The following is a 57,671-nucleotide window of genomic DNA, read 5'->3' on the forward strand; positions in this document are numbered from 1 at the left end:
CCAAAGCTCACATAAGCTTTAGAACTATAATCATCATCTAGTTTATACTTCTTTAAAGCTCTAGCTAAATCAAGCTTAACATAAAAATTCCCTGTTTTATTATAAAGCAGTTGTAAACCATAAGCATCCATATAGTTTGTATAAGAATCATTCTCATACCAAGAATAACCTATATCATAAAAAGGAGTGATATAAAAATCTTTTAAAGGAGTAGCCATTCTAAGTCCAAAGCTAGCCACTACAGCATTATCTCCTTCTCCATCTCCATTATTATAAGCCCTTACTCCATAAGGACCTCCTAAAGATATAGTTTCACTACTATCTAATGTAGCTCCATTGATAACTTGTTGATAATTTAAACTAAAAAGATGAGTAAAGGTATCATTAAAGAAATAAGCATTGTTAAGATTGACATTGAGTTTAGCAAATTTTCCAAATTCTACTCCACCTACTTTGCTTGTTCCTATACCTACTATAGTCATACCTTCATCTTTAACATTACCATAGCTTACATTAGCACTATAAGAAAAACTATCATTGCTAATGCCATTATAAACTCCTTCTATACCAAAGCTTATCGTATCAGAGCTTTTATCAAAGGTTAAAATATCAAATTTAGAATCACTAAGTTTTTTATGATAATAGCTTGAAGTTAAATAAAAAGAATTATAAGTCGTAATCCACAAAGGATATTTTAAATCTATACCTAGATTTTCAGAAGTTCCTATAAAGTCAAATTCTCTCCAAATTCCCCCTAAAGCATAGTTTCCTTTAGAATAACTTGGAGTGATTTTTAAATTCCCTAAGAAAAGTAGTATAGCTTATACCATAGTTAGTTTGTGCTTCATCGCTTCTTTGCAAATAAGCATTAAGACTATCTCCTTGATGAGCTATGTTATTAAAACTCATACTAGCACCACCCCTATATCTACCTGATTCTTTTATACCGTAATTATCTCCATAAAACAATACAGAAACAAAGCTATCACTAGGGGTAGTTTCTATCACTACATCTGTTTCACCTGGATTATCTCCTGCTTTTAAAGAAGCAAGGGTTTGTATGCCATACATTTCATTGACTTTATAAACTGCATCTTCTACTAATTTAGTAGTGATGATTTCACCTTTGTGATTAGGTAATTTACTTTCTATAGCATAATCTCTTACACTAGAATTGTTTTGAACCACATATTTACCTAAAACACCTAAGGTGATATTGATTTGAATTTGATCTTTTAGTTCTTGTTGTGGGATATAAGCTGTAGCAGCAGGATAACCACTAACTTGAACATAATAAGAAATGATATTGGCTATATCTTGTAAGTCTTGAACTGAAATACTTTCTTTTTTGTAATCGTTTAAGGCTTCTTGTAAAACTTGCTCATCTAAACCTAGATCTTTAAAGTTTATGTTTTTATTGGTAATATGAAAGCTAAAGCTAACTTTATGAATTGATTCTTCTTTAGAAGTATTTTTTAAAGAAGGAGTGTTTGAATTTGGGGTTTTAGTTTTTAAAGTATTATCATTAGACAAGTTAGGTTGATTTTTTTGAGTGTTGTTATTATCTTTTTGAATGTTTTTCTTTGTGTTAGTGGTTTTTGAATTATTATCATCACTAGTATTAGAATGATCTATGATAATCACTCCATCTTTTACTTTTAAAGTGTTATTGTAGTTTTTTAAGTTAGCATCTTCTTTATAAGGAGATTGTTCTAACATTTGTATGGTTTTTTTATTATCTTTAGTATCACTAGCATAAAGGCTTAAGATAGCTAAACTAGATAGTAAGATAATGCGTTTCATTTAAATTTTCCTTAGTGTTTGTTTGATTTTTAATCTTTAAATTTTGTTTGTTTTATTAATTTTTAACAAGATCCAAAAGGCTTTTAACCTTTTGGATTTTAATCATCTTGAGCAAGGATTTCCTGCTTTAAAATTATCCGATACTATACAAGCATTACCACTTTCTTGAGTGCTGCTTCATCTATACTTGCTTGTTTATCATCTTTATTGATATTTGGATCTTCATCTGTAGTTTGCATAAGCAAAGCTGTAGCAATGTCAGGCTCTTGTTGTCCTATGGTATCATTTGGGTTATTATTAGAACCGTTGTTGTTACCATTGTTAATATCACCTGAATCGGTTCCATCGTTTCCGTTGTTGGAACCACTATTGTTATCATTAGGCTTGTTAACAGTTTTATAATCTGCAAGATATTCTCCATTAACTGTGAGTTTATAACCATCTATGCTTACACTTGCTAAAGTTTCATTAGAACTTTTTAAGCTAGAATTATTACTTGCTGTAGTGCTTTCAAGGTTAGCTTCAGCATTTTTTAAATCATTATATGCTTTATCTAAAACAGTTTTTAAAGCAGTTATAGTTTCACTAGCATTACTACCCGTTACTCCACTTAAAGCAGCATTGTATTTTTTCACTGCTTCATTGTAAGCATCTACAGCTTGATCGTAAGCTTTTTGAATATTTTTTTGTTGTTCGGTTATTTTAGGAATTTGAGAAAGAATTTCCTTTGTTTTAATAATGGCTTGATTAGCTTTTCCTAGATTACCATAAGAATTTCCCAATACTTCCTTTAAAGCGTTTGCAAATGTTGCATTATTGCTATCTTGAGTTTGTCCATATAAAGCAGTAATAAAATCCATACTTTGATTAATGCTTGCTAAATCATCAGCTGTTAATAGTTTTCCATCTTTATAAAATTTGCTTAAATCTTCAATGTTAACACTAGAATTAAATTTTAAGTCATTAAATATAGAATTCATAACATTAGCGTCGATATCTGTTGAAGTTATTTTATCATTGGTTTCATAAACAACTTGGTTATTAGCAACAAACTGTTCGACTGGAGAACCTTTTTGAATACCATAATTCATACTTCCACTTGCAATAGAATAATTAGATTTCAATATAAAATATAATAAATTTGCCCTAAATGAAATTGGGTTATCAGATATAAATAAACCTACATTTTTATTCTCATCATGATGAGCCACTTCATTTCCTATCAAAGTGACATCGCTTTTACCTTCTATAACTCCTAGATTAATAACATTGCCATTTAATTTTGCAATTACAGGAGACAAACTTAATCCTAAACCAAATATTGCATCTGTGTCACTTACACCATTTGCAAATCTTTGCATATCTTCATTGCTAACTGATGAAGTGGACAAATACACTCTATTTGCATTAATACTTCCACCTTTACCCACTACTATACCATTAGGATTGATTAAAAAGATATTATTGCTTCCACCTTCTAGCTTTCCATCTATATGAGAGCTTTTAGAACCATAGACAATATTTAAGTAGTTATAGCCACTACCTTTAAAATTTACAGTTTCACCACTTGCTATATTAAAACCACCACCCCATTGGATAACAGAGTTTGTTTTACTTCCTGAGATATTCATAGTGCCATTGCTTGAACTTATACTTCCACTTGTTCCATGAGTGAACTTACCCCCACTTGGTAAAGCATAGCTTTGTGTAAAAAGTAAAGAACCTACAACTAAAGACAAAGAAAGTTTATTTAACTTTTTCATGACTTGCTCCTTTTTGTAAGATTAAGATTTAAGAATCTTTTGTTTATATTTATAAAAATACAAGCAAAAGATTCCTATCTTTAAGATAGGAATGATTTATTTTATCTTTGCGTAAATGCTTTTACCATCTTGGGATATTCTTACTTCATAAGAAAGTTTTTGTAAATTCATCTTTTTTAATCTATCTATAGAACTTAGTTTAAAATCTTCTTTGTTTTTTTGCATTTTTTCAATAAAGCTTTGAAGTTCTTCTTGATTTAAAGTATTAGAATTTTCATCTATAAAACCTTGCTCACTTTATAAGATTAAGATTTCTTTATTTTTAAGGTAGGGGTATTACTCTTTGAGGGTATAAAGAGCCAATACTTTCTCGCTAGAAATATTAATAGGAGCATCGTATGTGACTTCAAAAGGGGAGTTGTGTTGATTTTATTGGATACAATAAGATAATAATGCTCAAAGTTATTAATAATTCTAGCTTCAACTTTAGTATTTAAATCAGTCTATTGTTTTTACTTAAACTGATATCTGAAGGAGTTATAGCATTAGAAGCACTATAATTATCTTCATAATGTACTAAGGCTCCTGCTAATATATCTATGAAAGTGTTTTTAAATATATTAAATTCCCACCTATATAAGGTATTATTATAAGATTTAGCTTCACTTAAACCTGTAATGGCTGAAGGAGCTATAAAAATAGAATTGTTATTTTTATACTCATCAAGATTAAGATTGTTTATGATTAAGGTATTATCATGGCCATTGTTTGAAAGTCCAGCTATAATACTTAAAATCCCTTCTCTTTTATCTGAAGCTACACCCAATAAAGTATCATTGATAATGATTTTATTATAAGCAGCTTCATTATAAGCCATAATCAAATAAGCATTATCAGCTGCATTAGAAGAATAGTTTTTTATATCTATGGTATTATGATTGGCTTTATCCAAAGCTCTTATGATGATTTTAGAACCTTTATCTATATTACTTGCATCAGTAATGCTTTGAACATTGTTGTAATTTATAGTATTATAAGAAGCTTCTTTGGCTTCTGTTAATACAGTTAGATTTCTAAAAGAAGCAAAATCTTTAATCGATACTTTATTGTTATTAGCACTACTAGGATAAAAGTCTTGATTATTAAGAATATTTTTCTTAGCTGTATAAATGTATACAGGTAAGGTTGACATAGAATTATTAATATAAACTTTATTATAATCCGCACTGCCTTCTAAGGTTCTAGCAGCTACAATATTTAAAGCATCTTTATAGCTTTGAGAAAGATCGGTTGTGGTAAGATCGTTTTTAATGTTAATGGTATTATGATTAGCTCCTTTAGTTGCAAAGCCACCATAAAAAGAATGTTGGTTATAACCTAAGAAGTTATTAGCGATTTCTAAAGGATGTTTTAATTCTATGTTTAAGGTATTATAATTTGCTTCTCCATTATTAGAAGCTCCTGCATAGAAGTTAAACAAAGCTTGAGTAAAAATGTTCTCATTGTTTTTATCTTTTTTTAGGTTTTTAATATCTTTTAATATTGATAGTATTATCTAAGGCTTGTCCTTGTTCGGTTTTTCCACCCCAAAAATCAGCAAATAAAACAGAATTATAAGCTAGGGGTTGTTTATCATGGTTCATATATATATCAAGATTAAAACCATCTATGTCTAAAAGGTTTTTACTGGCTTGAAAGTTTTTATCTGTTCCACTATCTATATAACCTGCACTAATATGAGCAGCAGCTAAACTAGCATAAGCTTTGCTTGGACCATGGATAATCATATTAGCATCTTTGATAAAGATTTTATTGTTTTTTACATTGCCTTGATAAGCTAAACCACCTACAAGGTGAGTGATTCTTTCGTCAAAGGTATTATTACCATTTTTATCTTTTTTAGGTAAGGAAGTAAAAAACTCTACACTGCTACCTGCTTCTATATTTAAACTATTATTTGTAGAATCTCCATAAGTGGCTATAGCTCCAATTAAATAAGGAGCACCATTTAAGGCTAAATCATAAGTGTTCTCAACTCCCATACTAATATGAGCATCTTTTTGAAGTATGGTTTGGTTATAGCTTGCATTACCATAATGAGTAAAGGTAGAACTCATTAAGAAATTCATGCGTTGATTGCTTTTAGAATTACTAGGGTTTTTTATATGAGTATCTTTAGGTTTAAGATAAAAAACCGAACTAAGTTCTCCTTGTTCTAATATAAGTTTATTATAACTTGCATCAGCATGATCGGTTTTTACTGTGATTAAAAAAGGAAGCACTCTAACTGTTTTTATACTATGATCGGCTGTATTAACACCATGCCTTGCTTTAAAAGAAAGAACTTCATCTTCTCTCATATCAGGAGTAAGTAAATAATGTTTAAAATTTAAATCGTTTATATTTATAATATTTGGTTTAGGATTGTTATAAATTAAAGTAATATTGTTAATATCTTGTTTAGAACTCTTAGCATAATAATTTATACCTTGGAGTTTTTTATAAGTAGAATTGCTTTTATCATAAAGTTCGCTATCATTAAAATAATGCTCTGGGATATTGAAATTTCGATTGTCTGTAGTATTTGCTTGAGTGGCTGCAAAAGCGTTGATGCTTAAGAAGGTAACAATAGAAAGTCTAAAACAAAATTTCTCTATACCCCCCCCCGTGAAGTTAAAAAGCTTAATAGCTGGCATAGATGTCCTTGGAAAATAAAATTAAAATAACAATGTTTTGTAACATCGCAAAAAACGAGTGCAATTCTAATTAAATTTAGCTTAATTATAAATTAAATTAAAATTTATTATTTTATTCTCATTGAAATATAATATCCATATTTTAAACAAAAAAATAAATACATGATTGGCTTTTAAATACTATAAAAACTATATTTAAAAGCCCTAAATAAAATGATTTATGTAATAAATATTACTTTTATATAAAAATTTAGGGTAAATGAAAAAACAATATCCAAAAGCCTAATTTACAATACTTTGAGAAATTAAAAAATAACAATTTCAAAAATAAAAAAGAAATTTGTGATTTTTTTTATTTTTTTAAAGAAAATAGTATAATTTTTTTGCAAAGTGATAAAAAAATTAAATTAAAATGTAGTTTTTTAGCTTAAAATATCTTAAAATTTCTTCTTTAGCTTTTAAAATATCATCAGTATTTAACTCAAGATCAATCTTATCTGGTTTTTTATAAGTTTTATCATAATACTCCAAAAGCATAACAATAAGCTTTTGCCATTCTTTTCTCTCATAACTTTGAAGCAAATCTTGGCGTAAATTTAAGCTGATATAAGGGCTAATTTTTTGCACACATTGTTGAAATTTTAAAGGAGTCATTTTCTCTTGATAAATTTTTTGTATTCTTTTAACGCGATTTTCCAAAGAACAAAAACAATAAATTTTAAAAGCCTTTTGCATTTTTTCATAAAATTTCAAAGGTAAGATGATATCCCCTATTTTGCGACTTTCGCTTTCTATGAAAGCAAAATTTTCTAAATTTTGCATATTGTGAAAAAGTTCTGCTTCAAAAGCTTTTTGCGTAGGTTGTTTTCCTAAAATATCACCAAAAGACGAGCCTAAATGATTTGCTATTTTTTCCAAATTTATAGCTTGTGGGAGTTGTTCTAAAAGCTCTGTTTTTCCACAGCCTGTATTGCCGCAAAGAGTAAAAAAATCAAAATTTATTTCATTTTCAAAATAATGCGTTACAAAAGTTCTATAAGCTTTAAAGCCACCTTTTAAACGCACCACTCTAAAGCCAAGCTCACTTAAAATCACTGCGATAGACTTTGAACGCAAACCCCCACGAGAACAATAAATCCCCACCTTTTCTCCTATGCGAAAATTTTGGGTGATTTTTAATATATGCTTAGCGGTATTTTGACAAATATAACTCGCACCCCTAGCCTTGGCTAAAGCTTGATTTTTCTTATAAATTGTTCCTATTTCTTGATATTCTTCATCATTGAGTGCATAAAAATTTAAAGCTCCTATCAAATGAGAATGCAAAAATTCTCTAGGGCTTCTTGCATCGATTAAAAGAGAGAAATTTTCTTTTTGAAACTCTGCAAATTCAACTTCACTGAGCATTTTTAAAAGCCAAAACAAGTTTTTGATAAACTTGCTCGATATTAGTACCACAAACCCTAGTTTCTCCTATGGTTGTGATAAAATTTGTATCTCCTGCCCAGCGTGGCACTAGATGATAATGACAATGAAAAGCTATGCCAGCTCCTGCATCTTTGCTTAAATTCATACCGATATTGACCCCATTTGCATGAATTTGCTCTTTTAAAATTTTCACTCCCAAACGCACAAAATGGCTCATTTCTTGCCAAATTTCATCGCTTAAATTTTCTATATGCTCTTCATGTACATAAGGAATCACCATAAAATGCCCCGCAGAATAAGGATAGCGGTTCATCACTCCAAAACAATGTTTTGCTCTAAAAATTACGCCTAAATCTTCATCGCTTTTAATCTTATTAGCACAATCACAAAATGGACAAACGCTTTTTTCTTTTTCAAAATACTCACTCCGCCATGGTGCATACAAATACTGCATTTTCCCTCCTTAAAGCAAAGCTTTTAAAGCCTTTCCTTCATCTTCTTCACGCATAAAATATTCGCCGATTAAAAAAGCATCAACGCCTAAATTTTGTAAATGCTCTAAAAATTCTTTATTTTCTAAACCACTTTCTGCGATGATGATTTTTGAATTTGGGATTTGTGGGATAAGTTTTTCGCACAAACTCATATCCATAGTAAAATCCTCTAAATTACGATGATTGATACCGATAATATCCGCTCCAGCAAAAATAGCCTTACTCAAATCCTCTTTATCATGAATTTCAACCAAAGCCTCAAGACCTAAATGTCTTGCAAACTCAAGCAGTTTTTTAAGCTCTTTCATGCTTAGCATTTTAGCGATTAACAATACAAAATCTGCCCCATAAACCAAAGCTTCTAAAATTTGATACTCATCAAAGATAAAATCTTTTCTAAGTAAAGGAATTTGCGTATAACGGCGTATAAGACTTAAGTATTCTAAAGAACCTTTAAAAAAATGTGGCTCAGTCAAAACAGAAATCGCCGTAGCTTTGTTCTTCTCATAATTTAAAGCGATACTCAAAGGATCAAAGTCTTCTCTAATAACCCCTTTGCTAGGACTTGCTTTTTTTACTTCTGCTATGATTTTAACTTCTTTTTCTACTCTTTTTAAAGCTTTAATCACATCTTTTGGAAAGAAAGGATTTGAAGCTAAAGAACGCCCTAACATATCATAAGGAAGTTTTAGTTTGCGTTCTTTTAAATCTTCTTTTGTTTTTTCAAAAATTTTATCCAATATCATGGTTTTACACACGCCTTTATCGCTTTTATATGAGCTTTACTCTCATCAGAATTTGCAAATTCTTTATCATCTAATGTTTGTTTTAAAATTTCCCATGCTTGCCTACAATCGCCTAGTTTATAATACCCCCAAGCTAAAGAATCTAAATAATACAAATTCTGCGGATCTTTTTCTAAGGCAAGTTTCACAAGCTCTATACCTTTTTTAACATCTAAATCATAATCTATAAGCAAATATCCATAGTAGTTTAAATACAAAGCATTGCTATCTTTATCGATAGCTTGTTCGAATTTTTCTTTTACAGAATCAATTACTTTCGGAGTGATTTTTTTAGCTTCATTTGCAGCTTCAAATTCAAAAACTGCCGCTCGTAGAAGATATTCTTTATTTTTTGTTTTATGATAAAGAGCTAAACTCATTTTTTTAGCATCATCAAAGCGTTTTAAATTCTGATACAAAGCGAATTTAATATCATCATCTAAATCATACTGCAAAGAAATTTTTAAAGCTTCTTCTGTTTTGCCTTGAGAATTTAAAAGCTCAACCAAAGCCAATGCAAAACTTTTATTTTTGGTAAGTTGATAAAGCTCTTTATATATACTTTTTAAAGCTTCGATATTTTTTTCATCAAAATAAATTTTAGCAAGCAAGACGCAAGTTTTGAGAGTGCAACCATTGGTTTTTCTTGAAAATTCTAAAACATTTTTAATATTTAAAGTATCATTCAAAATCGCATAAATTCCTATGAGTTTAAATAAAATTTCTTCATTTTGCACTTGATTATAAGCAGATCTATAGTATTTTGTAGCATTTTTTAAATCATTTTTTTTAACCAAAATATCTCCGTAAAGCTCTAAATTTCTAGGATCACTATCCTTTTTTACCAAAAGTTCTTTCATAAGTTTTTGAGCATTGTTGATATCATTTGAATTTAAAGCATAAAGAGCACTAAGTCGCTTAAGATTGTCATTTTGATTTAAATAAGGCTTTGCTAGATTATTTAACTCTGCTTGCCTGTCAAGATTGTTTGCTAAAGTAAGTAAAAATGCATTTTCTAAAAAATTAGTATTATTATAATCTTGATAAAGACTTAAAAATTCATCTCTGGCTTCTTTGTATTGTTTATAATACTCATAATTATAAGCCTTCATAACCCTTAAATCAAAATCATTGCTTTTATATTTTGTATAATCAGGATAAACAACATTGATTTTTGAACTTCCACAAGCTACCAAAAAAAAGGCTGCTAAGACAAATAACAAATACCTATACATTCTTTTTCTAATTCCTTTTGATGTGTTTTAAAATATTCCCAAAATGGAAAAGTTCTGCATTGTTTTGGACGAAAATCGTAGATACTGCAATTTCTTTTTTGAGTATCAAAAAAAATGCAAGCAAAGCCATCTTCAAATTCGACTTCCTTAAAACTCATTTTAAAGCCCACTTTTCTCAAGTATTTTTCAGCAAATTCTTTGCTTTCTAATTTTAAATGCTTTCTTAATGCTTCTAATTCTTCCTTGCTTGCAAAAATATTGCCACTTTCTCCAGTGCAACACTTTCCACCGCATTTCTCACAAGCATTTTCATCAAAAGCATAAGAAAAATTTTTATCAAATATCATAACTTTTTAACCTAAATCTTAAGTGAATTTCTTGCATTTGTTTGCTTAAAATTTCATTTTCATATACAAAAAAAGGAGGTAAAATCTCACAAGGCGATTTTGAACCTTTTTTTACCTGTATCAAAACAAGTCTTGCTTTTTTGTTTTGATGTGTATGTACAAAGCAAAGCTTTGTTATTTTCATTTTCATATCTTTTAAAATAAAACAAATTTCATCTAAAGCTAAAGCTTCATAGCAAAAATACAAAGTACCATTTGGCTTAAGCATAGAATTTGCTTTAGTTAAAAAGCTATGCAAGGGTAAAAATTCCTGAAATTTACTTATAGCTTTATGCTGATCTTCACTCTTGTAAGCTCCTTGTCTATAAAATGGAGGATTGCAAACTATGAAGTCAAATTTTTTTATGCTTTGAAATTGATTGAAATCATCATAAAAAATATCGCCTTGTATTTGGTTGGATTTTAAATTTTTTTCAATCAATTTTATATTTTCTTTTTGAATATCAATCAAAGATAAACTTAAATTTGCAATATTTTTTTTAAGCAAAATACCTATGATACCACAGCCTGCACCTACATCAAAAACAGCGCCTTTAATTCCTTGTTTTAAAATAAAATCAGCTAAAATTAAAGAATCACTATTGTAACGATACCCTTGTGATAATTGTGCTAGCGTAATCAAATCTGACATATATTTTAATGCGTTGGAATTTTAATGCGTTTTGGAGGTTGTTCTTTAAATATATTTTGTTCTTTTGTTATATTATTATCTTCTTTAAAATTTACTGGGCTTTGTGCTGTCAAAAAAGAAATTACAAAAGTTATAAAAAAAGCAATTTTTATCATAATAACACCTCATAGAATGGTGTCCACGGCGAGATTCGAACTCACGGCCTCAAAATTAGGAATTTTGCGCTCTATCCTGCTGAGCTACGAGGACAGAAAGCGGGAAAAATCCCGCTAAAAATTTAACCGTTTCTTTTTTTGATGATTTCATCCGCAACGTTTTTAGGAACTTCATCATAATGATCAAATTCCATAGAATAAGTCGCACGACCTTGAGTTTGACTTCTAAGATCAGTTGAATATCCAAACATTTCAGCCAAAGGACAAAATGCTGTGATGATTTTATTTCCACCACGCTCATCCATGCTATTTACTTGACCACGGCGTTTGTTAAGATCTCCAATAACATCACCCATGTAATCTTCAGGAGTTTCTACTTCAACTTTCATCATAGGCTCTAAGATCACAGCACCTGCTTTTCTAGCACCTTCTTTAAAGCCCATAGAAGCAGCAAGTTTAAATGCCATCTCAGATGAATCCACCTCGTGATAACTTCCATCATAAACAGTTACTTTAACATCTTCCACAGGATAACCTGCTAAAACACCATTTTGTAATGCTTCTTGAACACCTTTATCAACTGCAGGAATGTATTCTTTTGGAATTACCCCACCTTTAATATCATTAACAAATTCATATCCACTACCTGGCTCAAGCGGTTCAAGGCGTAAGAATACATGTCCATACTGACCACGACCACCTGATTGTTTAGCGTATTTGTATTCTTGTTCAACAGTTTTTCTAATAGTTTCGCGATAAGCAACTTGTGGTTGACCTACTTCAGCTTCAACTTTAAATTCACGAAGCATTCTATCAACGATAATTTCAAGGTGTAACTCACCCATACCTGAAATGATAGTTTGACCACTTTCTTCATCTGTAGAAACTCTAAAACTTGGATCTTCTTGTGCTAATTTATTTAAAGCAATAGACATTTTTTCTTGATCAGCTTTAGTTTTTGGCTCAACTGCAACAGAAATAACTGGATCTGGAAAATCCATTCTTTCAAGGATTACCTTATCTTTTTCACTTGCAAGAGTATCCCCTGTTAAAGTATCTTTAAGTCCTACAACAGCACCAATTTCGCCTGCGTAAAGCACTTTAATCTCTTCTCTTTTGTTAGAGTGCATTTTTAACAAACGACCAATTCTTTCTTTTTTATCTTTAGTTGAGTTATATGCATAAGAACCGCTTTCTAAACAACCGCGATAAACACGCACGAAAGTAAGTTGTCCTACAAATGGATCTGTCATGATTTTAAATGCAAGTCCTGCAAACTCGCCATCATCAGTTGATTTTACAGAAACTTCTGTGCCATCTTCATATTCACCCTTGATATTTGGCACTTCATCAGGAGCTGGCAAATAAGCCACAACAGCATCAAGTAAAGGTTGAACCCCTTTATTTTTAAACGCTGTACCGCAAAGCATAGGAACGATAGAAAGACTTAAACATCCTGCTTTAATCCCTGTTTTAATCTCTTCAAGGCTTAATTCTTCTCCGCCTAAATATTTTTCCATCAACTCATCTGAAGTTTCAGAAACTGCTTCTATCATTTTTGTGCGATATTCTTCTGCCTTTTCTTTAAGTTCAGCTGGAATTTCTTTTTCTACATAATCCGTTGGCTTAGTATCATCTTCCCAAACTAAAGCTTTCATAGTTACAAGATCGATTACGCCTTTAAAATTATCCTCAGCACCAATTGGAATTTGAAGTGGAACTGGATTAGCTTTTAAACGGTTGCGAATTTGATCTTCTACATTATAAAAATTTGCACCGATTCTATCCATTTTATTTACAAATACTATTCTTGGAACACCGTATTTATTTGCTTGTCTCCAAACTGTTTCACTTTGAGGCTGCACCCCACCCACTGAACAAAATACCGCAACAGCACCATCAAGAACACGCATAGATCTTTCAACTTCAATTGTAAAATCCACGTGGCCTGGAGTGTCAATAAGATTGATTTGATGATCTTTCCAAAAACAAGTTGTAGCCGCAGAAGTGATAGTAATCCCACGCTCTTTCTCTTGTTCCATCCAGTCCATAGTTGCAGCACCATCATGAACTTCACCGATTTTATGACTCATACCAGTAAAGAAAAGAATTCTTTCAGATGTAGTCGTTTTACCCGCATCGATGTGAGCAGCAATACCGATATTTCTAACTTTTTTTAAAGGAGTACTTCTTGACATACACACTCCTTCTTACCAACGATAGTGAGCAAATGCTTTATTTGCTTCAGCCATTTTATAAGTATCTTCTTTCTTCTTAAATGAAGCACCTTTGCTATTTGCTGCATCTAAAAGCTCAGCTGCAAGTTTATCAATCATAGTTCTTTCGCTTCTTTTTCTTGCAAAAGAAATAATCCAACGAATCGCCAAAGCTTGTTGTCTAGCAGGGCGAACTTCTACTGGAACTTGATAGGTTGCACCACCTACACGACGAGATTTCACTTCTAATAAAGGCTTAATATTTTCAATCGCATCATTAAAAATATCAATACCTTTTTTCTCGCCACCTTTTTTATCAATAGCCTCCAAAGCACCATACATAATTGTTGTAGCTGTGCTTTTTTTACCATCATACATTAAAGAATTAATAAATTTTGTGATTACTTTATTACCATAAATCGGATCAGGCAAGACTTCTCTTACCGGAGCTTTTCTTCTTCTCATTATTTTTCCTTCAAATTTTAAATTTTACTCAAACAAAATCAAATCTAACGGATTTGTCTGTATGAATGATTATTTTGCAGCGCCTGCTTTAGGGCGTTTAGCACCATATTTAGAACGAGAAACTGTTCTTTTTGCAACACCTGCTGTATCAAGAGCACCACGAACGATGTGATATTTAACCCCTGGTAAGTCTTTTACCCTACCACCACGCACTAAAACAATGCTGTGTTCTTGCAAGTTATGACCTTCACCGCCGATATAGCTGATCACTTCAAAGCCACTAGTAAGTCTTACTTTGGCAACTTTTCTTAACGCTGAGTTTGGTTTTTTAGGTGTTGTAGTATAAACCCTAGTGCAAACTCCCCTTCTTTGTGGACAATTTTTAAGCGCTGGAGATTTAGATTTTTCTAAAACTTTTTTGCGCTCTTTTCTAACCAATTGATTTATGGTAGGCACAATAATTCCTTTCTTTAAAAATGTAATAAACTTTGGATGATATCTAAATTTTGCTTATATTTTAGTTAAAAAGATTGAAAATGAAGAAATATAGCCCAGAAGGGCTATAAAATAGAGTTTTATTCTTGTTCTTTAAGTTTTAAATTTTGTTCGCCATAAAGCCCTGTTCCAACAGGAATCATTCTACCTAGAATAACATTTTCTTTTAAATCTTCTAAGTAGTCAAATTTACCCGCTATACTTGCTTCGGTTAGAACTTTAGTAGTTTCTTGGAATGAAGCCGCAGAAATCACACTATCACTTCCAATCGCTGCTCTTGTTACACCTAAAAGCACAGGCTCAGCAATAGCAGGTTCTCCACCCATTCTAATGATTCTTTCGTTTTCTTCACGGAATTTACGTCTTGAAACCAAATCACCCTCGATAAATTTCGTATGTCCACTATCTACAACTTTTACTTGTCTTAGCATTTGAGAAACGATAACTTCTATATGTTTATCAGAAATCACAACACCTTGTCCGCGATAAACTTGTTGAATTTCAGAAATCAAATAATAATGCAAGGCTTTTTCACCTAAAATTTTAAGCACATCATGACTTGAAACAACTCCATCTGTAAGTTTTTCACCTGCATGGATAAACTCGCCATCTCTTACTTGAATGTGTTTTGATTTATCGATTAAATACTCAGCGCTTGTTCCATCTTCTGCTTGGATAATAATTCTTTCTTTAGAACGCAAAGGTTTATCAAAACGAACAACACCATCAATTTCTGCAATCACAGCCGCATTTTTTGGTTTTCTTGCTTCAAAAAGTTCAGAAACTCTTGGAAGACCTCCTGTAATATCTTTTGATTTAGCTGCAGCTTTTGGAGTTTTTGCTAAAATATCTGCTTGAGCGATTTTATCACCATCATGAACAAAAATAACGGTTTTTGGTTCAAGCTGATAACGCACAGCCTTATCACCTTTTCCTGCGATTACCAAAGTTGGTCTAACTCCGCTTGGCAAATACTCATTAATCACTAAAGAACGCTTGCCTGTAGCTTCATCAATTTGCTCATCGGCACTATAACCTGCTTCAATATCCTCAAAGCTTACAACACCATCAATTTCTGCAATGATAGTATTATTATAAGCATCCCATTCTGCAATCACTTTTCTTTCTTTTTTAGGAGCACTTGCAATGATAGTATTTGCATCATCGATTTTTTCACTATCGTTAAATTCTATCTTAGATTCTCTTGGAATATAGTGTCTTTTTGCTTCTCTATCATTTTCATCAGCAATCACTACAAAGAATCCTTTTTCTTTAACAATATCGCCTTTTTTAACATTTTTTACTCTATCTAAACCATCGCCTTTAAGGATATAAAATTTAAGCGTTCCTTTTTCGCCTGCTTTGATATTTTGAACTACAGGCTCACCATCTTCTACTAAAATTTCACTTGCAAAAGGGATACGATTTAGTACATTCCAACCCTCTTTAATCACTTCTACGATACTTTCATTTTCTTCTACTTGCATACCGCTTTGATATGGCAAATAAAGTTTTCCATCTATACTGCCACTTACACCTGCTAATTCATTTGGTTTAGCAAGATCGTATTTTCTTAGTATGTATTTTACTTCTTGTTTTTTATCTTTAATAGAAACAATCACATCTTCATGAATATTTTCTATATTAATCACACCTTTAAATGGAGTTTTGATTTTTGGCTCCACAAGTAAAATCGCCGCATTTCTACGATTTGCTACGATATTTTTACCTTCTTTGTTTTTATAAGTTTTAAGATTATAAAATCTGATAAAACCTTCTTTTTGTGCACTTACTTGTCTATCTTGTAAATCCGTACTTGCAGTTCCCCCACTGTGGAAAGTTCTTAGAGTTAGCTGCGTTCCTGGTTCACCGATAGATTGAGCGGAAACAATTCCTACTGCTTCGCCTGGTTTTACCAATTTACCTTCACCAAGATTGATGCCATAACATTTTGCACAAATTCCTTTTTTAGCTTTGCAGGTAATAGGAGTGCGGATATTGACACTTTTTATACCGCTTTCTCCAAGAATTTTTGCTTTTTCCTCATCCATTAAAGTACCTTCTGCAAAAAGCACAGAATTTGTAATAGGATCAATCACATCTTCAGCTAAAACCCTGCCTAAAATTCTTTCTTCTAAAGTTTCTATAATAGAGCTATCTGCGGTAATTTCATTGATTTCAACACCCTCATGCGTTCCACAATCTTCAATGGTAATTTTTACATTTTGTGCAACATCGATAAGTTTTCTTGTCAAATAACCGGCATTTGCTGTTTTAAGAGCGGTATCTGCAAGACCTTTTCTAGCACCGTGAGTTGAAATAAAGTATTCAAGAACATTTAGCCCTTCACGGAAATTCGAAATAATAGGAGTTTCGATAATAGAACCATCAGGTTTAGTCATAAGTCCTCTCATCGCAGCAAGCTGAGAAATTTGAGCCGCACTACCCCTAGCACCAGAATCTGCCATCATATAAATAGAGTTAAAACCTTCTTTATCTTTTTCTACAAGCTTCATCATCTCTTTTGAAAGGACATTATTTGTACTTTTCCAAATATCAATGATTTTATTGTATCTTTCCCCTGAAGTAATCAAACCAAGATTATAAGAATTTTGAATTTCTCTTACTTGTTTTTTTGCTTCATCGATAGCTTTTTGCTTATCATTAGGAACAATAATATCTGCAATCGAAATTGAAATACCTGCTTTAGTTGCATACTCAAAACCTAAATTTTTAAGTCTATCCAAGAAACTTGCTGTAATCTCTAAACCACCTTGTTTATAAACATAATCCACAAGCGCGGCAATGTCTTTTTTCTTTAAGACTTTATTCCAACTATTTTCAGGCACAAAATCAGGTAAAATGGATTTAATAATCAATCTTCCTGCTGTAGTGGTAATCTTTCTACCATCTACCATGGTTTGTATACTCGCATGAATATCCAAACACTTGCTTTCAAGTGCCATCATTACTTCATCAATGCCTGTACAAATTTTATGCGAACCTTTAGCACCTGCTTTTTCCAATGAAAGATAATAAATTCCTAAAACCATATCTTGCGATGGAACGGTTACAGACTTACCACTTGCTGGCAAAAGAATATTCATTGATGAAAGCATAAGCACTTTACATTCTGCAATAGCCTCTTGAGAAAGTGGCACATGCACCGCCATTTGATCCCCATCAAAGTCTGCGTTAAACGCTGCACAAACTAAAGGATGAAGTTGTATAGCCTTACCTTCCACTAAAACAGGATGAAAAGCTTGAATAGAAAGTTTATGTAAAGTAGGCGCACGGTTTAGCATAACAGGATGCCCTTTTACTACCTCTTCTAAACATTCCCAAACTTCATTGGTTTTGTTTTCTATCATTTTTTTAGCTTGTTTTACTGTGGTTGCATAACCTTTTTCTTCAAGCTTAGCTAAAAGATGTGGCTTAAAGAGCTCTAAAGCCATTTTTTTAGGTAAACCACATTGATCCATTCTAAGTTTTGGACCCACAACAATAACACTACGACCTGAAAAATCCACCCTTTTACCAAGTAAGTTTTGTCTAAAACGCCCTTGCTTCCCTTTGATAATTTCACTTAAAGATTTTAATGGGCGTTTATTTGCTCCTTTTACAGCATTAGCACGACGACCGTTGTCAAAAAGTGCATCAACAGCCTCTTGAAGCATTCTTTTTTCATTTCTTATAATGATTTCAGGTGCATCAAGTTCCATAAGTTTTTTAAGACGTGTATTTCTATTGATAACACGACGATATAAGTCATTCACATCAGAAACTGCAAATTTTCCACCATCTAAAGCCACTAAAGGACGTAAATCTGGCGGTAAAACTGGAAGATTTGTAATCATCATCCATTCAGGACGATTTGGTACGGCTTCATCGCTATCAGTATTGGCGTTTAAATTTGAATTTAAGAAATTTTCTACTACTTTTAAGCGTTTAATGATGGTTTTTTTCTTAGCCTCTGAATTTGTAGCCGCCATTTCTTCTTTAAGCTGATTTAAAAGTGCCACAAGATCTAAATTTGCAAGTAAATCACGAACAACTTCTCCACCCATTCTTGCTTTAAAGCCACTATTTTCATAGCGTTGCATTAAATTTTGATATTGCTCTTCGTTTAAAACATCACAATATTCTACTTTTTTGGTGCTTTCATTATCATAGAAAGCATCGCCTGGATTTTCAACGATATAAGCTTCATAATAAAGCACACGCTCAAGATCTTTCATCTTAACACCCAAAAGCGTTCCTATACGACTTGGAAGAGAATTAACATACCAAATATGAGCCACAGGAGTTACAAGCTCGATATGTCCCATTCTAGAACGACGCACTTTTGAATTGGCTACTTCAACGCCACATTTTTCGCACTTAACACCTTTAAAACGCATTTTTTTATACTTACCACAAAGACATTCATAATCTCTTATAGGTCCAAAAATCTTTGCGCAAAAAAGCCCATCTCTTTCAGGCTTTAAGGTTCTATAATTGATAGTTTCTGGTTTTTTTACTTCTCCATAAGACCATGATTTGATTTTTTCAGGACTTGCAAGTCTTAGTTGAAACGCTTCGAAATCCCTAGGTCTTGCATCTTCTTTGATTTCTATTACTTTAAATTTACTCATTATCTTCATCCTTATCAAAAATCTCAACATCTAAAGCAAGAGATTTAAGCTCATTGGTTAATACAAAAAATGTTTCAGGAATTCCTGTTGCTGGAACATTTTCACCTTTTGTCAATGCTTTATAAGCACTAAATCTACCTTCTACATCGTCTGATTTGATAGTTAACATTTCTCTTAAAGTATGAGCCGCTCCATAAGCTTCAAGTGCCCAAACTTCCATCTCCCCAAATCTTTGTCCCCCAAAGAGTGCTTTACCACCCACAGGTTGTTGGGTAACTAAGCTGTAAGGTCCTGTACTTCTTGCGTGAACTTTCTCATCAACCAAGTGGTGGAGTTTTAGCATATACATACATCCTACATGAACACGCTCTGCGATTTTCTCACCCGTGCGTCCATCATAAAGTTCTGTTTTGCCGTCCATATCTATCTTGGCCATTTCAAAAAGCTTGCTAAATTCTTCTATATTTACACCTTCAAAAACAGGAGTAGCAAATTTAACTCCTTTACTCCAGTCTCTAGCATAGTTTAAAAGCTCTTCATCGCTTAAGCTTTTAATAAATTCTTTTTCGCTTGCAAGTCTTGGAATAGAACAAATTTCAAGCATTTTTGCTCTTAATTCTTTAAGAAAATCTTTTTGCCTTCTGTCAAAAATTTCTTGAATCTGATCTCCAAGTCTAAGTCCAATTAAACCCAAATGGCTTTCTAAAATTTGGCCTATATTCATACGACTTGGAACGCCAAGTGGATTAAGTGCAATATCCACACTTTTACCATTTGGTAAATAAGGCATATCCACTTCAGGAACTATAGTTGAAACTATACCTTTGTTTCCGTGACGTCCTGCCATTTTATCACCGACTTTAAGCTTTCTCTTTGTAGCAATATAAACTTTAACAAGCTTAATTACCCCACTTGGTAAAATATCATCTTTTTCTAAAATTTCAAGCTTTTCATCGTGTTCTGCTTTTAATTTTTTCTTCTCATTTTGGAAATGATTTTTTAAATCATCGTATTCTTTTTGAATCTCTTTAGAATAAGCTTTAATCAAAGTTGTTAAAGTAAAACGATTGATTTTTTCAAGTTCGCTAATATCTGCGGTTTGTCCTTTTTTATAATTTTTATCTCCAATTTTTTGATCACTATTTAAAGGGGCTTTGGAAAGAAGAGCACAAACACGAAGCATTTCTTCTCTATCCATCATCAAAAGTCTATCATGATGTTCTTTTTCTAAAGCCATTTTTTCTTTATCATAAGATTTTATTGCGCGATCATCTTTTTCATAGCCTTTTTTAGTGAAAATTTTAACATCCACAACAACACCCTCTAAAGAAGCGGTTGCATAAAGGGATTTATTCACAACATGTCCTGCTTTTTCCCCAAAAATAGCTCTTAAAAGTCTTTCTTCAGGAGTTGGTTTAACCTCACCTTTTGGAGAAACCTTACCCACCAAAATCATACCTGGTTTGATATGGGTGCCAATTTTTGCAATACCGCTCTCATCAAGATGTGCAACATCTTCTTCTTTTACATTTGGGATATCTTTGGTAATTTCTTCTATGCCGTCTTTTAGTTCTCTTGCTTCAATTTCTTTTTCATAAATGTGCACGCTTGTAAAGGTATCTTCACGAATAATTCTCTCACTTACAACTATAGCATCCTCATAGTTATAACCATTCCAAGGCATAAAAGCGATTAAAGCATTTTTACCTATAGCAAGTTCGCCTTGATCCATAGAAGGACCATCTGCGATAATTTGTCCTGCTTTTACTATATCACCTTTTTTAACAATAGGATGTTGAATATAATTTGTATTTTGATTGGTTCTTAAATTTTTCTCCATAGTATAATGGTCAATAAATGGACCTTTATCATCTTCACCTAAAATGAAAATGCTTTTATTATCCACTTTCTCAACCACACCGCCACGCTTTGCTTTAACAGCTTCCCAAGCATCACGCGCAATAATTTGTTCCATACCTGTTCCTACTATCGGAGCTGAAGCAGTAAGAAGTGGCACAGCTTGACGTTGCATGTTTGAACCCATTAGTGCTCTGTTTGCATCATCGTGCTCTAAAAACGGAATCAAAGAAGCCGCAACCCCAACAACCATACCTGAGCAAAGATCGATTAATTGCACTTCTTCGCGTCTTGCAAGTATAGTTTCACCATCTTGTCTAGCCTCAACAAATTCTTCTACTATATTGCCTTTAGCATCAACCTTAGTTGAAGCTGGTGCGATAAATAAGCCTTCTTCTTGTGTTGCTGTAAGATAAACAACTTCATTAGTCACTTTACCATTTACAACTTTTCTATATGGTGCTTCAACAAAGCCAAGTTCATTTACTTTTGCATAAGTAGAAAGAGTGTTAATCAAACCAATATTTTGACCTTCAGGTGTTTCAACTGGACAAATTCTACCATAATGTGTCGCGTGAACATCACGCACTTCAAAACCTGCTCTTTCTTTTACAAGCCCACCTTCACCAAGCGCTGACAAACGACGCTTATGAGTAACCTCACTTAAAGGGTTGGTTTGATCCATAAATTGCGAAAGCTGACCTCCTGTAAAAAATTCAATGATAGTTGTAGTAATCATTTTAGGATTGATTAAATCATAAGGCATTACTTTATCAAGATCCGCATTTAAAGAAGTAAATTTATCTCTGATCGCCTTTTGCATTTTTGCAAGACCTAAATGAAGTTCATTGGCTAAAAGTTCACCTATAGAACGGATACGACGATTTCCTAAATGATCTCTATCATCAATATGTCCTTTACCATTTTTTACTTTAATTAAATATTTTGCAGTTTTAATAATATCTTCATTAGTCAAAACAGTAACATACTCAGGCACTTCAAGACCTAACTTATGGTTCATTTTCATACGACCTACCTTGGTAAGATCGTATCTTTCAGGATTGAAGAATAAATCATTTACAAAAGCCTTCGCTGCATCTTTTACCACAGGTTCACCTGGGCGCATAACTTTGTAAATTCTAATCGCAGCTAAATCATTTTCATCATCGATATTTTCACTTTGTTTAAGAAGTTTTAGAGTTTCTCCATCTTGAGCAAAGGAGTTAATAATCGCTGCATCAACGCCATTAGCCAAGTCATTTGCTATATCAAAACTTTTTTGCTCTTTAATCTTAGCAAGCTTACTTTCATCTAACAAAGTTAAAGAATCAAATAAAACCTCTCCACTTTCTTTATCAATAATAGGATTTGCTAAATAACGATTAAGTAAAATTTCTACAGGATATTCTATCCATTTTAAACCGTCTTTAATAAGCTGTTCTGCTTTTTTCTTTGTAAGTCTTTTTCCAGCTTGATGAACGATTTTTCCTTTTTCATCTTTAATATCATATTCTATTCTATCCATAAAATCATTTGGATTAAATTCTGTTAAAAATTTATCTTTTTTCACATGTATAGTCTGAATAGGATAAAACAACTTAATAATATCTTGTTTTTTATACCCTAAAGCTCTAAAAAGCATAGTTACAGGAACTTTTCTACGCTTGTTGATTCTTACATACAAAACATCTTTGGCATCGTATTCAAAATAAAGCCACGAACCACGATCAGGAATAATTTGTGCTGTATAAACAAGCTTATTTGCAACCGTTGAGCTTTCTTCTTCTTTAAAAATAACACCAGGGCTTCTATGTAATTGATTTACAACCACCCTCTCAACCCCATTAATGATAAAAGATACACGATCTGTCATTAAAGGAATTTCGCGGATATAAATTTCTTGTTCTTTAATATCTTTTACGCCAACTTTTTCCCCTGTTTTTTCATCTTTTTCATGCAGAGTAAGACGGATTTTCATTTTTAAATTTACAGAATAAGTCAAACCTCTTTCCATGCATTCGCGAATGGTATATTTTGGCTTGCCTATTTCACTACTAACATATTCAAGACTCAATCTATTTTGCGGATCATGAATAGGAAAAATTGATTTAAAAACTTTTTCTATACCACTTTCACCATTATCAAGATTTAAAAAATAATCAAAACTCTTTTTTTGTAATTGTAGAAGATTTGGGATTTCTATTTGTTTTGAAATGTTTGAGAAGTCTACTCTTAAACGATTTCCTAATTTATTATCTAACATATCGCACATACCTCATGGTAAATTTTGTAAATTTAAAAAAGAAGACCTAAAAATTAGGTAAAAATAAAAAAAGAAGACTTGCCTTGGCAAATCTTCTTCTAAACTTTAAAGCTTAAAATTACTTAAGTTCTACTTTAGCACCAGCTTCTTCAAGTTGTTTTTTAGCTTCCTCAGCTTCAGCTTTAGCCACACCCTCTTTTAGAGTTGAAGGAGTTTGCTCAACTGCATCTTTTGCTTCTTTAAGACCAAGGCCTGTAAGAGCACGAACGATTTTAATAACTTCAATCTTTTTAGCACCGCCATCAGTTAAAACGATATCAAATTCAGTTTTTTCTTCAGCAGCAGCTGCAGCACCACCAGCTGCAGCACCACCAGCTACCATTACAGGAGCAGCAGACACACCAAATTTTTCTTCAAATTCTTTTACAAGTTCTGATAACTCAAGAACACTTAAATTTGAAATATATTCTAATACATCTTCTTTAGAAATTGCCATTTTTTATCCTTTTATTTAATTTATTCAGATTCTTTTTTATTTTTAAGCGCATTTAAACCTATTGTGAAATTGGTAATTGGCGCATTCCAAACTTGCAAAAGCATAGCAAGCAACTCATTGCGTGAAGGCATTTTAGCAAGAGCTTTAACCTTAGCAACATCTGCAACTTCGCCTTCAATATGAGCTGTTTTGATTTCAAATTTATCATTATTTTCTTCAAATTTAGCAGCTACTTTTGAAACACTTAGCTGATCTTCGCCCCAAAGATAAATATTTGTATCTTTAAGAACTAGACCTGTTTTACCGGAATTGTTAAGAGCAATGTTAGCCAAAGTATTTTTAACAATTTGAACTTTTACATTGTTTTCTCTTGCATTATTTCTAAGCTCTTCTAGTTTTTTTGTGCTAAGACCTCTGTAATTACAAACTACAATAGCTTCACTAGCTTTAAAACCTTCTTCAAGTTTAGCAATAATCTCAACTTTTTCGCTTCTAGTCACATTTTCTCCTTTCCGATTGAGATTTCAAGTAGAGTGGAAATCCAATTAAGCTTACGCCTCGACTATCTTCAATCTAAAATAAACATCTCAAAAAATCAAAAATTTTTTCAAATGTTTATTTTAAAACAAAAGAGTTGCAAAAAAGCAACTCTTATTTCATATCAAGCAATTCTTGTGTTTCAAGCTTTACAGAAGGGCTCATTGTCAAAGATAAAGCCGCATTTTTAATATATCTACCTTTAGCTGCGGCAGGTTTGTGTTTGTTAATTGCCTTTACAAAAGTGCTAACATTGTCCCATAATTGTTCTTTGGAAAAACTTACTTTACCAAGACCTGCATGGATATTTCCTTGCTTATCAACACGGAAATTTACCTGACCACTTTTTGCATTATTAACTGCTTGAGCAACATCCATAGTCACTGTTCCGGTTTTAGGATTTGGCATTAAACCTTTTGGCCCTAAAATTCTACCAACTTTACCAACAAGTCCCATTAAATTTGGAGTAGCAATCAAAACATCAAAATTCATATTACCTTTTTGAATTTCTTCTACTAAATCATCGCTACCCACAATATCTGCACCAGCATTTTTCGCTTCATCAGCTTTTGCGTCTTTTGCAATTACAGCAACACGAACTTTTTTACCCGTTCCAGCAGGCAAAACAACAGATCCTCTTACCATTTGATCTGCATGTCTTGGATCAACATTAAGTTTTAAAGCAATTTCTACAGTCTCATCAAATTTAGCAGACTTTAAAGTCTTTATTGTATCAATTGCATCGCTTAAAGCATACTCTTTATTTGAATCAATTTTTTGTGATAATTCTTTTAATCTTTTTGCTATCTTAGCCATTTATTTTCTCCGCATTTTAAAGTGCTACCGCCTTTTACCTTGGCGGTGAAAGGATTAATCTACGATTTCAACACCCATAGAACGAGCTGAACCTGCAATAATTTTAGCAGCTTGATCTCTATCTTTAGTATTTAAATCTGCAATTTTCTTATCTACTATTTCTAAAACTTGAGCACGAGTTAACTTACCCACCTTATTTTTAAGTGGATTATCCGTACCTTTAGAAATTCCAGCTGCTTTTTTGATCAAATCCGTAGCTGGCGGTTGTTTTGTAATAAAAGTAAAACTTTTATCTGCATAAACAGTGATAACAACAGGGATATTAAAACCTGCCATATCTTTTGTTCTTTCATTAAAAGCCTTACAAAACTCCATAATATTAACACCTTGCTGACCCAAAGCAGGACCAACAGGTGGTGATGGGTTTGCTTTTGTGGCAGCAATTTGCAATTTAATTTCGCCTACGACTTTTTTAGCCATAACAAATCTCCTTACTTGATATAAATTAAATTATTTTCTCAACTTGAGAATATAAGATCTCCACTGGAGTTGAACGTCCAAAAATAGAAACATTTAATTTTAATAAACCACGAACCATATCATACTCTTCTACAATTGCAGTAAAGTTTGCAAATGGCCCTTCTGTGATTCTCACATTTTCCCCTTCTTCAAAAGAAATCTTTGGTTTAGGCGCTGCACGATTGTGAACTTTTTCCAAAATCAAATTAATATCTTTTTCTGTTAAAGGGGTTGGCTTTTTGGATTCTCCAATAAAACGACCAACCTTTGGAAGAGATTGAATGCGATGCCAAAGCTCTGTATTTAAATCAAGAAGTGCAAAAACGTATCCTGAATACAAACTTCTTTCGCTAATCTTCTCCTTTCCATTCTTAAATTCAATAACATCTTCAGTTGGAACAACAATTTCTTTAAGTTGTTCTTCAATTCCGTTATCTTTTACTAAATTTTCAATGGCTCTTTTAACTGCCATTTCACTGCCAGCATAAGTTTGAATTGCATACCATTTATGAGTACTCATTTACTCTCCTTATACGATCGCAGAAACAATAGAGGACATAAGCCAATCCACTAACGCCAAAAACAAAGAAATCACCGCAACAACCACAAAAACTGTAATATAGGCATTTCTTACCTGTTCTTTTAAAGGAAAAATTACTTTCCTTAATTCGGCTTTTGATAATTTAAAATAAGTTATTAATTTTTCCATTTATTTAAACCTTAATTATGGCAGGGCAAGAGGGATTCGAACCCCCAACCATCGGATTTGGAATCCGGCGCTCTACCGTTGGAGCTATTGCCCTAAGGGCGCAAGCTTAACTTTTTAGCTTAACTTCTTTGTGAAGTGTATGTTTTTTTAATCTTGGGCAATATTTTTTTAATTCTAATTTTTCAGTAGTATTTTTACTATTTTTATAGGTGCTATAATTAATATCACCACATTCTTCACACTTTAAACCAACTTTAATTCTCATTTCAATTTTCCTTAAAAAATTAAAGCCAAGCTTTTAACTTGGCTTTATTAAATTATTTAATAATTTTAGAAACAACACCTGAACCAACAGTTTTACCACCTTCACGAATAGCAAAACGAGTTCCTTCTTCAAGTGCTACTGGAGCGATCAAGCTTACAGTAATTCTCACATTTTCACCTGGCATAACCATTTCAACACCATCAGCTAATTTAATCGAACCTGTAACATCAGTTGTTCTTACATAAAACTGTGGTCTATAGTTGTTAAAGAATGGAGTATGTCTACCACCTTCATCTTTATTTAAGATATAAACTTCAGCTTCGAAGTCAGTGTGTGGAGTAATTGATTTTGGTTTAGCAAGAACCATACCACGGATAACTTCTTCTTTTTTAGTACCACGAAGAAGAACACCTACGTTATCTCCTGCTTCGCCTTGATCCATTTCTTTTCTGAACATTTCAACACCTGTTACAGTTGTTGTTTGAGTATCTTTAATACCAACGATTTCGATAGTATCACCTACTTTTACAACACCTTTTTCAATTCTACCTGTAACAACAGTACCACGACCTGAAATTGAGAAAACGTCTTCTATTGGCATCAAGAAGTCTTTTTCAGTATCACGAGTTGGAGTTGGAATATAGCTATCAACTGCAGCCATAAGATCCATAATTTTTGCTGACCATTCACCATCTTGTCCAGCTTTAGCTTCTTCAAGAGCTTTTAAAGCAGAACCAGAAATAATAGGTGTATCATCGCCTGGGAAATCATAAGAGCTTAATAATTCTCTAATTTCCATTTCAACTAACTCTAAAAGTTCAGCATCATCAACCATATCTGCTTTATTCATAAAAACAACAATATATGGAACGCCTACTTGACGAGAAAGAAGAATATGCTCTCTAGTTTGTGGCATAGGGCCATCTGCAGCAGAAACAACCAAGATCGCTCCATCCATTTGTGCAGCACCTGTAATCATGTTTTTAACATAATCTGCGTGACCTGGGCAGTCAACGTGTGCATAGTGACGATTGTCTGTTTCATATTCAATATGAGAAGTAGCAATAGTAATACCACGCTCTTTTTCTTCTGGAGCATTATCGATATTATCATAATCTTTAAGCTCTGCTAAACCTCTTCTAGAAAGAACAGCAGAAATAGCAGCTGTTAAAGTAGTTTTACCATGGTCAACGTGACCAATAGTACCAATATTTACGTGTGGCTTATTACGTGAAAATTTTTCTTTAGCCATTTTTTTCCTCCGTATAAAAAATAAATTGAGCAAAGCAAGTCTTATATCTATATAATTTTTTCAATTCATGGAGCTCATAGCGGGAATTGAACCCGCGACCTCTCCCTTACCAAGGGAGTGCTCTACCTCTGAGCCATACGAGCGCTCAGAAAAATTATACACAATAACAGACAACAAAAACTCTTAAATGGGATATATACTGTAAGTTAAAGGTTTTAAAATACAGCTCCCAGTTCTTTTAAATTATTGGAGCGGGAAACGGGACTCGAACCCGCGACCCTCAGCTTGGAAGGCTGATGCTCTAGCCAACTGAGCTACTCCCGCAAAGCATGGTGGTGAGTCGTGGATTCGAACCACGGAAGGCGAAAGCCAGCAGATTTACAGTCTGCCCTCGTTGGCCACTTGAGTAACTCACCATAAAAATATTGCTTTTTCAATATTCTGGTCAAACACTGCTAAAATAAATGGAGCTGGTTAAGGGACTTGAACCCCCGACCTGCTGCTTACAAGGCAGCTGCTCTACCAACTGAGCTAAACCAGCAAAAATAAAAGTGAGATTATAACTCAAAAAAAAATTTTTGTCAAGACTTTTTTAGTTTTTCTATAAAATTTTAGTCTTGTAAAGTTTATTATCATAAACCAATATTATTTTTATCTATTTATGATAATCAAACAAATTTAAAAATTTCTTTGCTCTTTCGCTTTTTGGATTTTCAAAAAAACTTTTAGGATCATTTTCTTCGATGATTTTTCCTTCATCCATAAAAATAATTTTATCTGCTACAGCTTTAGCAAAACCCATTTCATGAGTAACAATAAGCATAGTCATACCCTCTTTTGCAAGATTTAACATCACTTCTAAAACTTCTCTAACAATCTCAGGATCCAACGCTGCTGTAACCTCATCAAAAAGCATTAACTCAGGATTCATACATAAACTTCTTACTATGGCAATTCTTTGCTTTTGTCCTCCGCTAAGTTCTCTTGGATAAGCATGAATTTTATGCAAAAGCCCCACCTTTTCGAGCCAAATTTTAGCCTCTTTTAAAACCTCATCTTTCTTTCTTTTTTGCACTTTCATAGGCCCTAAAAGTATATTTTCTTCAACACTTAAATGCTCAAAAAGCTCATAAGATTGAAAAACCATACCAACTTTTTGACGCATTCTTGGCCATTCTTTAAAATCTTTATCTATTTTCTCATTATCAATATAAATATTACCACTTGCAATCTCTTCAAGCCCATTAATACAACGCAAAAGCGTAGATTTTCCACATCCACTAGGACCTAAAATCACCACAACTTCTTTAGCCTTAACTTCTAAATTAATATCTTTTAAGGCGTGATGCGAACCATAATACTTTTGTAAATTTTCTATTTTTAGTATGCTCATTTTAGCTCCATTTTTTCTCTAATTTTCTTGAATATAAAGTGATGGGATAACAAAGTATAAAAAAGATAAAAAAAATCAAACCATAAATAATAAAAGGTGCAAAATCATTTCTATTATGAAATTCTATAATTTGTTGCCCTACTTTTACAAGCTCTACCGCACCGATTAAATAAGCAAAGGTTGTACTTTTAATCATGCGAGTAAGTAAATTCATGCTCATAGGAGTTAAACGACGCATAGCTTGTGGAATAATAATATAAACAAAACTTTGCACCGTATTTAAACCTAAAGATGATGCACTTTCATACTGATGTTTTGGAATACTCTGCAAGGAAACACGCACCAAATCCATCATCTCAAAACAACCCCAAATGCTAAAAACAATAATAGCTGCACTTACAGAACTCAAATCCCACCCAAACCATCTAGGAAAACCAAAATACACCACAAAAAGCCATACCAAAAGTGGCATAACACGCACAAATTCTAAACCTAAACGACAAAAAGCATAGATATAGGTATTTTTAAAACTCATTAAAATTCCCAAAAACAACCCACCTATCGAAGTGATAATAATACTGATAAATGAAATTTCAAGAGTGACAAAAAGCCCTTGCCAGAGTCTTAAAAGCGTATCGGTATTTAAAAATTCAAGCATGAAGCAACCTTTTTTCAAACTTTAGCAAAATAAAAGACAAAGGCAAAATAATGCATAAATATCCCATAAACAACAAAAACAATAGCTCATCTGTCTTATAGGTTAAGGAATTTAAACTCTTCATTAAATTCACCAAATCTGGCAAGGCAATAATGCTAACAACTGAAGTTTCTTTGATTAAAAATATAATATTAGCACTAATACTTGGCATAGAAATAGCCAAAGCTTGCGGCAAAATCACATAACGCAAATTTCCAAATTTTGAAAAACCCAAAGAAAGTCCCGCTTCAAACTGCTGTTTTCTTATGGCTTCAAATCCCGCTCTTAAACTTTCAGCCATATAAGAACCTCCTAAAAAACTAAGTCCTGCTATAGCACAAGCAAAAGAAGGCCTTAAAGTTTCTTCTACGCTTAAGCAAATCAAATCAAGCGGTGGAATTTGCTCTAAATGTATATTAAATTTAGGTAAAGCATAATATAAGAAAAAAAGTTGAATTAATAAAGGCGTATTTCTTGAAAACTCTATATAAAGCTTGCAAATATTTTCTAAAATTTTTATTTTAAAATAACTCATTAAAATGCAAAACAAGCCTATTATCAAAGAAAAAATAATTCCAAAAAAGCTTAGTTTTATCGTAAGCCAAGCAGCCGTTAAAAAAGCAGGAGCTTGAACTAATATAAAATCAAAATCCATTCTCTACCTTAAATTTTTACCAAAGTTCTTTCATGATCATATCTTTATTTAAAATTTCAATTCTACCTTTTTTTGTATCAATAAGTTCTGAAATTTTAAGTTCTTTTAACACTCGAGATAAAGATTGTGCTCTAACATTTAAATCAATTGCAATTTGTTTTTGTGAAATTGTATCTAAATTTTTTTCATTTTCCAAAAGATACTTTAATAATCTCGTCCTTAAATCTAATGCATTTTGAGATAATTTCTTTTCTAAAATTTTAATTTTATCAAAAAGTGAACTGATAAGTAAAAAATTGAATTCTTTATTTTCACTGCATAAATTTTGAAAATTAATAAAATCAATTTCCAAAATTTCTCCATCTTCCTCAAATATAGCATTAGCAGGATAATTTAATTTTTTAAAAGCAGGCATTTCTGCTATAAAATTTGGAGGATTAAAATAATGCAAAGTAATTTCTTTATCACTTGCTGTACTTTTATAAATGCGTATTTTTCCCTTGAGTAAAATAAAAAATTTTTTAGCCTCTTCGCCCTCATAAAATAAAATACTATTTTTTTGAAATTTTTTTAATTTTCCTACACTAGATAAAAGTTCTAAATAATCTTTCATTATATACATTTTCCATTCTTAACTTATGTTAAATTTAATTTATCTTATTTTTGCTATATTAACGCCATAAAATTAACATTTAAGAAAGGCTTATATGAAATTTGAAACAATTAATCAAGAAAGCATAGCAAAACTCATGGAAATATTTTATGAAAAAGTTAGAAAAGATAAGGATTTAGGTCCTATTTTTAACAATGCTATTGGAACAAGCGATGAAGAATGGAAAGATCATAAAGCAAAAATAGGAAATTTTTGGGCAGGTATGCTTTTAGGCGAAGGTGATTATAATGGGCAACCCTTAAAAAAACACTTAGATCTACCTCCTTTTCCTCAAGAGTTTTTTGAAATTTGGCTAAAACTTTTTGAAGAAAGTTTAAATATAGTTTATAATGAGGAAATGAAAAATGTCATTTTACAGCGTGCACAAATGATAGCCTCACATTTTCAAAATATGCTTTATAAGTATGGTGGACATTAATTTGGCAATTTTTTTGCCAAATCTTTTTTTACCTTTTGTAAAATCTCCTCATCCTTAGAAAAATCAAAAAATTTAAACTCATTTCCATGTTGCATAAAACCATCGAGCAAATCTCCACTCAAACGATTTTTAAGATCAAGCTCTGCTATTTTAAACCCATCTAAAGTGCTAGCAAATTCTTTTAAACGACTCGGAATTTCTTTAAGTTTAGTATAAAGATAGCAAGTACTTTTAAGCCCTACACGACCTACACGGCCACGAAGTTGATGTAAGGTAGCAAGTCCTAAACGTTCTGCACCTACAATCACTATCATGCTCAATCTTGGCAAAGAAATACCTACTTCCACCACTGTAGTGCTTAGTAAAATATTTCCCTCATCTCTAAAACGCTCTAAAATTTCATCTTTTTGTTTATCTTTTCCATGAGTTACAAAAACTTTTTCATAATGACTCTGCCAATATTCTTTGGCCTGCTCTAAAGATAAATAAGGAATCTTATCACTAGCACTCACTAAGGGATAAATAATGATAATTTGATGATTTTTAACAATTTCTTCCTTGATCTTCTCGCTAAGCTTAGAAAAGCCTTCATTTTGTATGCAATAAGTTGTAATATCTTTTTCAAAAGGCATTTGTTTAATAAAGCTAAAATTTAAAAGTTCAGATTGTATCATGCTTAAAGTTCTTGGAATAGGCGTAGCTGAAAACTGTATAAAATGAGGGGTAAATTCTTGTTTATTTAAAGAATGAATTTTCTCACGCTGAGCTGATCCAAAACGATGTTGTTCGTCTATCATTACAAGTACGGCATTATGGCTTTCTAAATGAATTAGAGCATGAGTGCCTATAACAAGATTTGCTTTTTGGATATTTTGTTCTAAATCTTTTTCTTTTTTACCCCCTTTAATAAACAAAATATTCATAAAATCAGGTAAAAATTTCTTAGCCTCTTCATAAAGCTGATACGCTAAAATACTAGTAGGTGCCATTAAAATAGCTTGCTTAGGATAAACCATCAAAGCCGCACCAAGTAAAACCAAGGTTTTACCACACCCCACATCACCCATAATCACACGCCTTTTGGCTTCTTTTGAGTGTAAATCTTTTTCTATGTCTTTTAAGGCATTAAGCTGATCTTTAGTAAGAGAAAAAGGCAAATCTTTAAGCCAATTGGCTATATTAAAAACATTGATTTGATGAGCTTTAAAATGCGTTTTTTTAGCTTTTAAACGCTTTAAAAAATTATATATTTCTATATATTTTAAATCTTTGCTAAAATTTTGCAAATTTTCAAACATAAAAAAACTTTTTTCATCATAAGCATGCAAATTTAAAAGAAAATGTATATATTTATCCTCTATGCCACTTTCTTTTAAATTTACATAATTAAGATATTTATGTATAAAAGCAGCAATTTTTGTATCTTTTAAACCTAAAATTTGATACTTTGGACTAAAACCCTCAAAAGAAGTTAAAATTTTAGGATTGTTAAATTGCCAAGTGTGATTAAAATGCGAGAGTTTAGCATTAAAAATAAGCTCTTTTCCTACCTTACAAATACCAAAATGCCAAGCTCTAGGATGAAAAAACACAAAAGAAATATTTTCTTGCCATTCCTCACAAAAACCTAAACCAAAAAGTTGATTTTTTCTTGAACTAACGCTTTTTATAGTGATTTTTTGGGTACAAATTTCATTTTCTTTAGGATTTTTACTTGGATTTAAATTTTCAATTTTTTTAGGTAAAAGAAGCGCTAAATCAATAGCACTTCTAATTTTTAATTTTTTAAAAAATTCAAAATCACTTTCTTTAATTTTCATTTTGTATGCTTGCAAAACTTATATTTAAAAGCTCTTGATGTTTTTTAATATAAGCATTTATGGTTTCAAGTTTAACCTTTTCCATAAGTTTTAACTCTTCTTTATAATATCCCAAATTTAAACCTTGATAAAATTCGTTAAAAGACATAGATAAACGCTTGCTTAAGCTTTCATAACGCAAAGGAGTTGATCCTATGAGAAAATTTTTAGCTTGATCAAGTTCATTTTGAGTCATGCCATTTTTTATAAAATCTTCAAAAAGCTCTTTTACGATTTTTTTAGCTTCTTTAGCGCTTTCATTTTTAGTTTGTAAATATCCAAAAACTCTAGAAAAAGACATATTCATATCAAGCATAGCATAAGCTGAGTATGCAAGACCTCTTTTAACACGAATTTCTTCCATAATCCTTGAACCAAATCCTCCTTGCCCTAGCACAAATAAGGCAATTTTTGCAAGATATAAATCCTTATCTTTAAAATCAGCAAAAAAAGGCGTAGCAAAATAAATATAAGCTTGTTCACTTTCTGGGCGTACCAAAATTTCATCTTTGATGTTTTTGCCTAACTCATATTTTTTTGGAGTATTTTTTTTGCCTATTTGAAGTTTTGATAAGAGTTTTAAAAGATCTTCCTTGGCTTGTTTTTCTTCTAAATCTCCTCCTAAAATCACAACCAAATCACTAAGATGGATAAAATTTTTATAAAAATTTTGCAAATCTTTTAAAGACAAAGTTTCTATACTTTTTTCATCTCCATCATTTGGACTTTGAAATTCTTTACATTTAAAAATTTGAGCATTGAGTAAATTTTTTGCTAAATAATCAAAATCACTATTTTTACTCGCGAGCTCACCTAAGGCATTGATTTTTAATTTTTGCAAAGTTTTTTCTTCTATTCTTGGTTTTAAAAGCAATTTTTCTAAACTCTTTAAAGCAAAATCAAAATTTTCTTTCAAGCAAGAAAGATTGATTTCCAAACTTTCAAAACCACTACTTGCCTCTAAATTTATCGCTCTAAATTCTAAATCCTTAAAAAATTTATCATCCACGCCTTCATTTAAAATACGTGAAAACATCTTAGCTAAGCCTGCTATTTCATCATAACTTCTAGCACAATTTCTAAAAACAAGCTTTAAAACAACAATAGGAAAATCAGAATTTTTTTCAAAAATAAAAGGGATTTTAATACCCCTACTCTCTAAATACTGCATTAAAACCTTTCTAAAATTTCATAAGCGGTATTGCGTTTAGCTGGATTTTCGCCTAAACTTCTAATCAGCCTTATCATCTCATCTTGATTCATTCTATAACTTGCTCCTGCAGCACTTACTACATTTTCTTCCATCATAGTTGAGCCTAAATCATTGGCCCCAAATTTTAAAGCAAGCTGGCCTATAAGTGAGCCTTGAGTTACCCAAGAACTTTGTAAATTTTTAAAATTATCTAAATAAAGTCTTGCTAAAGCTAAAAGTCTTAAATATTTGTTAGAACTTTGTTTCATAATCTCTGGATGTTTTTGGATTAAAGCAGTATTATCACTTTGAAAGCTCCATAAAATAAAAGCTCTAAATCCCCCTGTTTCATCTTGTAATTTTCTCAAATGCTCAAAATGATCGATGATTTCTTCATCATTTTCAACCGTTCCAAACATCATAGTAGCTGTGCTTTTCATACCAATTTTATGAGCTTGGCGATGTACTTCTAACCAAGTAGCTGTATCACATTTATTTGGTGCGATAATATCACGCACCCTATCGCTTAGCACCTCAGCACCTGCTCCTGGTATAGAAAATAAACCTTTAGCTTGCAATCTTTTTAACACTTCAGTGATTGAAATTTTAGATGCTTTTGCAATATAAGCGATCTCAACTGCTGAAAAACCATGCACAGTGATATTTGGATAATGTTCTTTTATCCAAGAAACTAATTCTTCATACCATTCTATTTTTAATTTTGGATGCACCCCGCCTTGAAAAAGAATTTGTGTTCCCCCGATAGCTTCAAGCTCTTCTATCTTTTTGCCTATCTCTTCAAAGCTTAAAATATAAGCATCATCTTCTTTATGATGGCGATAAAAAGCGCAAAAAGAACAATCAATACAACAAACATTGGTATAATTAATATTTCTATCCACAACAAAAGTGGTGATTTTTTCAGGATGAAGTTCTAATTTTCTTTTATAAGCCATTTCTCCAAGTTCTGTTAAACTTGCATGGTGTAATAAATCTAAAGCTTCTTTTTTATCCAGTCTTTTCAAAATTTTTCCTTGTTTTTTACATAATTAAAATAATTATAGCATTTAAAATATAAATTATGCTATAGTTTCGCTTATGAATTACATTGAACTATTAAAAAATAATAAAAATATCAGAATATTAGCTTCGGTTCAGTTTATAGTATATTTTGGAGCATGGTTTTCTCAAACGGGAGTTTTTACCCTTTTAGTCGAACTTAATGCTCCTACTTGGGCAACAGCTACAAGTGCTATGCTTGCTTTTTTACCTGGAGTTTTACTTGCTCCTATTAATGGCGTCATAGTAGAGAAAAATAAACCTAAAAAACTTTTACTCAGTATGATTAGCATAGAATTAATTTCTATTTTTTGTCTTATTTTTGTCACAAGTCTTAGTATGCTTTGGCTTTTATTTATTTTAATTTTCATAAGACTTTGTGTTGCTTCGATTTATTTTCAAGCTGAAATGAGTTTATTGGCCAAAATTTTAACTCCTCAAGAACTTAAACTCGCTAATGAAATGCACAGTGTCATTTGGGCGATTTCTTATACAGCAGGTATGGCAAGTGCGGGAATTTTTATTTATTTTCTAGGAGTTAAAACCACTTTTCTATTTGACTGTATACTTATACTCATAGGCATTTCTTTTTTAGTAAGATTAAGCATTCCTGATTTTCATCAAAAAACACAAAGTCGCTTTTTTACCATGATAAAAGAAGGATTTTTCTATGTTTTAAACAATAAGATAATTTTTCATCTTATCTTGCTTCACGCTTTTATAGGTTTAACTGCTTATGAAACCTTGGTTACGCTTTTAGCGCAACATCAATATAAAGAAGTTTTATCTGCTGCTTTAGTAATAGGGTTTTTAAATGCAGTACGTGCTTGTTCTTTAGCTATAGGACCTATGGTTTTAAGCAAATTTATTAATGATAAAAATTTATTTTACATGTATCTTGGTCAAGGCTTGGGTATTATACTTTGGGCTTTAACTCAATTTAATTTTTATATTTCTTTTTTAGGTTTAATCGGTGCAGGTTTTTTTACCTCAGCGCTTTGGGCTTACACCTACACTATGATACAAAAAAATGCCGACAAAGAATATCATGGTAGAGTGATCGCTTATACAGATATGATTTATCTTAGTTTTAGCGCTATTATTTCAATGCTTATGGGCTTTTTATTTGAAATAGGCTTGAGTTTAGAACTAATTACAGGCTTATTGGGTATGATTTTTATCTTTGCGGCATTTTATTGGAAGTGGTTTTATAAAAAATATTTGTGAAAATTCACAAATATTTTAAATTTTAAACAAATCTTGAAGATTTTTCATTGCTTCTTCATTGCTGATGGCATTATTTAGCTGCGATGAGCTTAATTCATTGAGCTCTATTTCATAACCACTTAACATAGAAGCAAGGCGAATATTAATACCATTTTTTCCTATAGCTTTGCTTTTTTGTTCGCTATTTAAACTTACAATAGCTTTTTTATCTTCAATTTTTACAGAATTTACAATAGCAGGAGCCAAGGCACGAGAAATTAAAATTTCACTCTCATTTGTAAATTCTATACAATCAATATTTTCATTATGAAGCTCTTTGCTTACCGCATTAATTCTTACACCTTTAACACCTACTGTAGCTCCTACAGGATCGATATTTGTTCCATTGGCCTGAAGAATGATTTTTGCTCTTTCACCTGGAATTCTAGCACATCCTATAATATTGACATAACCATCTTTGATTTCTGGAACCTCAGCTTCAAGTAAACATTCTAAAAATTTAGGACTTGTACGACTAAGCTCGATTTTAATACCCTTATCTGTATAAACACGGCGTATCACAGCTTTTACCACATCACCTATTTTAAACTTTTCCCCTTTAATGCGATTTTTTCTCGGTAAAAAAGCTCTTAATTCATCTATTTCAATAAAAGTATTTTCTTCATTATCCACTCTAACAACTGTACCAAAAACCATTTGCCCTACTTTGTTTTTATACTTTTCAAAAATAGTTTGTTCTAATAATTTTTGTATATGATATTCAAGTTCTTTATGCAAGGTATTTACCGCAGTTCTTCCTAAATTTTCCAAAGAACATTCATAGGTTAATTCATCTCCTATTTCAACATCTGGAGCTTCTGATTTTGCCTTACTTAACGCGATAAAACTCTCACTTTTATTTTGCAATCTCTCGTCATTATCTGCTACTATGGTAATTTTTTGATAAAGATTTAAATTTTTAGGATCCACAAAAAACTCATATTCTTGTCCATAAATTCTTTTTGCAGTATTGATTAAAGCGGTAGCTACCTTTTCTCTTACATTCTCTAAGTTTAAATTTTTTTCATTAGCAATAGATTCGATAATATCTGCTATCTTTTCCATATTTTATAAAACCTTTTTTGTGGGAAATTTAAATAATGTAGATAAAAATTATATCCTTAATAAGTTTAATTAAAAGTAAAATTTGCTAAAATTATAGATTAAAATGAAAATTCTTAAGGATTTAGCTATGGAATTAAAATTGGCAAGAACTTTGATTAATGAAAAACCTAAAAATATTAGCCTAGAAAAAATCGAAGAGGCTATAGAAAAAGAAGGACAAAAGTTTTTTTATTTTGATAAAGATAATACACACAAACAACTCATTGCCCTTGTAAATCATTTTGAAAAAAAAGGAGTAAGCATTTATCATAGAACCGTAAAATACGGACTTGATGATAATGATTTTATGTATGAGGTACATATTCTTTGAGTGCTAAAAAACTTTTTATCCAAACTTTAGGTTGTGCGATGAATGTCAGAGATTCTGAGCATATGATCGCAGAATTAACACAAAAAGAAAATTACGCACTAACAGAAGATATCAAAGAAGCAGATCTTATTCTTATTAATACCTGTTCAGTGCGTGAAAAACCTGTGCATAAACTTTTCTCAGAAGTGGGTGGCTTTGAAAAAGTTAAAAAAGAAGGTGCTAAAATAGGAGTTTGTGGATGCACTGCATCACATTTGGGAAATGAAATTTTCAAACGTGCTCCTTATGTGGATTTTGTTCTAGGGGCAAGAAATATTTCCAAAATCACTCAAGCTATAAAAACTCCAAAATTTATGGGCGTGGATATAGACTATGATGAAAGTGAATTTGCTTTTGCAGATTTTAGAAATAGTATTTATAAATCCTATATTAATATCTCCATAGGTTGTGATAAACACTGCACTTATTGTATAGTGCCACATACTAGAGGAGATGAAATTTCCATACCTTTTAACATCATCTACAAAGAAGCTCAAAAAGCTATTGAAAAAGGCGCTAAAGAGATTTTCTTGCTAGGACAAAATGTCAATAACTATGGCAAAAGATTTAGAAACGAACATAAAAAAATGGACTTTTCAGATCTTTTAGAAGAACTTAGCACTATAGAAGGTTTGGAACGCATTCGCTTTACAAGTCCACATCCTTTGCACATGGATGATAAATTTTTAGAAGTTTTTGCCAATAATCCAAAAGTTTGCAAATCCATGCATATGCCTTTACAAAGCGGCTCAAGTGAAATTTTAAAAGCTATGAAGCGTGGCTATACTAAAGAATGGTATTTAAATAGAGCTTTAAAACTTAGAGAACTTTGTCCAAATGTTAGCATTTCTACAGACATTATTGTAGCTTTTCCAGGGGAAAGTGAAAAAGATTTTGAAGAGACTGTAGATGTTTTGGAAAAAGTGCGTTTTGAACAAATTTTTTCTTTTAAATACTCCAAACGCCCTTTAACAAAAGCCGCAACCATGCCTAATCAAATCGATGAAGAAATAGCTTCAAGAAGACTTAGCACCTTACAAAATCGTCATAGTGAAATTTTAGATAAAATTGTAAAAAAACAAGAAAATAAAACTTTTAAAGTTTTATTTGAAGAATTAAGAGCAGGCAATAGCATTGCTGGAAGAACAGATAATAACTTTTTAGTTCAAGTTGAAGGTAGCGAAGAACTTTTAGGGCAATTTAAAGAAGTAAAAATAACTAATGCAAAGCGTATGGTTTTATATGGGGAAATCGTTTAAAATCCATTGCTTAACATATATAATTTTCATCTTGCAATGGCTTATTTTTTTAAGCTGTAAAAAGCACTATAAAGGTGAAAAAGTTGACCGTAAAGCTGGTGTGATACTTTTTTGGCATGGAAAATTAGCACTTATGCCTTTTGCGTTTAGACATTATAGGCAAAAAAATAAAAAAGCCTATGTCATGATCTCTCACCATAAAGATGGAGAGCAAATTGCAAAAATCATCAAGCTTTTCGGTCTTGATACTGTAAGAGGAAGCACTTCAAGGGGTGCTAGCAGTGCACTTAGAGCTGCATTTAAAGTTTTAGAACAAAATGACGATATAGTTATCACGCCCGATGGTCCACGAGGGCCTTATCATAGTATTTCAGATGGGTCTATCATTTTGGCTCAAAAAAAAGAACTAAAGATAAGAATTTTAAACTATGAAGCAAATCGTTTTTGGGAATTTAAAAGTTGGGATAAGATGATCATGCCAAAACCTTTTAGTAGGATTACTTATAGTCTAAGTGAACCTTTGGATATTTTATCTTTAGATAAAGAAAAAGCTAAAGAATTTCTAATGGAACAATTTGATAAAATTAGCTTAGCTGATCAATTTAAGGAATGAAATGTTATTTTTACTTAAAAAAATATTTCCACAACTTTTTATTAGTATTATTTTAGAAGATAAAAAAAATATTGTAAAAGCTTCTATTTATAGAGGAAATAAACTAATCAGTAGCAATGAAAAAACTTTTGATAAAAGCGAAAATTTATTAGAATACGTAAAAAATTTAAGCAAGCATTTCTTATTTTACCACACTGCTTTATTTTTAGATGCCAAAGAACAAGGATTAATACCTAGTACAAATATTCAAGATTGTGAGCACTTTAATATAGGAAAAATCAGCTTACAGCATATTTTGTTTAATAATGCCCTTGTTTATACGGCTACCGAACATGTAGAATATTATAGCGAGCTTTTTGAAGAATATAGAGGTTTAGATTTTTTATATTCCCCTTTTGCTCTTCTTTACTACAATATGCAAAAAGAAAAACAGCCTGATGATCAAATTTTACTTTATGGATTTAAACAAGGACATCTTTTGGCAATTATTGTTGCTAAAGGCAATACTATTTTATACGGTGATTTTAAAATATTTGAGCAAGAATTAGGTTTAGAGCTTGAACTTCCATCGGAAGATAATCAAGAAATTGAAAACAACAACGATGATACTGAAGTTACCTTAGATAACTTCAATGAAGCCTTAAATAATAAATTTGATCTACTTGATCAAGAAAATAATCTTGAAACTTTGGATAATAATGATAATTTTAATCTTGATGAATTAAATCAATTTAGCAATGATATGGAACTTTGCCGTTATATTATTACGAGCATTGAAAAATTTTATAATGATGATAAATATGCTGGGGTATTTATCAATGGTATTTTATTATATAGCGAATCAGATATTAACATAAGTGCTATTGATTTTTTAGAAAGTGAAACTTTTTTAGAGATAAAAACCAAACAAATCAACACCTTAGATCTTATGATAGAATTGATGCAAAAGGAGCTTAAATGACTTATAGCTTCATACAACCAAGAAAAAAGCCTATTTTCACACTCTTTGATAAAATTTGGCTAGGACTTTTTGGTTTTAGTATATCATTTATCTTGCTAGTATATTTTACATATACAATAAAAATTGCATTAATCAATAGCTCTATCAATAATGAAAAACAACAAGTTATAGTGCTTCAAAATCAAACTAAGCAAAATGAAATGCTTTATGAAATTTTATTTGATCAAAGCCAAATAGCGAAAAATTTTAACACTCAAAATCAAATTGTTAAAGAAAGCTTAAGAAATCTATTTGATATTATTGTAAAAACTGATAACATTACTCTTGAAAGTGTTGAACAAGACGAATATTCCTTAAAGCTTATCGGAGTCACTCCTACAAGAGAAATGTTTACTCTACTTTTAGAAACCCCTTTAAAAAGCATCTTTGATCAAAGCTATACAACCTATTATCGCTTAGATAATGGGTGGTATCGTTTTGTTAGTATTAGTAAACAAATTCCAGGAGTTGCAGATGAAAGATAAAAGTCTAGAAGAAATTGATTTATTAAAGCTTATCATTTGCGCGTTAAGTTTTATAAGCGTTTGCACAGCCTTGATCTTATTTTTACTTTTACCGACATTAAAAAATTATAAACAAGCAAATCTTAGAGAAAACTCACAACTTGCTATCTTAAAGGCCGCTAAATTAAAATTTGACTTTAGTGAAGATAAAATATCAACTCTAAGAAGCGAAAACAACAAAAGTTTAGAGCAATTTGAGCAAAATTTTAATATAGGAAATTTTGATATTTTTTTACAAAAATATTTTCAAAATGTAAAAATTCAAGAAACTAAGCCCGAAAAACAAGAAAAATATCTAAAAAACCGCTTAGCCATTAAAGCGACAATGAACAATCCTAGAAGGCTTTATGATTTTATTGATGCTCTAAAAAACTATAATAACTTAATCAAGCTTGATTATCCACTTAATCTTAAAGCAGGAGAGCAAGGTATCTCTATAGATCTTACTCTCAAAGTTTATTCAAGCTAAACTCACATCTTCGCCTTTTAAAATTTGATTCATAGTATTCATTGCACACATTTTTCCACACATAGAACATGAGTTTAAATCATCAGGACGACGCTCATTAAACATTTTTTTGGCCTTTTCTCCATCAATAGCAAGTTTAAACATTTTCTCCCAATCTATCTCTTGCCTAGCCTTACTCATCTCATCATCTCTTGCTCTTTCTTTTGGAAGTTTAGCTATATCTCCTGCATGAGCTGCAATTTTAGTCGCAACTATACCCTCTCTAACATCTTCTAAATTTGGAAGTCTTAAGTGTTCAGCAGGTGTTACATAACACAGCATATCAGCACCGCTAGCTGCAGCCACAGCTCCTCCAATAGCACCACTAATATGATCATACCCTGCGCCAATATCTATTACCAAAGGTCCTAAGACATAAAAAGGCGCTCCTTTACATAAACGCTTTTCTAATTGCATATTTGCCTCTATTTCATTAATAGCCATATGCCCTGGACCTTCTATCATTACTTGAATCCCAACATCCCAAGCCCTTTGAGTAAGGAGTGATAATTCTATAAGTTCTGAAATTTGCGCCCCATCACTTGCATCGTGAGTAGAGCCAGGACGCAAAGCATCGCCCAAAGATAAAGTTACATCATATTTTAAACAAATGTCAAGCAAATCATCATAATACTCAAAAAAAGGATTTTCAGCATCTTTCATCATCATCCAAGCATAAAGTACAGAGCCTCCTCTTGAAACTATATTTGTAAGTCTTTTACTTTGTTTAAAAATATGCGCTGCGCGAGAATTAATACCTGCATGAATTGTCATAAAATCAACCCCACTTTTAGCATGATGATATACAACATCTAAAAAGTCTTTGGCATTAATTTGCTTTAAATCTTTTTCTAAAAATCCTACCGCATCATATACAGGAACTGTTCCTATCATAGCTTTTGAAACATTAACAAGCTCGTCTCTAAAACGACTTGTTTTGCCATAATTGCTTAAGTCCATAATCGCTTCTATGCCAAATTTATGAGCAAGCTCTACTTTTTTCATTTCCTCGCTATAATCAACGCAATCATTTGAAACTCCTAAATTTACATTAACCTTAGTACGCAGTCCAAAACCTATACCATTTGGATCAAGACTTTTATGATTAATATTTGCAGGGATAATAATTTTACCGCAAGCAATATTTTCAAGCAAAAAATCTTTACTTAAATTTTCTTTTTGCGCAACAATCTGCATTTCTTTAGTAAAAATACCTTCTTTGGCATAATTCATTTGAGTTTTCATAAATTTATCCTTTAAAAAATTTGGATAAATGAAGGGTGAGTATAAATTTTTAAAGTATTGAAATTTATAAATCTTCCCGACGCTGGTATTATCCAGATCCGGTTCGGTCTAAGCTTTTAGCTTACTCTCAGCCTGTTACACAAGCTCCCGTCATTTATGTTTTAATTATACACTTTAAATATTTATTTTTGCTTTATGCGTGCAGTCTTTGTAAAATTTATAAGTTCTTCTGTAGTTTTTATATGATAAGGAAGTTTTCCAAGGCAATATTTAAAAATTTCAGCAGCTGCTAAAGCATCATCTAAGGCCCTATGATGCGTATTTTCCACGCCCAGAAATTCTTTCAAAACCTCTAGTTTATATTTTGGACTTTCTATACAACATTGTGCAAATTCTATAGTGCAAATACGACGATTAAGCAAAATGCCAAAACCACACTCATTTAAAGCCCTAGAAATAAAACTATAATCAAAACGCACATTATGCGCTACAAAAATACTGTCTTTTAAAAAAAGCCTAAAATCACTTAAAACCTTTGCTAAACTTGGAGCATTTTCCACCATCTCATAAGTAATACCCGTAAGTTCGGTTATATTTTCTGGAATTTCTTTTACTTTAACAAAACTTTGAAAGCGTGCAATTTCTTTAGAATTTTGAATTTTTACTGCTCCAATTTCTAAAATTTCCCCCTTACTTACACCACCAGTACTTTCTATATCTACTATGCAAAAAATTTCATCTTTAATTTTTGTTGTGCGTGTTTTAAGGGTAAAAATATTATCTTTATTCAAAGTTAAACCCAAACCCAAAAGCTCAAAAGTTTCCAAATCTAAATCAAAATTTTTTAATTCTTCAACTTTGGCAAACTCTTGCATCACCCAATCATAAGGCTTGCTTTGCTTATTTAATATAGAAATAATCTGATCAATTTGCTGTAAACTCAAAATTCAAGCTTTAAAGATGAAATTGCAGTTTTATAATCATTAGAAGAAAAAATATAACTTCCAGCCACCAAAATATCAGCTCCGGATTCTTCTAAATCGCTAGCATTTAAACCATTAACACCACCATCAACCTCTATAAAAACTTTAGCATTTTTTTTATCAATCATTTGGCGCAATTCTTTGATTTTTTCATGTACCAAAGGTAAAAATTTTTGTCCACCAAATCCAGGATTAACACTCATTAAAAGTACCATATCTACAAATTCTAGCATGTGTTTAATAGAATCAATAGAAGTGTGTGGATTTAAAACAATAGCAGGATGGATTCCTTGACTTCTTATATATTCACAAAGTCTTATAGGATGAACTTCGCTTTCTATATGAAAAGAAATAAATTTTGGTTTCAAAGGGATAAAAAGATCTATAAATTTACTTACATCTTTAACCATCAAATGCACATCTAATGGCAACTTACTAATAGTTGAAATTTTTTCGATCACGCAAGGTCCAAAAGTCAAATTTGGAACAAAGTGTCCATCCATTACATCAATATGTAAAAGATCTGCACCTGCAGCTTCAATAGCTTTAACTTCTTCTTCTAATTTTAAAAAATTTGCAGACAATAAACTTGGAGCTACATACATGATCAAAACCTTAAACTATATATAAATGTGATAAATAATATTTTATCGACTTATATATTAAAAAAACTATAAATTATGGAATATTTTAAGCTTAATTTTGATAAAATCTCCATTTAAAAATTTTCATAAGGACAAGAAAATGGCAAGAGTATGTCAAATCACAGGCAAGGGTCCAATGGTGGGTAATAATGTCAGCCATGCTAACAATAAAACAAAAAGACGCTTTTTACCTAATCTCAGAACAGTTCGTGTAACTTTAGAAGATGGCACCACGAGAAAAATGAGAATCGCAGCTTCTACTCTAAGAACTCTAAAAAAACAAAATTCTAAATAATTTTGAGGATTTATTCCTCAATTTTAAAATTTCCAATTTAAAAATAAACTTTAATAAATCACTTATATAACACATTTAAAAATTATTATTAATTTTATTATTTTTTAAGCCAAAAATATCTTTTAATAGTGTAAAATACCTTGTTAAATGAATTTTAAATTTCACTAATACAAGGAGAGTTTATGCTACATGAATATAGAGAATTAATGTCAGAGCTAAAAGGTAAAGATGCTCATTTTGATAAACTATTTGATCGTCATAATGAACTTGATGACATGATTAAAGATGCAGAAGAAGGTAGAACTTCTCTTAGCAGCATGGAAATTTCAACCTTAAAAAAAGAAAAGCTTCATGTAAAAGATGAACTTAGCCAATATCTAGCAAATTATAAAAAATAAGGCAAAACAATGTTTGGAAGTAAAATAAACCATTCTGATCTTCAAAAACTTGAAGAAGAAAATAAAAATCTTGCACATAAAATTGAAAAATTTCAATCGGAAAATTTAGAATTAAAAAATAAAATTACATCATTAGAACAAGCGGCTTTAGAGTCTAAACTTAAAACAGATCTTTTAAATGTTTTATTAACTGGGGTTTTAAAAAATATTACTATTGTTCAAGGCGATATGTTAGAAAATGTAAATAAGGCAGAAGTTATCTCTAGCTATTCTAAAACTTCTCTTGCTGAAATGGATGAACTTAACCATATTGCTAATTCTATCAATGCTTCCTTAGGGGATATTACAGAATCAGCCAATAAAACAAGAGATGTTGCAGGAACATTGCATAGAAGTGTAGATGAAATTACTAATGTAATTAATCTAATTAAAGATGTTTCCGATCAAACCAATCTTTTAGCTCTTAACGCTGCCATAGAAGCTGCACGTGCAGGTGAACATGGGCGTGGTTTTGCTGTTGTTGCCGATGAAGTAAGAAAACTAGCTGAAAAAACACAAAAAGCAACCACAGAAGTTGAAATGAATATCAACCTTCTAAAGCAAAATGCAAATGAAATGTATACTCAAAGTGAGCAAGTTGAAAAAATTTCTATAGATTCTAATGCTCATATTATGAGTTTTTCCGAAAAATTTACTCACTTAGTAAATGAAGCGCATTCTACTAATTCAAATGCAGTTGGTATCGCTTCAGAAGCTTTCGTATCTTTAGCAAAACTAGATCATATAGCTTTTAAATTAAATGGTTATAAAGAAATTTTTTCCAAATCAGGAAAGCAATTAGCCGATCATACATCTTGTCGCTTAGGAAAATGGCTTGCTAGCACAGGAAAAGAAAGATTTGGGCAAAATAAAAGCTTCTTAAAAATTAACGAGCCACATGAAAAAGTTCATGAAAATATGAATAATGCTATAACAATAGCAAATACAGAAGATATTAGCAAAGATATTACTCAACATAGCATAATTAATAAATGCGAAGTTGCTGAAAATGCATCGCTTGATCTTTTCAATGTATTTAAAGAAATGCTTGATGAGTCAGATCATTAAAATCCTAGGTTGAACCTTTTTAAGGTTTAACCTAAATAATCTTTAATTTTCCCCACTTTTCCTTTAAAAACCACATATAAGCAAAATCAAGCAAAGGCGTTCTTATCATATTTTTACATTTTTTTTCAAAATCCTGCACCTTAACATAAACAGCTTCAATCTCTTCATCATCAACTCCACCTCCAGAAGAAATTTTATCTTTTTCATCAACTTCTACGAAATAAAAGCTTTGCTTGCTTACACCTGAACCAAACCCTGTATAAAAATCTCCTATTTTTTCTAAATTTTTAGGAGCATATCCTAGTTCTTCTATACATTCTTCTTTTGCTATTTCCTCTAAAGATAATTTTTTATCCACAAGCCCAGAACAAAGCTCTATAGTATAGCCCATATCATCATCTTTTACATAATCTTTATCATGCATTTGATGATACCAAAGTGGTATACGAAATTGGCGTACAAAAATAAAACTTTCTAATTCTTTATGATACAAAAGCACTGAAACACTATCTTTAGATTCTATAAAATCCCAAGTGCAAAGCCTACCATTACTTTCATAAGCAAATCTCTTAGGCTTAATATAATTTGATTTTTCAAAAGAAAGTTCTTTTAAATTTTTAAACGCCATAATAAAACCTTTTATTTATTTTTCACATTGTACTTTATTTTTGCTTTTTTGAAAATATAAAGGTGATTAAAGCCTTAAAAAATTAAAAATCATATTTATAACTTAACCAAAAACTTCTTCCTTCTGTATAATCTTGATAGCGATTTGCATATCCAGCAGGATTAGCCCCATCCCATCTTGTAACTTGCGGATTAAAGAAATTTTTATCAAAAAGATTTTGCACTGCAAAACTTAAGCTAGATTGCTTATTGATTTTATAATTTATCCCTAAATCTACTATATAAAAAGGCTTATATTTTTGCCATGGCAGACTACCATTACCGCCACCTTTTGCTTTAGCTATAGCATCAAGTCTTGCTCGTGTTTTTATATAGGAACTAAATTTACCTCGCTCATAGTTTAATTTTAACATTGCTATATGTCTTGGTAAATTTTCTATTCTATCACCACCAAACCAATTTTTTTGACCATCTTTGTAGCGATTATCCATAAAAGTATAACTTGAATTTAGGCTAAAGCCATTGTAAGTTTTGGTATTAAATGCAAATTCTATACCTTTAGTCTGCGTTTTTCCAAGATTAATAGGACGCTTACAAACAATGCCATTGCTACAATTAATATCATTTTGCATACCTGTTAAATCTTCACTACTGATTTGATTTGTAAAATCAGTAATAAATCCTGTAATAGAATAATGTGCAAAATCAAATACCATAAAATCAACACCCAATTCATAATTTATACTTTCTTCTGGTTTTAAGTCAGGGTTTCCAAAATAAGCATTATTATTGGCATAATTATAATATCCATTTGTCAACTGCTTGGCAGCAGGAGTTTTATAGCCTTTTGAAACACCTCCTTTCAAGGCTATATTATCATTTAAGTGATAAACCAAATAAACCCTAGGCGTAAATTCAGAATCAAACAAATCGCTATAAATATAACGCAAACCTGTAGTAAAAATCAAATCATCGGCTATAAAATACTCATTTTCCCCATAAAGCGCAACCGTGGTTTGATCAAGATTTTTACCTCTTATTTGACTACCTGCGCTTGCTTGATCATTTTTTAATATCTCATAATCAATCCTTGCACCAAAGGTATTTACTAAATTACCGTATTGACCTAAATTCCAAGGTAAAACAACCTTACCTTCTCCTACCCAAATTTGGCTATGCAGCTCCTTATCCTTAGTGCTACCATATTGTAAATATGAGTTAGTTGAACCAAAATCATAGTTACCATCATGATTCAAAACAATATTATCCTTAAAAAGTTGTCTTTCACTTTTAATAGCCCTACTACTTGTAGAATTCACTGAAATTTCATTAATATATCGTTCTATATCAAAATATATATTATTTTTATCATCTACTGTCCAATTAAGCCTAGAACCAAAACCTAAACTAGTAAAAGCACCTGGACTATGACTAGCAATTTGATAATTATCAGGTCTTTGGTTGCCATTATTCCAAACCGGTGTAGGCCATTTTAAATCAGAAGCTGCCTTATCATAATACTTCAACCTTGCAGAAATTGATAATATATCTTCAATCAAAGGAGTTGCCACATAAGCGTTAAATCCCCCAGCATTGCCATAGTGATTAGAGTGCTGTTGCAAAAGAGTGTTAAATTCTATATTCGCCTCAGTCTTATCAGGATTTTTCTTAGTGATAATATTTATCACACCGCCTACAGCATCACTGCCATAAAGTGTAGAAGCTGGACCACGTATAACCTCAATACGCTCTATCATAGACAAAGGTGGTAGATATCCTGACTCACTGCCACTAAAACCATTATCATAAAACCCATTTGCAACACTTTGACGTTTTCCATCAATTAAAACTAGAGTATAAGAACTACCAAAACCTCGTATGCTAAAATCATAAGTGCCTGTTTTATTCATAGTCACATCTACACCTGGAATATCTCCTATAGCCTCCCCTATATCCTTAATTGGCTTTTTTTCAAGCTCTTCTTTTGTAATGATAGAAATACTAGCAGGCGCATCAACCAAATCTTGTTCAAAACCACTAGCACTAACCACAACATCATTAAGTTGATATTTTTCTTCTGCTTTTAACAAAGCTCCAGATAAAATTAAAAAACACAGTAAACTTTTTTTAAATTTCATATTTTTAATTTGAGTCAAATTAATTCCTTTAAAAATAATTATTTTGATATTTAAAATCATTTTTGAAGTATAAAAAAAGAATACTTTTAATTAACTTAATTTTGATAACAATTATAAATAATAAAATTATTTAAAAAAGCGAAGTAAAAGCCTAAGCCTCTTGATAGGCTCCAAGCTTTAAAATTTTCTGCATACGATTTGCAGAAAGTTCTCGTACGTCAATATTTTCAAGTTCATTTAGAGATTTTTTTACATAATCAGCAATAGCTACTGCTGCAGCTTCTTTATTACGATGTGCACCATTTGTAGGCTCATCTATAACATCATCAATTAAACCTTGAGATTTTAAATCATCAGCCGTTACCTTCATAACCTTGGTTGCAGCTTCACTTTTTGCAGGATCATTCCAAAGTATTGCAGCACAACCTTCAGGAGAAATTACTGAAAAAACAGAATTTTTCATCATTGCAAGTCTATCTGCAACCCCTATAGCTAACGCCCCGCCACTACCGCCTTCTCCGATAACTATAGCAATGGTCGGTATTTTCAAATCACTTAATTCATATAAATTTCTAGCGATAGCTTCACTTTGCCCTCTTTCTTCAGCACCTATTCCAGGATAAGCACCTGGAGTATCTATCAAAAATAAAATAGGAATTTGAAATTTCTCTGCAAGTCTTGCTACTCTTAAGGCTTTACGATATCCTTCAGGATGTGGCATCCCAAAATTTCTAGCGATTTTATCTTTTGTTCCACGTCCTTTTTGCTCACCAATTACAATTATTTTTTTCTCTCCTAAATAACCCATAAAACAAACAATAGCAGGATCATCTCTAAAGGCACGATCACCATGTATTTCATGAGCGTCATTTAAAATAAGTTCAATATAGTCAAGAGCATAAGGGCGATCTGGATGACGCGCTAATTGCAAACGTTGAAAATCGCTTAAATTCTTATAAGTTTTAGAAATTTCTTTTTCAAGATTTTTCTTTAAAATCGATACAGCTTCAGTATCTCCTTTAATCTGAGCATTGATAATGTCTTCATCAATTTGCTGAATATTTTTTTCAAAATCCAAATAAGAAGCCATATTAATCTACTTTTTTAAATACAACGCAGCCATTTGTGCCACCAAAACCAAAAGAATTACTCATCACCACTTTTAAATCTACTTTTCTTGATATATTTGGAACATAATCAAGATCACATTCATCATCTTTTACAAGCTGATTGATTGTAGGTGGAACTACCCCATCTCTTAAAGCCATAACACTAACAACTGCTTCAATTGCACCTGCAGCACCCAAGCAATGACCTGTTTGTCCTTTGGTGGAACTTATAAGCGGGATATTATTGCCAAAAAGCTCTTTAATTGCTGCTGTTTCATTTTTGTCATTTACAGGGGTTGAAGTTCCATGTGCATTGATATAATCTACCTTTGGATTCCCTGCCATATTTAAAGCTTTTTTCATAGCTCTTAAAGGCCCATCTAAAGTTGGTGAAGTAATATGATGTGCATCTGCACTTTCTCCAAATCCAATTAATTCAGCATAAATTGTAGCACCGCGTTTTTTAGCCTCTTCATATTCCTCAAAAACTAAAGCTCCAGCACCTTCTCCCATGACAAAACCATCTCTTTCTTTGTCAAATGGTCTTGAAGCATGCTGTGGATCTTCATTTCTAGTTGATAAAGCTTTCATTGAAGCAAAACCACCTATACCCACAGGACAAATCGCAGCTTCTGCACCTATGACTAACATCTTTTTAGCATTTCCCAAAGCTATACTTTTATAAGCTTCTCCTATAGCATGAGTTCCTGCTGCACAAGCTGTAACACAAGAAATATTTGGCCCTTTAAGTCCATGCTCTATAGAAATCAAACCTCCTAACATATTTACAAGCGCTGAAGGTATGAAAAAAGGGGAAATTTTACGCGGACCTCGCTCGGAACAAATAATGGAATTTTTTTCTATGTTAGGCAAACCTCCAATACCAGCAGCCGAAACAATGCCAAATTCTTCTTTGTCTAATTCTTCGTTAAATCCAGCATCCTGCATTGCTTCTCTTGCTGCTTTAATTCCAAGTTGTATGAAACGGTCAATTTTTTTTACTTCTTTGCCATCAACAACCTCTAATGGATCAAAATTTTTAACTTCAGCTGCAATTTGAACAGGAAAGTCTGTGGCATCAAAAAGAGTAATTTTATTTACTCCGCTTTCTCCATTGCAAATTGCTTTAAATGAACTTTCTTTATCTAAACCAAGGGCATTGATCATACCAATACCTGTAACTACAACTCTTTTCAAGAATAAGCTCCTTGCAAGAAAAAAATTATTTTTTTAGATTGTCAATATAATTTACAACATCTTCAATTTTAATTAATTTTTCAGCATCACTATCTGGAATTTCTACTTCAAATTTTTCTTCTAAAGCCATAATAAGCTCTACAACATCTAAAGAATCAGCACCTAAATCTTCAATAATTTTTGATTCCATTTTAACTGCATCTGCATCAATACTTAATTGCTCTACTACTACTGCTTTTACATCATCAAATGTTGCCATTTGTTCTCCTTCAAAAAATTAAAATAAAGCGTATTTTACTATAAAAAGCTTAAAATATTTATAGTTTTTCATTATACTTGAAAATAAAATATTAAAACATAAAGGAAAAATAATGCTTTTCTCTAATTTAATCAAAGAAAATCAAAAAATTTGGAATGCTTATCTACATCATGATTTTGTTAAAAAATTGGAAGATAAAAGCCTAAAGCAAGAAAATTTTCTTTTTTATCTCAAGCAAGATTATATTTATTTGCTTAATTACGCAAAATGTTATGCAAGATTAGCACTTAACTCAAATACTGCAAAAGAACTTCGTTTTGCTATGAAATTTCAAAATTATATAGTTGAAGGAGAAATGGAACTTCATCGTGCAATTCTATCTCTTGGCATTAATGCAGATGAACTCGATGCAAAAGATGAAAGTTTAGTCAATATAGCCTATTCGCGTTATATGTTAAGCGTAGGTGAAAATGGAGATTTTTTAGATATGCTAGTTGCTCTTAGTGCTTGCGCTATAGGCTATGCAAAAATAGGTGCTGAAATTATAAATCGTTTAAAAAATGAAAATTTAAAAGATCATCCTTACAAGGAATGGATTTTGACCTATGGAAGTGAAAATTTTCAAAATGAAGCTAAAGAATTTGAAGATTTTGTTAATTCTTATACTTCAAGTGTTAGTGCACAAAAATTCCAAAAACTCAGCGAAATTTTTCATACTGTAACACGCTTGGAAGTGGCTTTTTGGGAGCATTCTTTAAGAATGGAATTAAATCTTTAAACATGGGCTTTTTGCCCATGTTTTTATGCAATTTTACTTGCATCAATAATATTATAATCTAAACCAACCATTTCTTTAGAAAGTCCTAATGCAAGTCCTACTAATTGTGATAAATGAATAATAGGCAATCTTGCTTTAGAATTAGTATAATCTTGAAATCTTTCTTGATAGATATCAAGCTGCATTTGACAAAGTGGACAAGGTGTTACAACACAATCAGCTTGATTTTCGCTTGCATTATTGACAATTTGACTAGACATTTTTTTCACAGATTTTTCTGCAGGATAAGAAGCATGAAAACCACAACAATCAAGGCGTTTTTCAAAAGGAACTATTTTAGCCCCTAAAACTTCTACTACACTTTCAAAACTTTTTGGATTGGTTGAACTTTCTTTTTTACCGAAAGTATCTTCAGGTCTTAAACTATGGCAACCATAAAATAAAGCTACTTTTAAATTTGAAAGCGGCTTTTTCACCTTGCTTTTTAAATTATCCAAATCCTCATAAAGCTCCCACAAAAGACTTGTAATAGGCGTTGAACCTTGATATTTCATTCCACCTTTTGCTAAAAAAGTATTGATGCGTTCTTTTGCACCCTTATCAAGAGTATTTTTTGCTTTAGTTAAAGTTAGCATACAAGTACTACAAGTTGTAAGCATTGGCATTTTCATCTCTTCTGCTAAAGCAATATTTCTTGCATTAGCTACCAAAGTCGCAATAGGATCAACACACTGCGCTTGAGAAGCCCCACAACAACTCCATCCCTTAATTTCATTCAACTTCCAACCCAAAATAGGTGCAATAGCTTCAAGTGAAATTTTAGATTCTTTTGCAGCTTGAGATAAAACACAACCTGGAAAAAAAGCGTATTCTTTTTGCATATTTTACTCCTTAACAGCAGCTTCTTGTGCCGCCTTTATCATTTTAACCAAATCTTTATGCCCTTCTATTTCATCCTCGCCAAAAACATGCATAGGATTCATCTTTCCTGCACGCATAAGTTTAAAAGCTATATCTGTTTTACCCATAGAACCTATAACACCCTCAGAACGTAAAGCAAGATAAATTTCATTCAAGCGTCCTGAACCTTCAACTAAATCTTTATAAAAAGCTTCAGCATGATCAGGCCCTAAGCCTTCATTTAAACCTTTTTTAATCGCCATCACTCTTAAATTTGCTATATCACTTACTGAACTTATACCCTTTGGACAACGATCAGCGCACTCTTGACAATGAACACAAAGCCAAAGTCCATTCATTACGCTGGGTTTTACATGCAACATAGGATCCTTACCTCGAGAGTCTGCCGCTGCACGCCAAGCATGAGTAAAAACAAAAGGTTGCATATAATCGCTACTATCTGCTTCTAATTTATTACACTCTGAAGCACAGCTACCACATAAAATACAATCCCATTGCTTGCTAATACGATCAAATTCTTCTTGACTTTGTTTACAGCCCTTTTCCGCTGAAAATTCATTTTTTGCCACCATGGCAGGACGAATTTTTCTTAAATTTTCTATAGAAGGCTCCCAATCCACAATTAAATCAGAAATTACTCTAAAATTTCCAAGCGGAGAAATGCGTATACTTGAAGGATTATCATATTCTTTTAACAAATCTTGCATTTTAGTATCACAAGCAAGATAAGAATGCCCATTCACACGAACTGCACAAGCCCCACAAATCGCAGATTGACAAGAGGCGGTAAAATTCAAAGTAATATCTTTTGTTTTTTTAATAAAAAGCAAAAGAGAGAGCAGAGTTTTTCCTTGTATATCCTTATCATCAATATCATAACTTTGTTCATATTTTTCCTTGCCATTAAAACGATCTATGATGATTTTCATTGTACTCTCCTTCCATCAAGTGAAAACTCAGTTACCACGACATCTTTATAACTAAGTTTTAATTCATCATTTTCTAAATTTACAATGCTATGTTTTAAGAAATTTTTATCATCTCGCTTTGGATAATCTTCTCTAGTATGAGCCCCACGACTTTCAAGTCTATTTCTAGCTGCTAAACAAGCACAGCGAGAAAGTAAAATCAAATTACCAAGCTCTACATAATCTGTAAAAGCAGTATTCATCACTTCATTAGGATTTGGAATACGAATTTTTTCATATCTTGCTTGTATATCTTCTAAATTTTTTGCTAGAAGATCGAGTTTTTCTTGAGTTCTAAAAATCCCCATATTATCCCAATTTTGACTTCCCAACTCTTCTCGCAATTCATACATTTCTTGACCATTTCCGCCATTATTTGTAATTTCTTTAAATCTAGCCTGCCATTTTTGAGCAAGTTCATGAGTTTTTGCCCCTTTTCCAAAACTTGCATCTTTGGCATAATTTGTCGCACCAATGCCTGCTAAATGCCCCGTTACAACTGCATCGGCTAAAGAATTTCCCCCTAGTCTATTAGCTCCATGTATAGAAATACAAGAAGCTTCTCCACCTACATAAATTCCAGCAATTTTAGTACTCATATCTTCAAATTTAGCCACTTCAATTCCACCCATAGAATAATGCGCCGTTGGACGGATAGGTACAGGAGTATCTACTAAATCAATATTTTCAAAAAGCATTGCAGTGTGACGAATTTTTGGTAAATCTTTTAAAATTTTTTCTTTTCCTAAGTGGCGTACATCGCACAAAACATAAGCTCCAAGTCCCTCACCATAACCTCTACCTTCGCGAATTTCTGTTTCTATAGCACGCGCAACCACATCTCGCGGTGCAAGCTCCATTTTTTCATGGTAATTTTTCATAAAACGCTCACCACGATTATTTAAAAGATATCCCCCTTCACCGCGCGCCGCTTCTGTAATAAGAGTTCCACCATTTGCAACTCCTGTTGGGTGAAATTGTATCATCTCGGGATCTTCAAAACCAAGTCCTGCTCTAAGAGCAGCTGCCACGCCATCTCCTGTGGCAATAAAAGGAGTTGAAGTTCTATTATAAAATATCCTTGTATATCCCCCTGTAGCAATCACCAAAGCTTTGCATAACACAGGATAAATTCCACCGCTTTGTATATCTCTTAAAACGACACCCTCGCATTTTCCATCCACAACACCTATATCCAAAAGCTCATGATCCATTAAAAATTTCACACCACTACTAATAGCATCATCTAAACAAGAATGCATTAAAATATGACCTGTTTTATCTGCAGAATAGTTACAGCGTTTCTTAGAAGCTCCTCCCATTAAACGCTGAGCTACTCCACCTTGCTCATTTCTTGAAAACAAGGTTCCTATAAAATCCATATTAAAAATAGCCTTTCCAGCTAATTCGCAAAATTTTAAAGCCGCGTCTTGATCTACCAAATAAGCTCCGCCTTTAATAGTATCATAAGCATGTAATTTATAGGAATCTCCATTAGAAAAATCAGTAACTCCATTAATTCCACCCTCTGCCATACAAGTTGCGTTACGCGATGGCATCATCTTTGTAGCTACTACAACGCTTAATTTTGGATTTTCTTTTCTCACTGCGGCTGCAGCACGCAAACCTGCTCCACCTGATCCAATTACCAAAACATCACAAGAAGGTAAATTTGTATCTTTATCCATCTTAGATGAATCATCTAAGGCATAAACTCCACTTGAACTTGCAGCTAAAGCTCCTACACTAATACAGGCTGTTTTTATAAAATCTCTTCTAGAAAATTCACCCATATCATTCTCCTTATTTAAAAAATTAATAATAATTTTTAATGTAAGTCAATCTTACATAACCGCATGCCAAAAATCCAAAAACAAACTCTCCTTTCAATATAAAATGGATTAAAAACAAATTTATAATTTAATAAATATAAAAAAGCATAAGATAAGCAATCAAAGAAGATAGATGAATATAATAAAATAAATATTAAAAAATTTTTGCAATATATCATAATCTATTCCTTGCAAATTAAACGGAATGATTATACCTTAAAAAAATAACAAAAAGTTAATATTAATTAAGATATTATTTATCTTAATTAATATATAGTTAATAAAATTATCAAATCATTAAGCCTTAAAAAGCTTAAATTCTCCATTCATAAATTGCATTCTAGCGCTTAAATGATCAAGATAAAAAACTTCAAATTTTGGATTTTGCGGAGTTTCATAAAGATTTACAAGATAAGGATATTTTTCAAACATCATTTTTTAACTTCTAAATTTGGTTCAAAAACCGCATTAGCCCTAAGTCTTAAAAAAGTCCCATCTTTTGCACAAGAACAAAATTCAATACCATTATAATTTTTTATATGCTTAAAAAGTCCTTTTGTATTTGCTGTGCAAAAATAAATTTTATCTCTCACAAGCAATGGACTTTGTATAGGACGCACTCTAGGATTTCCACAAGTTCCTAAAGTGGCTAAAAATGC

General features: G+C 31.8%; 52 protein-coding genes, 6 tRNA genes, 6 pseudogenes and 1 riboswitch (1 of these 65 running past the window's edge). Of the genes and pseudogenes, 13 read left to right on the plus strand and 51 right to left on the minus strand.

What is annotated here, in order from left to right; all coding sequences use genetic code 11:
* The 35 genes and pseudogenes from AJN56_RS00005 to nssR all read right to left on the minus strand — a co-directional run.
* A pseudogene (locus AJN56_RS00005) lies at positions 1-1,719 on the minus strand (ShlB/FhaC/HecB family hemolysin secretion/activation protein); the annotation flags it as partial.
* A 58-nt stretch (positions 1,720-1,777) separates the two neighbouring features.
* Positions 1,778-1,918 (minus strand): annotated as a pseudogene (locus AJN56_RS08550) (hypothetical protein).
* A 28-nt stretch (positions 1,919-1,946) separates the two neighbouring features.
* Positions 1,947-3,566 (minus strand): filamentous hemagglutinin N-terminal domain-containing protein, encoded by a 1,620-nt coding sequence (locus tag AJN56_RS00010; protein WP_250539083.1) that lies wholly within the window; start codon positions 3,564-3,566, stop codon positions 1,947-1,949.
* Between the two features lie 96 nt (positions 3,567-3,662).
* The gene (locus AJN56_RS08805) at positions 3,663-3,791 is read right to left on the minus strand and encodes a hypothetical protein (protein ID WP_002853440.1); all 129 of its coding nucleotides are present in this window, start codon (positions 3,789-3,791) and stop codon (positions 3,663-3,665) included.
* 111 nt (positions 3,792-3,902) lie between these two features.
* Positions 3,903-6,223 (minus strand): annotated as a pseudogene (locus AJN56_RS00015) (hypothetical protein).
* 441 nt (positions 6,224-6,664) lie between these two features.
* Complete coding sequence (mnmH, locus tag AJN56_RS00020) at positions 6,665-7,669, minus strand: tRNA 2-selenouridine(34) synthase MnmH (protein ID WP_002857238.1); 1,005 nt, start codon at positions 7,667-7,669, stop codon at positions 6,665-6,667.
* Positions 7,659-8,144 (minus strand): HIT family protein, encoded by a 486-nt coding sequence (locus tag AJN56_RS00025; RefSeq protein ID WP_002857290.1) that lies wholly within the window; start codon positions 8,142-8,144, stop codon positions 7,659-7,661. Before AJN56_RS00025 ends, mnmH begins: the two co-directional genes overlap by 11 nt.
* A 9-nt stretch (positions 8,145-8,153) precedes the next feature.
* Positions 8,154-8,930 (minus strand): indole-3-glycerol phosphate synthase TrpC, encoded by a 777-nt coding sequence (gene trpC, locus AJN56_RS00030; protein WP_002868783.1) that lies wholly within the window; start codon positions 8,928-8,930, stop codon positions 8,154-8,156.
* Positions 8,927-10,204 carry a tetratricopeptide repeat protein gene (locus AJN56_RS00035; protein WP_002868784.1) on the minus strand — a complete coding sequence of 426 codons (1,278 nt, stop codon included), beginning with the start codon at positions 10,202-10,204 and terminating at the stop codon, positions 8,927-8,929. Before AJN56_RS00035 ends, trpC begins: the two co-directional genes overlap by 4 nt.
* Positions 10,177-10,551, minus strand: coding sequence for a YkgJ family cysteine cluster protein (locus AJN56_RS00040; RefSeq protein WP_002857358.1), 375 nt, complete (start codon positions 10,549-10,551; stop codon positions 10,177-10,179). Before AJN56_RS00040 ends, AJN56_RS00035 begins: the two co-directional genes overlap by 28 nt.
* Positions 10,541-11,242 (minus strand): tRNA1(Val) (adenine(37)-N6)-methyltransferase, encoded by a 702-nt coding sequence (locus AJN56_RS00045; protein WP_002857282.1) that lies wholly within the window; start codon positions 11,240-11,242, stop codon positions 10,541-10,543. The genes AJN56_RS00040 and AJN56_RS00045 overlap by 11 nt, the downstream gene beginning before the upstream one ends.
* Positions 11,243-11,247: 5 nt before the next feature.
* Positions 11,248-11,397 carry a hypothetical protein gene (locus AJN56_RS00050; RefSeq protein WP_002857548.1) on the minus strand — a complete coding sequence of 50 codons (150 nt, stop codon included), beginning with the start codon at positions 11,395-11,397 and terminating at the stop codon, positions 11,248-11,250.
* 17 nt (positions 11,398-11,414) lie between these two features.
* A tRNA-Arg gene (locus tag AJN56_RS00055) sits at positions 11,415-11,491 on the minus strand.
* Positions 11,492-11,519: 28 nt separating this feature from the next.
* Entirely contained in the window at positions 11,520-13,595 is a 2,076-nt protein-coding gene (gene fusA / locus AJN56_RS00060; RefSeq protein WP_002868787.1) for an elongation factor G, read from the minus strand.
* Positions 13,596-13,607: 12 nt separating this feature from the next.
* Positions 13,608-14,078, minus strand: a complete 471-nt coding sequence (gene rpsG / locus AJN56_RS00065) for a 30S ribosomal protein S7 (RefSeq protein ID WP_002779471.1) — start codon at positions 14,076-14,078, stop codon at positions 13,608-13,610.
* Between the two features lie 69 nt (positions 14,079-14,147).
* Entirely contained in the window at positions 14,148-14,534 is a 387-nt protein-coding gene (gene rpsL, locus AJN56_RS00070) for a 30S ribosomal protein S12 (protein WP_002782934.1), read from the minus strand.
* A 119-nt stretch (positions 14,535-14,653) separates the two neighbouring features.
* Positions 14,654-19,207, minus strand: coding sequence for a DNA-directed RNA polymerase subunit beta' (gene rpoC / locus AJN56_RS00075; RefSeq protein WP_002857527.1), 4,554 nt, complete (start codon positions 19,205-19,207; stop codon positions 14,654-14,656).
* Complete coding sequence (gene rpoB, locus AJN56_RS00080) at positions 19,200-23,336, minus strand: DNA-directed RNA polymerase subunit beta (protein WP_011812712.1); 4,137 nt, start codon at positions 23,334-23,336, stop codon at positions 19,200-19,202. The genes rpoC and rpoB overlap by 8 nt, the downstream gene beginning before the upstream one ends.
* A 109-nt stretch (positions 23,337-23,445) precedes the next feature.
* Positions 23,446-23,823 carry a 50S ribosomal protein L7/L12 gene (gene rplL, locus AJN56_RS00085; protein WP_002854820.1) on the minus strand — a complete coding sequence of 126 codons (378 nt, stop codon included), beginning with the start codon at positions 23,821-23,823 and terminating at the stop codon, positions 23,446-23,448.
* A 20-nt stretch (positions 23,824-23,843) separates the two neighbouring features.
* Positions 23,844-24,323 carry a 50S ribosomal protein L10 gene (rplJ, locus tag AJN56_RS00090; protein ID WP_002858610.1) on the minus strand — a complete coding sequence of 160 codons (480 nt, stop codon included), beginning with the start codon at positions 24,321-24,323 and terminating at the stop codon, positions 23,844-23,846.
* Between the two features lie 151 nt (positions 24,324-24,474).
* Positions 24,475-25,176 (minus strand): 50S ribosomal protein L1, encoded by a 702-nt coding sequence (rplA, locus tag AJN56_RS00095; RefSeq protein ID WP_002854928.1) that lies wholly within the window; start codon positions 25,174-25,176, stop codon positions 24,475-24,477.
* A gap of 54 nt (positions 25,177-25,230) precedes the next feature.
* The gene (gene rplK, locus AJN56_RS00100; RefSeq protein ID WP_002779452.1) at positions 25,231-25,656 is read right to left on the minus strand and encodes a 50S ribosomal protein L11; all 426 of its coding nucleotides are present in this window, start codon (positions 25,654-25,656) and stop codon (positions 25,231-25,233) included.
* 25 nt (positions 25,657-25,681) lie between these two features.
* A complete protein-coding gene (gene nusG / locus AJN56_RS00105; RefSeq protein WP_002851098.1) occupies positions 25,682-26,215 on the minus strand; it encodes a transcription termination/antitermination protein NusG in 534 nt (177 codons plus the stop codon).
* A gap of 9 nt (positions 26,216-26,224) precedes the next feature.
* Positions 26,225-26,404 carry a preprotein translocase subunit SecE gene (gene secE, locus AJN56_RS00110; protein ID WP_002854985.1) on the minus strand — a complete coding sequence of 60 codons (180 nt, stop codon included), beginning with the start codon at positions 26,402-26,404 and terminating at the stop codon, positions 26,225-26,227.
* A gap of 18 nt (positions 26,405-26,422) precedes the next feature.
* Positions 26,423-26,498: transfer RNA gene (locus AJN56_RS00115), tRNA-Trp, on the minus strand.
* 12 nt (positions 26,499-26,510) lie between these two features.
* Entirely contained in the window at positions 26,511-26,669 is a 159-nt protein-coding gene (rpmG, locus tag AJN56_RS00120; protein WP_002793551.1) for a 50S ribosomal protein L33, read from the minus strand.
* 52 nt (positions 26,670-26,721) lie between these two features.
* Positions 26,722-27,921, minus strand: coding sequence for an elongation factor Tu (gene tuf / locus AJN56_RS00125; RefSeq protein ID WP_002855271.1), 1,200 nt, complete (start codon positions 27,919-27,921; stop codon positions 26,722-26,724).
* Between the two features lie 68 nt (positions 27,922-27,989).
* A tRNA-Thr gene (locus AJN56_RS00130) sits at positions 27,990-28,064 on the minus strand.
* A 104-nt stretch (positions 28,065-28,168) separates the two neighbouring features.
* Positions 28,169-28,245, minus strand: a tRNA-Gly gene (locus AJN56_RS00135).
* A 6-nt stretch (positions 28,246-28,251) separates the two neighbouring features.
* Positions 28,252-28,337: transfer RNA gene (locus AJN56_RS00140), tRNA-Tyr, on the minus strand.
* 49 nt (positions 28,338-28,386) lie between these two features.
* A tRNA-Thr gene (locus AJN56_RS00145) sits at positions 28,387-28,462 on the minus strand.
* Positions 28,463-28,553: 91 nt separating this feature from the next.
* Positions 28,554-29,314, minus strand: a pseudogene (locus tag AJN56_RS00150) (amino acid ABC transporter ATP-binding protein).
* 1 nt (position 29,315) lies between these two features.
* A complete protein-coding gene (locus tag AJN56_RS00155) occupies positions 29,316-29,972 on the minus strand; it encodes an amino acid ABC transporter permease (RefSeq protein WP_002855264.1) in 657 nt (218 codons plus the stop codon).
* A complete protein-coding gene (locus AJN56_RS00160) occupies positions 29,965-30,666 on the minus strand; it encodes an amino acid ABC transporter permease (RefSeq protein WP_002854841.1) in 702 nt (233 codons plus the stop codon). Before AJN56_RS00160 ends, AJN56_RS00155 begins: the two co-directional genes overlap by 8 nt.
* Positions 30,667-30,682: 16 nt before the next feature.
* Positions 30,683-31,279, minus strand: a complete 597-nt coding sequence (gene nssR / locus AJN56_RS00165; protein ID WP_002868789.1) for a nitrosative stress-sensitive transcriptional regulator NssR — start codon at positions 31,277-31,279, stop codon at positions 30,683-30,685.
* A 94-nt stretch (positions 31,280-31,373) separates the two neighbouring features.
* On the opposite strand from nssR, the gene ctb reads away from it, so the two are divergent.
* Complete coding sequence (gene ctb, locus AJN56_RS00170; RefSeq protein ID WP_002868790.1) at positions 31,374-31,757, plus strand: truncated hemoglobin Ctb; 384 nt, start codon at positions 31,374-31,376, stop codon at positions 31,755-31,757.
* On the opposite strand, the gene recG is transcribed toward ctb, so the two are convergent.
* Genes recG through AJN56_RS00185 form a run of 3 tightly spaced genes read right to left on the minus strand, consistent with a single transcriptional unit; the run spans position 31,754 to position 35,833 of the window.
* Entirely contained in the window at positions 31,754-33,577 is a 1,824-nt protein-coding gene (gene recG, locus AJN56_RS00175) for an ATP-dependent DNA helicase RecG (protein WP_002868791.1), read from the minus strand. The two genes, ctb and recG, sit on opposite strands and share 4 nt — an antisense overlap.
* Entirely contained in the window at positions 33,567-34,787 is a 1,221-nt protein-coding gene (locus AJN56_RS00180) for a M16 family metallopeptidase (RefSeq protein WP_002858609.1), read from the minus strand. Before AJN56_RS00180 ends, recG begins: the two co-directional genes overlap by 11 nt.
* Complete coding sequence (locus AJN56_RS00185; RefSeq protein WP_002868792.1) at positions 34,787-35,833, minus strand: dehypoxanthine futalosine cyclase; 1,047 nt, start codon at positions 35,831-35,833, stop codon at positions 34,787-34,789. The genes AJN56_RS00180 and AJN56_RS00185 overlap by 1 nt, the downstream gene beginning before the upstream one ends.
* A 73-nt stretch (positions 35,834-35,906) precedes the next feature.
* Here AJN56_RS00185 and AJN56_RS00190 point away from each other — a divergent pair, with 73 nt between their 5' ends.
* Positions 35,907-37,094 (plus strand): MFS transporter, encoded by a 1,188-nt coding sequence (locus AJN56_RS00190; RefSeq protein WP_002868793.1) that lies wholly within the window; start codon positions 35,907-35,909, stop codon positions 37,092-37,094.
* Positions 37,095-37,109: 15 nt separating this feature from the next.
* Here AJN56_RS00190 and nusA read toward each other — a convergent pair whose 3' ends face one another.
* Positions 37,110-38,198: a transcription termination factor NusA gene (nusA, locus tag AJN56_RS00195; RefSeq protein ID WP_002858478.1), complete on the minus strand. Its 1,089-nt coding sequence runs from the start codon at positions 38,196-38,198 to the stop codon at positions 37,110-37,112.
* A gap of 127 nt (positions 38,199-38,325) precedes the next feature.
* On the opposite strand from nusA, the gene AJN56_RS00200 reads away from it, so the two are divergent.
* Genes AJN56_RS00200 through AJN56_RS00225 form a run of 6 tightly spaced genes read left to right on the plus strand, consistent with a single transcriptional unit; the run spans position 38,326 to position 42,472 of the window.
* Complete coding sequence (locus tag AJN56_RS00200) at positions 38,326-38,568, plus strand: HP0268 family nuclease (protein WP_002851103.1); 243 nt, start codon at positions 38,326-38,328, stop codon at positions 38,566-38,568.
* The gene (miaB, locus tag AJN56_RS00205; RefSeq protein WP_002858634.1) at positions 38,565-39,866 is read left to right on the plus strand and encodes a tRNA (N6-isopentenyl adenosine(37)-C2)-methylthiotransferase MiaB; all 1,302 of its coding nucleotides are present in this window, start codon (positions 38,565-38,567) and stop codon (positions 39,864-39,866) included. The genes AJN56_RS00200 and miaB overlap by 4 nt, the downstream gene beginning before the upstream one ends.
* Positions 39,850-40,479, plus strand: a complete 630-nt coding sequence (locus tag AJN56_RS00210) for a lysophospholipid acyltransferase family protein (RefSeq protein WP_002868794.1) — start codon at positions 39,850-39,852, stop codon at positions 40,477-40,479. Before miaB ends, AJN56_RS00210 begins: the two co-directional genes overlap by 17 nt.
* Before the next feature lies 1 nt (position 40,480).
* Complete coding sequence (locus AJN56_RS00215) at positions 40,481-41,440, plus strand: hypothetical protein (RefSeq protein WP_002868795.1); 960 nt, start codon at positions 40,481-40,483, stop codon at positions 41,438-41,440.
* The gene (locus tag AJN56_RS00220) at positions 41,437-41,964 is read left to right on the plus strand and encodes a hypothetical protein (protein ID WP_002868796.1); all 528 of its coding nucleotides are present in this window, start codon (positions 41,437-41,439) and stop codon (positions 41,962-41,964) included. The genes AJN56_RS00215 and AJN56_RS00220 overlap by 4 nt, the downstream gene beginning before the upstream one ends.
* On the plus strand, positions 41,954-42,472 hold the full coding sequence (locus AJN56_RS00225; protein WP_002867617.1) for a hypothetical protein: 519 nt from the start codon (positions 41,954-41,956) through the stop codon (positions 42,470-42,472). Before AJN56_RS00220 ends, AJN56_RS00225 begins: the two co-directional genes overlap by 11 nt.
* On the opposite strand, the gene thiC is transcribed toward AJN56_RS00225, so the two are convergent.
* From thiC to rpe, 3 genes are all read right to left on the minus strand, one after another.
* A complete protein-coding gene (thiC, locus tag AJN56_RS00230) occupies positions 42,464-43,756 on the minus strand; it encodes a phosphomethylpyrimidine synthase ThiC (protein WP_002868797.1) in 1,293 nt (430 codons plus the stop codon). The two genes, AJN56_RS00225 and thiC, sit on opposite strands and share 9 nt — an antisense overlap.
* A 56-nt stretch (positions 43,757-43,812) precedes the next feature.
* Positions 43,813-43,917: riboswitch (TPP riboswitch) on the minus strand.
* Between the two features lie 21 nt (positions 43,918-43,938).
* Entirely contained in the window at positions 43,939-44,700 is a 762-nt protein-coding gene (locus AJN56_RS00235; protein WP_002857363.1) for a 3'-5' exonuclease, read from the minus strand.
* Positions 44,697-45,344 carry a ribulose-phosphate 3-epimerase gene (gene rpe, locus AJN56_RS00240; RefSeq protein ID WP_002857466.1) on the minus strand — a complete coding sequence of 216 codons (648 nt, stop codon included), beginning with the start codon at positions 45,342-45,344 and terminating at the stop codon, positions 44,697-44,699. Before rpe ends, AJN56_RS00235 begins: the two co-directional genes overlap by 4 nt.
* 139 nt (positions 45,345-45,483) lie before the next feature.
* Between rpe and rpmB the strand changes: the two genes are divergently transcribed.
* The 4 genes and pseudogenes from rpmB to AJN56_RS08965 all read left to right on the plus strand — a co-directional run bounded on the left by rpmB (position 45,484) and on the right by AJN56_RS08965 (position 47,183).
* On the plus strand, positions 45,484-45,678 hold the full coding sequence (gene rpmB, locus AJN56_RS00245; RefSeq protein ID WP_002854974.1) for a 50S ribosomal protein L28: 195 nt from the start codon (positions 45,484-45,486) through the stop codon (positions 45,676-45,678).
* A 182-nt stretch (positions 45,679-45,860) separates the two neighbouring features.
* Entirely contained in the window at positions 45,861-46,076 is a 216-nt protein-coding gene (locus AJN56_RS00250; protein WP_002855201.1) for a YdcH family protein, read from the plus strand.
* 420 nt (positions 46,077-46,496) lie between these two features.
* Positions 46,497-46,745, plus strand: a pseudogene (locus tag AJN56_RS08960) (methyl-accepting chemotaxis protein); the annotation flags it as partial.
* 3 nt (positions 46,746-46,748) lie between these two features.
* Positions 46,749-47,183 (plus strand): CZB domain-containing protein, encoded by a 435-nt coding sequence (locus tag AJN56_RS08965; protein ID WP_370651196.1) that lies wholly within the window; start codon positions 46,749-46,751, stop codon positions 47,181-47,183.
* Between the two features lie 31 nt (positions 47,184-47,214).
* Here AJN56_RS08965 and AJN56_RS00260 read toward each other — a convergent pair whose 3' ends face one another.
* From AJN56_RS00260 to acpP, 5 genes are all read right to left on the minus strand, one after another.
* The gene (locus AJN56_RS00260) at positions 47,215-47,811 is read right to left on the minus strand and encodes an NUDIX domain-containing protein (RefSeq protein WP_002855131.1); all 597 of its coding nucleotides are present in this window, start codon (positions 47,809-47,811) and stop codon (positions 47,215-47,217) included.
* A gap of 82 nt (positions 47,812-47,893) precedes the next feature.
* Positions 47,894-49,948, minus strand: a complete 2,055-nt coding sequence (locus tag AJN56_RS00265) for a TonB-dependent receptor domain-containing protein (RefSeq protein ID WP_030123215.1) — start codon at positions 49,946-49,948, stop codon at positions 47,894-47,896.
* A gap of 151 nt (positions 49,949-50,099) precedes the next feature.
* A complete protein-coding gene (locus AJN56_RS00270) occupies positions 50,100-51,038 on the minus strand; it encodes an acetyl-CoA carboxylase carboxyl transferase subunit alpha (RefSeq protein ID WP_002869266.1) in 939 nt (312 codons plus the stop codon).
* Position 51,039: 1 nt separating this feature from the next.
* Positions 51,040-52,254 (minus strand): beta-ketoacyl-ACP synthase II, encoded by a 1,215-nt coding sequence (locus tag AJN56_RS00275; protein WP_002854977.1) that lies wholly within the window; start codon positions 52,252-52,254, stop codon positions 51,040-51,042.
* A gap of 25 nt (positions 52,255-52,279) precedes the next feature.
* Positions 52,280-52,513 (minus strand): acyl carrier protein, encoded by a 234-nt coding sequence (acpP, locus tag AJN56_RS00280; RefSeq protein WP_002854831.1) that lies wholly within the window; start codon positions 52,511-52,513, stop codon positions 52,280-52,282.
* A 109-nt stretch (positions 52,514-52,622) separates the two neighbouring features.
* Between acpP and tenA the strand changes: the two genes are divergently transcribed.
* On the plus strand, positions 52,623-53,291 hold the full coding sequence (gene tenA, locus AJN56_RS00285; protein WP_072225850.1) for a thiaminase II: 669 nt from the start codon (positions 52,623-52,625) through the stop codon (positions 53,289-53,291).
* 23 nt (positions 53,292-53,314) lie between these two features.
* Here tenA and sdhE read toward each other — a convergent pair whose 3' ends face one another.
* From sdhE to AJN56_RS00305, 4 genes and pseudogenes are all read right to left on the minus strand, one after another.
* A complete protein-coding gene (sdhE, locus tag AJN56_RS00290) occupies positions 53,315-54,172 on the minus strand; it encodes an 8-methylmenaquinol:fumarate reductase membrane anchor subunit (protein WP_002857284.1) in 858 nt (285 codons plus the stop codon).
* Between the two features lie 3 nt (positions 54,173-54,175).
* Positions 54,176-55,141 carry an 8-methylmenaquinol:fumarate reductase iron-sulfur subunit gene (gene sdhB, locus AJN56_RS00295; RefSeq protein WP_002854950.1) on the minus strand — a complete coding sequence of 322 codons (966 nt, stop codon included), beginning with the start codon at positions 55,139-55,141 and terminating at the stop codon, positions 54,176-54,178.
* Positions 55,138-56,973 carry an 8-methylmenaquinol:fumarate reductase flavoprotein subunit gene (gene sdhA / locus AJN56_RS00300; protein WP_002857383.1) on the minus strand — a complete coding sequence of 612 codons (1,836 nt, stop codon included), beginning with the start codon at positions 56,971-56,973 and terminating at the stop codon, positions 55,138-55,140. The genes sdhB and sdhA overlap by 4 nt, the downstream gene beginning before the upstream one ends.
* A gap of 336 nt (positions 56,974-57,309) precedes the next feature.
* Positions 57,310-57,671, minus strand: a pseudogene (locus AJN56_RS00305) (pyridoxamine 5'-phosphate oxidase family protein); it runs 48 nt beyond the window's last position.

The organism is Campylobacter sp. BCW_4319, assembly GCF_001764435.1.
GTDB lineage: Bacteria > Campylobacterota > Campylobacteria > Campylobacterales > Campylobacteraceae > Campylobacter_D > Campylobacter_D jejuni.

Bases quoted from the DNA above. Each gene is read 5' to 3' on its own strand.
- AJN56_RS00010 (WP_250539083.1), bottom strand. From the start codon at position 3,566: ATGAAAAAGTTAAATAAACTTTCTTTGTCTTTAGTTGTAGGTTCTTTA.
- AJN56_RS08805 (WP_002853440.1), bottom strand. From the start codon at position 3,791: ATGCAAAAAAACAAAGAAGATTTTAAACTAAGTTCTATAGATAGATTA.
- mnmH (WP_002857238.1), bottom strand. From the start codon at position 7,669: ATGCTCAGTGAAGTTGAATTTGCAGAGTTTCAAAAAGAAAATTTCTCT.
- AJN56_RS00025 (WP_002857290.1), bottom strand. From the start codon at position 8,144: ATGCAGTATTTGTATGCACCATGGCGGAGTGAGTATTTTGAAAAAGAA.
- trpC (WP_002868783.1), bottom strand. From the start codon at position 8,930: ATGATATTGGATAAAATTTTTGAAAAAACAAAAGAAGATTTAAAAGAA.
- AJN56_RS00035 (WP_002868784.1), bottom strand. From the start codon at position 10,204: ATGTATAGGTATTTGTTATTTGTCTTAGCAGCCTTTTTTTTGGTAGCT.
- AJN56_RS00040 (WP_002857358.1), bottom strand. From the start codon at position 10,551: ATGATATTTGATAAAAATTTTTCTTATGCTTTTGATGAAAATGCTTGT.
- AJN56_RS00045 (WP_002857282.1), bottom strand. From the start codon at position 11,242: ATGTCAGATTTGATTACGCTAGCACAATTATCACAAGGGTATCGTTAC.
- AJN56_RS00050 (WP_002857548.1), bottom strand. From the start codon at position 11,397: ATGATAAAAATTGCTTTTTTTATAACTTTTGTAATTTCTTTTTTGACA.
- fusA (WP_002868787.1), bottom strand. From the start codon at position 13,595: ATGTCAAGAAGTACTCCTTTAAAAAAAGTTAGAAATATCGGTATTGCT.
- rpsG (WP_002779471.1), bottom strand. From the start codon at position 14,078: ATGAGAAGAAGAAAAGCTCCGGTAAGAGAAGTCTTGCCTGATCCGATT.
- rpoC (WP_002857527.1), bottom strand. From the start codon at position 19,207: ATGAGTAAATTTAAAGTAATAGAAATCAAAGAAGATGCAAGACCTAGG.
- rpoB (WP_011812712.1), bottom strand. From the start codon at position 23,336: ATGTGCGATATGTTAGATAATAAATTAGGAAATCGTTTAAGAGTAGAC.
- rplL (WP_002854820.1), bottom strand. From the start codon at position 23,823: ATGGCAATTTCTAAAGAAGATGTATTAGAATATATTTCAAATTTAAGT.
- rplA (WP_002854928.1), bottom strand. From the start codon at position 25,176: ATGGCTAAGATAGCAAAAAGATTAAAAGAATTATCACAAAAAATTGAT.
- rplK (WP_002779452.1), bottom strand. From the start codon at position 25,656: ATGGCTAAAAAAGTCGTAGGCGAAATTAAATTGCAAATTGCTGCCACA.
- nusG (WP_002851098.1), bottom strand. From the start codon at position 26,215: ATGAGTACTCATAAATGGTATGCAATTCAAACTTATGCTGGCAGTGAA.
- secE (WP_002854985.1), bottom strand. From the start codon at position 26,404: ATGGAAAAATTAATAACTTATTTTAAATTATCAAAAGCCGAATTAAGG.
- rpmG (WP_002793551.1), bottom strand. From the start codon at position 26,669: ATGAGAATTAAAGTTGGTTTAAAGTGTGAAGAATGTGGTGATATTAAT.
- tuf (WP_002855271.1), bottom strand. From the start codon at position 27,921: ATGGCTAAAGAAAAATTTTCACGTAATAAGCCACACGTAAATATTGGT.
- AJN56_RS00155 (WP_002855264.1), bottom strand. From the start codon at position 29,972: ATGCTTGAATTTTTAAATACCGATACGCTTTTAAGACTCTGGCAAGGG.
- AJN56_RS00160 (WP_002854841.1), bottom strand. From the start codon at position 30,666: ATGGATTTTGATTTTATATTAGTTCAAGCTCCTGCTTTTTTAACGGCT.
- nssR (WP_002868789.1), bottom strand. From the start codon at position 31,279: ATGAAAGATTATTTAGAACTTTTATCTAGTGTAGGAAAATTAAAAAAA.
- ctb (WP_002868790.1), top strand. From the start codon at position 31,374: ATGAAATTTGAAACAATTAATCAAGAAAGCATAGCAAAACTCATGGAA.
- recG (WP_002868791.1), bottom strand. From the start codon at position 33,577: ATGAAAATTAAAGAAAGTGATTTTGAATTTTTTAAAAAATTAAAAATT.
- AJN56_RS00180 (WP_002858609.1), bottom strand. From the start codon at position 34,787: ATGCAGTATTTAGAGAGTAGGGGTATTAAAATCCCTTTTATTTTTGAA.
- AJN56_RS00190 (WP_002868793.1), top strand. From the start codon at position 35,907: ATGAATTACATTGAACTATTAAAAAATAATAAAAATATCAGAATATTA.
- nusA (WP_002858478.1), bottom strand. From the start codon at position 38,198: ATGGAAAAGATAGCAGATATTATCGAATCTATTGCTAATGAAAAAAAT.
- AJN56_RS00200 (WP_002851103.1), top strand. From the start codon at position 38,326: ATGGAATTAAAATTGGCAAGAACTTTGATTAATGAAAAACCTAAAAAT.
- AJN56_RS00210 (WP_002868794.1), top strand. From the start codon at position 39,850: ATGGGGAAATCGTTTAAAATCCATTGCTTAACATATATAATTTTCATC.
- AJN56_RS00215 (WP_002868795.1), top strand. From the start codon at position 40,481: ATGTTATTTTTACTTAAAAAAATATTTCCACAACTTTTTATTAGTATT.
- AJN56_RS00220 (WP_002868796.1), top strand. From the start codon at position 41,437: ATGACTTATAGCTTCATACAACCAAGAAAAAAGCCTATTTTCACACTC.
- AJN56_RS00225 (WP_002867617.1), top strand. From the start codon at position 41,954: ATGAAAGATAAAAGTCTAGAAGAAATTGATTTATTAAAGCTTATCATT.
- thiC (WP_002868797.1), bottom strand. From the start codon at position 43,756: ATGAAAACTCAAATGAATTATGCCAAAGAAGGTATTTTTACTAAAGAA.
- rpe (WP_002857466.1), bottom strand. From the start codon at position 45,344: ATGTATGTAGCTCCAAGTTTATTGTCTGCAAATTTTTTAAAATTAGAA.
- rpmB (WP_002854974.1), top strand. From the start codon at position 45,484: ATGGCAAGAGTATGTCAAATCACAGGCAAGGGTCCAATGGTGGGTAAT.
- AJN56_RS00250 (WP_002855201.1), top strand. From the start codon at position 45,861: ATGCTACATGAATATAGAGAATTAATGTCAGAGCTAAAAGGTAAAGAT.
- AJN56_RS08965 (WP_370651196.1), top strand. From the start codon at position 46,749: ATGAGTTTTTCCGAAAAATTTACTCACTTAGTAAATGAAGCGCATTCT.
- AJN56_RS00260 (WP_002855131.1), bottom strand. From the start codon at position 47,811: ATGGCGTTTAAAAATTTAAAAGAACTTTCTTTTGAAAAATCAAATTAT.
- AJN56_RS00265 (WP_030123215.1), bottom strand. From the start codon at position 49,948: ATGAAATTTAAAAAAAGTTTACTGTGTTTTTTAATTTTATCTGGAGCT.
- AJN56_RS00270 (WP_002869266.1), bottom strand. From the start codon at position 51,038: ATGGCTTCTTATTTGGATTTTGAAAAAAATATTCAGCAAATTGATGAA.
- acpP (WP_002854831.1), bottom strand. From the start codon at position 52,513: ATGGCAACATTTGATGATGTAAAAGCAGTAGTAGTAGAGCAATTAAGT.
- sdhE (WP_002857284.1), bottom strand. From the start codon at position 54,172: ATGCAAAAAGAATACGCTTTTTTTCCAGGTTGTGTTTTATCTCAAGCT.
- sdhB (WP_002854950.1), bottom strand. From the start codon at position 55,141: ATGAAAATCATCATAGATCGTTTTAATGGCAAGGAAAAATATGAACAA.
- sdhA (WP_002857383.1), bottom strand. From the start codon at position 56,973: ATGGGTGAATTTTCTAGAAGAGATTTTATAAAAACAGCCTGTATTAGT.